This window comes from Rheinheimera sp. 1928-s (assembly GCF_029269265.1).
In the GTDB taxonomy this organism is placed as follows: Bacteria; Pseudomonadota; Gammaproteobacteria; order Enterobacterales; family Alteromonadaceae; genus Pararheinheimera.
Genome location: NZ_JARIXP010000006.1, coordinates 173,015 through 222,869 on the forward strand (window position 1 = coordinate 173,015; position 49,855 = coordinate 222,869).

At 46.3% G+C, this 49,855-nt stretch carries 46 protein-coding genes (1 of these 46 only partly in view); 27 read left to right on the plus strand and 19 right to left on the minus strand.

The features are described from left to right. Positions 1-600: the 3' portion of a dethiobiotin synthase gene (gene bioD / locus P3C17_RS16520; RefSeq protein ID WP_300930465.1), read on the plus strand. 72 nt of this gene lie to the left of the window's left edge; the window shows 600 of its 672 coding nt (coding positions 73-672); the start codon falls outside the window, past its left edge; the stop codon is at positions 598-600. A 119-nt stretch (positions 601-719) separates the two neighbouring features. Then, positions 720-1,586, plus strand: a complete 867-nt coding sequence (gene htpX / locus P3C17_RS16525) for a protease HtpX (RefSeq protein ID WP_300930466.1) — start codon at positions 720-722, stop codon at positions 1,584-1,586. 66 nt (positions 1,587-1,652) lie between these two features. On the opposite strand, the gene P3C17_RS16530 is transcribed toward htpX, so the two are convergent. Continuing rightward, positions 1,653-2,594: a GGDEF domain-containing protein gene (locus tag P3C17_RS16530; RefSeq protein ID WP_300930467.1), complete on the minus strand. Its 942-nt coding sequence runs from the start codon at positions 2,592-2,594 to the stop codon at positions 1,653-1,655. A gap of 188 nt (positions 2,595-2,782) precedes the next feature. On the opposite strand from P3C17_RS16530, the gene P3C17_RS16535 reads away from it, so the two are divergent. Then, on the plus strand, positions 2,783-3,016 hold the full coding sequence (locus P3C17_RS16535) for a TIGR02647 family protein (RefSeq protein WP_008897422.1): 234 nt from the start codon (positions 2,783-2,785) through the stop codon (positions 3,014-3,016). A 28-nt stretch (positions 3,017-3,044) separates the two neighbouring features. Here the strand turns inward: P3C17_RS16535 and P3C17_RS16540 are convergent, their stop codons facing one another. From P3C17_RS16540 to P3C17_RS16550, 3 genes are read right to left on the minus strand one after another with little or no spacing between them, the layout of a single operon-like run. Next, a complete protein-coding gene (locus P3C17_RS16540; RefSeq protein ID WP_300930468.1) occupies positions 3,045-4,943 on the minus strand; it encodes a DUF3488 and transglutaminase-like domain-containing protein in 1,899 nt (632 codons plus the stop codon). Then, positions 4,937-5,872: a DUF58 domain-containing protein gene (locus P3C17_RS16545; RefSeq protein WP_300930469.1), complete on the minus strand. Its 936-nt coding sequence runs from the start codon at positions 5,870-5,872 to the stop codon at positions 4,937-4,939. The genes P3C17_RS16540 and P3C17_RS16545 overlap by 7 nt, the downstream gene beginning before the upstream one ends. 8 nt (positions 5,873-5,880) lie before the next feature. Then, positions 5,881-6,795, minus strand: coding sequence for an AAA family ATPase (locus P3C17_RS16550; protein ID WP_300930470.1), 915 nt, complete (start codon positions 6,793-6,795; stop codon positions 5,881-5,883). A 234-nt stretch (positions 6,796-7,029) separates the two neighbouring features. On the opposite strand from P3C17_RS16550, the gene P3C17_RS16555 reads away from it, so the two are divergent. Beyond that, on the plus strand, positions 7,030-8,379 hold the full coding sequence (locus P3C17_RS16555; RefSeq protein ID WP_008897426.1) for a 3-deoxy-7-phosphoheptulonate synthase class II: 1,350 nt from the start codon (positions 7,030-7,032) through the stop codon (positions 8,377-8,379). After that, entirely contained in the window at positions 8,363-9,454 is a 1,092-nt protein-coding gene (locus P3C17_RS16560) for a 2-dehydropantoate 2-reductase (RefSeq protein WP_300930471.1), read from the plus strand. Before P3C17_RS16555 ends, P3C17_RS16560 begins: the two co-directional genes overlap by 17 nt. Here the strand turns inward: P3C17_RS16560 and P3C17_RS16565 are convergent. Then, on the minus strand, positions 9,451-10,260 hold the full coding sequence (locus P3C17_RS16565; protein ID WP_300930472.1) for a pyruvate, water dikinase regulatory protein: 810 nt from the start codon (positions 10,258-10,260) through the stop codon (positions 9,451-9,453). The genes P3C17_RS16560 and P3C17_RS16565 overlap by 4 nt on opposite strands. Before the next feature lie 139 nt (positions 10,261-10,399). On the opposite strand from P3C17_RS16565, the gene ppsA reads away from it, so the two are divergent. Both ppsA and P3C17_RS16575 read left to right on the plus strand, forming a co-directional pair. Then, positions 10,400-12,775 (plus strand): phosphoenolpyruvate synthase, encoded by a 2,376-nt coding sequence (gene ppsA / locus P3C17_RS16570; protein WP_300930473.1) that lies wholly within the window; start codon positions 10,400-10,402, stop codon positions 12,773-12,775. 170 nt (positions 12,776-12,945) lie between these two features. Beyond that, entirely contained in the window at positions 12,946-13,902 is a 957-nt protein-coding gene (locus P3C17_RS16575) for an ADP-ribosylglycohydrolase family protein (protein WP_300930474.1), read from the plus strand. A 136-nt stretch (positions 13,903-14,038) separates the two neighbouring features. Here the strand turns inward: P3C17_RS16575 and fur are convergent, their stop codons facing one another. Further along, positions 14,039-14,479, minus strand: coding sequence for a ferric iron uptake transcriptional regulator (gene fur, locus P3C17_RS16580; RefSeq protein WP_008897430.1), 441 nt, complete (start codon positions 14,477-14,479; stop codon positions 14,039-14,041). A 152-nt stretch (positions 14,480-14,631) separates the two neighbouring features. Here fur and P3C17_RS16585 point away from each other — a divergent pair, with 152 nt between their 5' ends. Further along, on the plus strand, positions 14,632-15,099 hold the full coding sequence (locus P3C17_RS16585) for a DUF4442 domain-containing protein (protein WP_300930475.1): 468 nt from the start codon (positions 14,632-14,634) through the stop codon (positions 15,097-15,099). 35 nt (positions 15,100-15,134) lie between these two features. Here the strand turns inward: P3C17_RS16585 and P3C17_RS16590 are convergent, their stop codons facing one another. The 5 genes from P3C17_RS16590 to P3C17_RS16610 form a co-directional block, all read right to left on the minus strand. Further along, positions 15,135-16,340, minus strand: a complete 1,206-nt coding sequence (locus tag P3C17_RS16590) for an IS4 family transposase (RefSeq protein WP_300930476.1) — start codon at positions 16,338-16,340, stop codon at positions 15,135-15,137. Between the two features lie 295 nt (positions 16,341-16,635). After that, positions 16,636-17,166 (minus strand): flavodoxin FldA, encoded by a 531-nt coding sequence (gene fldA / locus P3C17_RS16595; protein WP_233080899.1) that lies wholly within the window; start codon positions 17,164-17,166, stop codon positions 16,636-16,638. Positions 17,167-17,178: 12 nt separating this feature from the next. Then, on the minus strand, positions 17,179-17,451 hold the full coding sequence (gene ybfE, locus P3C17_RS16600) for a LexA regulated protein (RefSeq protein WP_008897433.1): 273 nt from the start codon (positions 17,449-17,451) through the stop codon (positions 17,179-17,181). Between the two features lie 14 nt (positions 17,452-17,465). Next, positions 17,466-17,663 carry a DUF2788 domain-containing protein gene (locus P3C17_RS16605; RefSeq protein ID WP_008897434.1) on the minus strand — a complete coding sequence of 66 codons (198 nt, stop codon included), beginning with the start codon at positions 17,661-17,663 and terminating at the stop codon, positions 17,466-17,468. Between the two features lie 63 nt (positions 17,664-17,726). Continuing rightward, on the minus strand, positions 17,727-18,488 hold the full coding sequence (locus P3C17_RS16610) for an alpha/beta fold hydrolase (RefSeq protein WP_300930477.1): 762 nt from the start codon (positions 18,486-18,488) through the stop codon (positions 17,727-17,729). A 246-nt stretch (positions 18,489-18,734) separates the two neighbouring features. Here P3C17_RS16610 and seqA point away from each other — a divergent pair, with 246 nt between their 5' ends. From seqA to P3C17_RS16625, 3 genes are all read left to right on the plus strand, one after another. Next, positions 18,735-19,301: a replication initiation negative regulator SeqA gene (gene seqA, locus P3C17_RS16615; protein ID WP_300930478.1), complete on the plus strand. Its 567-nt coding sequence runs from the start codon at positions 18,735-18,737 to the stop codon at positions 19,299-19,301. A gap of 9 nt (positions 19,302-19,310) precedes the next feature. Next, positions 19,311-20,957, plus strand: a complete 1,647-nt coding sequence (gene pgm / locus P3C17_RS16620) for a phosphoglucomutase (alpha-D-glucose-1,6-bisphosphate-dependent) (protein WP_300930479.1) — start codon at positions 19,311-19,313, stop codon at positions 20,955-20,957. 155 nt (positions 20,958-21,112) lie between these two features. Then, positions 21,113-23,608, plus strand: coding sequence for a glycogen/starch/alpha-glucan phosphorylase (locus P3C17_RS16625; RefSeq protein ID WP_300930480.1), 2,496 nt, complete (start codon positions 21,113-21,115; stop codon positions 23,606-23,608). Positions 23,609-23,673: 65 nt separating this feature from the next. Here P3C17_RS16625 and P3C17_RS16630 read toward each other — a convergent pair whose 3' ends face one another. Then, a complete protein-coding gene (locus tag P3C17_RS16630; RefSeq protein ID WP_300930481.1) occupies positions 23,674-24,414 on the minus strand; it encodes an alpha/beta hydrolase in 741 nt (246 codons plus the stop codon). Between the two features lie 223 nt (positions 24,415-24,637). On the opposite strand from P3C17_RS16630, the gene P3C17_RS16635 reads away from it, so the two are divergent. The 3 genes from P3C17_RS16635 (at position 24,638) to P3C17_RS16645 (ending at position 30,067) form a co-directional block, all read left to right on the plus strand. Then, positions 24,638-24,946, plus strand: a complete 309-nt coding sequence (locus tag P3C17_RS16635; protein WP_300930482.1) for a hypothetical protein — start codon at positions 24,638-24,640, stop codon at positions 24,944-24,946. 110 nt (positions 24,947-25,056) lie between these two features. Continuing rightward, entirely contained in the window at positions 25,057-28,095 is a 3,039-nt protein-coding gene (locus P3C17_RS16640) for an FAD-binding and (Fe-S)-binding domain-containing protein (RefSeq protein ID WP_300930483.1), read from the plus strand. A gap of 178 nt (positions 28,096-28,273) precedes the next feature. After that, complete coding sequence (locus P3C17_RS16645) at positions 28,274-30,067, plus strand: AsmA family protein (RefSeq protein WP_300930484.1); 1,794 nt, start codon at positions 28,274-28,276, stop codon at positions 30,065-30,067. Between the two features lie 64 nt (positions 30,068-30,131). On the opposite strand, the gene P3C17_RS16650 is transcribed toward P3C17_RS16645, so the two are convergent. Both P3C17_RS16650 and fabA read right to left on the minus strand, forming a co-directional pair. Next, a complete protein-coding gene (locus P3C17_RS16650; protein WP_300930485.1) occupies positions 30,132-30,506 on the minus strand; it encodes a VOC family protein in 375 nt (124 codons plus the stop codon). 141 nt (positions 30,507-30,647) lie between these two features. Then, the gene (gene fabA, locus P3C17_RS16655) at positions 30,648-31,160 is read right to left on the minus strand and encodes a 3-hydroxyacyl-[acyl-carrier-protein] dehydratase FabA (protein WP_008897443.1); all 513 of its coding nucleotides are present in this window, start codon (positions 31,158-31,160) and stop codon (positions 30,648-30,650) included. A gap of 117 nt (positions 31,161-31,277) precedes the next feature. On the opposite strand from fabA, the gene P3C17_RS16660 reads away from it, so the two are divergent. Further along, positions 31,278-31,535: a hypothetical protein gene (locus P3C17_RS16660; RefSeq protein WP_300930486.1), complete on the plus strand. Its 258-nt coding sequence runs from the start codon at positions 31,278-31,280 to the stop codon at positions 31,533-31,535. Positions 31,536-31,613: 78 nt separating this feature from the next. Continuing rightward, positions 31,614-32,468 (plus strand): 6-carboxytetrahydropterin synthase, encoded by an 855-nt coding sequence (locus P3C17_RS16665; protein ID WP_300930487.1) that lies wholly within the window; start codon positions 31,614-31,616, stop codon positions 32,466-32,468. Positions 32,469-32,504: 36 nt separating this feature from the next. Here P3C17_RS16665 and P3C17_RS16670 read toward each other — a convergent pair whose 3' ends face one another. Together P3C17_RS16670 and P3C17_RS16675 are read right to left on the minus strand one after the other, a co-directional pair. Further along, positions 32,505-33,515 carry a metal-dependent hydrolase gene (locus P3C17_RS16670; protein WP_300930488.1) on the minus strand — a complete coding sequence of 337 codons (1,011 nt, stop codon included), beginning with the start codon at positions 33,513-33,515 and terminating at the stop codon, positions 32,505-32,507. A gap of 1 nt (position 33,516) precedes the next feature. Then, complete coding sequence (locus P3C17_RS16675) at positions 33,517-35,298, minus strand: PDZ domain-containing protein (protein WP_300930489.1); 1,782 nt, start codon at positions 35,296-35,298, stop codon at positions 33,517-33,519. Between the two features lie 50 nt (positions 35,299-35,348). Here P3C17_RS16675 and hinT point away from each other — a divergent pair, with 50 nt between their 5' ends. The 5 genes from hinT (at position 35,349) to P3C17_RS16700 (ending at position 38,736) form a co-directional block, all read left to right on the plus strand. Beyond that, positions 35,349-35,699: a purine nucleoside phosphoramidase gene (gene hinT / locus P3C17_RS16680; protein WP_233080887.1), complete on the plus strand. Its 351-nt coding sequence runs from the start codon at positions 35,349-35,351 to the stop codon at positions 35,697-35,699. 89 nt (positions 35,700-35,788) lie between these two features. Continuing rightward, the gene (locus tag P3C17_RS16685) at positions 35,789-36,187 is read left to right on the plus strand and encodes an acyl-CoA thioesterase (RefSeq protein ID WP_233080886.1); all 399 of its coding nucleotides are present in this window, start codon (positions 35,789-35,791) and stop codon (positions 36,185-36,187) included. Between the two features lie 66 nt (positions 36,188-36,253). Further along, positions 36,254-36,721, plus strand: coding sequence for an Mpo1-like protein (locus P3C17_RS16690; protein ID WP_300930490.1), 468 nt, complete (start codon positions 36,254-36,256; stop codon positions 36,719-36,721). Positions 36,722-36,842: 121 nt separating this feature from the next. Next, positions 36,843-37,925 carry a histidine kinase gene (locus P3C17_RS16695; protein WP_300930491.1) on the plus strand — a complete coding sequence of 361 codons (1,083 nt, stop codon included), beginning with the start codon at positions 36,843-36,845 and terminating at the stop codon, positions 37,923-37,925. Then, on the plus strand, positions 37,909-38,736 hold the full coding sequence (locus tag P3C17_RS16700) for a LytTR family DNA-binding domain-containing protein (protein WP_300930492.1): 828 nt from the start codon (positions 37,909-37,911) through the stop codon (positions 38,734-38,736). Before P3C17_RS16695 ends, P3C17_RS16700 begins: the two co-directional genes overlap by 17 nt. A gap of 52 nt (positions 38,737-38,788) precedes the next feature. Here the strand turns inward: P3C17_RS16700 and P3C17_RS16705 are convergent, their stop codons facing one another. Beyond that, positions 38,789-39,766 carry an ATP-dependent 6-phosphofructokinase gene (locus P3C17_RS16705; protein WP_300930493.1) on the minus strand — a complete coding sequence of 326 codons (978 nt, stop codon included), beginning with the start codon at positions 39,764-39,766 and terminating at the stop codon, positions 38,789-38,791. A 171-nt stretch (positions 39,767-39,937) separates the two neighbouring features. Between P3C17_RS16705 and P3C17_RS16710 the strand changes: the two genes are divergently transcribed. Then, the gene (locus tag P3C17_RS16710) at positions 39,938-40,867 is read left to right on the plus strand and encodes a DMT family transporter (protein WP_300930494.1); all 930 of its coding nucleotides are present in this window, start codon (positions 39,938-39,940) and stop codon (positions 40,865-40,867) included. 66 nt (positions 40,868-40,933) lie between these two features. Here P3C17_RS16710 and pyk read toward each other — a convergent pair whose 3' ends face one another. After that, a complete protein-coding gene (pyk, locus tag P3C17_RS16715; RefSeq protein ID WP_300930495.1) occupies positions 40,934-42,373 on the minus strand; it encodes a pyruvate kinase in 1,440 nt (479 codons plus the stop codon). Positions 42,374-42,571: 198 nt separating this feature from the next. Continuing rightward, a complete protein-coding gene (locus P3C17_RS16720; RefSeq protein ID WP_008900048.1) occupies positions 42,572-43,429 on the minus strand; it encodes a MurR/RpiR family transcriptional regulator in 858 nt (285 codons plus the stop codon). 264 nt (positions 43,430-43,693) lie between these two features. Between P3C17_RS16720 and zwf the strand changes: the two genes are divergently transcribed. Genes zwf through P3C17_RS16745 form a run of 5 tightly spaced genes read left to right on the plus strand, consistent with a single transcriptional unit; the run spans position 43,694 to position 49,338 of the window. Then, positions 43,694-45,166 (plus strand): glucose-6-phosphate dehydrogenase, encoded by a 1,473-nt coding sequence (gene zwf, locus P3C17_RS16725; protein ID WP_300930496.1) that lies wholly within the window; start codon positions 43,694-43,696, stop codon positions 45,164-45,166. Positions 45,167-45,168: 2 nt separating this feature from the next. Next, positions 45,169-45,864: a 6-phosphogluconolactonase gene (gene pgl / locus P3C17_RS16730; protein ID WP_300930497.1), complete on the plus strand. Its 696-nt coding sequence runs from the start codon at positions 45,169-45,171 to the stop codon at positions 45,862-45,864. Positions 45,865-45,883: 19 nt separating this feature from the next. After that, a complete protein-coding gene (gene edd, locus P3C17_RS16735) occupies positions 45,884-47,716 on the plus strand; it encodes a phosphogluconate dehydratase (protein ID WP_300930498.1) in 1,833 nt (610 codons plus the stop codon). Further along, positions 47,709-48,677, plus strand: a complete 969-nt coding sequence (gene glk, locus P3C17_RS16740) for a glucokinase (protein WP_300930499.1) — start codon at positions 47,709-47,711, stop codon at positions 48,675-48,677. The genes edd and glk overlap by 8 nt, the downstream gene beginning before the upstream one ends. Before the next feature lie 4 nt (positions 48,678-48,681). Then, positions 48,682-49,338 carry a bifunctional 4-hydroxy-2-oxoglutarate aldolase/2-dehydro-3-deoxy-phosphogluconate aldolase gene (locus P3C17_RS16745; RefSeq protein WP_233080875.1) on the plus strand — a complete coding sequence of 219 codons (657 nt, stop codon included), beginning with the start codon at positions 48,682-48,684 and terminating at the stop codon, positions 49,336-49,338. Positions 49,339-49,855: the final 517 nt, after the last annotated feature.

Consider the following 49,855-nt stretch of genomic DNA (forward strand, 5'->3'; position numbering starts at 1 on the left):
GGCTTAAAAGCGCTGGGGTATCGCACTGTGGCGCAAAAGCCAGTAGCAGCCGGAGTCAATGAGTCGGGCTTTAATACCGATGCTCTGCAATTGCAGCAGCATGCGACAGAGGCGCTTAGTTATCAGCAGGTGAATCCCTATTGTCTGACCGATGCTGTAGCCCCACATTTAGCTGCGGCAAAAGCCGGGCTATGTATCGAGCCTGCCGTTCTGACCACAGATCTGCAGCAACTCAGAAACACCAAGGCTGATATAGCTTTAGTTGAAGGTGCTGGTGGCTGGTTATTACCACTGGGTGATCACAGCACTATGGCGGATTGGGTGACAGAACTGCAATTGCCTGTGCTACTGGTGGTGGGGATGAAACTCGGCTGCTTAAACCACGCTTTATTGACGGTACGGGAAATTGAGCGCTCTGGCCTGAAGCTGCTGGGCTGGCTGGCTAATTGTATTGATCCGGACATGGCGTATCAGCAGGAAAATATCAACTATTTGCAACAAAAGCTGACAGCACCATGCCTTGGTGTTTTGCCTTACCAGTTCGAACCACAGATCAATACCTCTCTTGCCGCAGCCTTGATCAAACAGCTACAGAGCTGATGTGACACATCGCACCGACAGCTCCATTCATCTTTATTTACAATTGCTTGTCGCACTTTCATTGAAAAACGGCTTCTAAGCCATATAGTACAAGCAGTAGCTTAATAAACGAGGTATCTATGAAGCGAATTATACTGTTCTTAGCCACAAACCTGGCGGTGATGTTGGTGTTAAGTATTGTACTTAGCATTGTTTTCCGGGTGCTTGGCATTGATAGCCGTAGCATAGGCGGCTTGTTGGTGTTTGCAGCAGTATTTGGTTTTGGTGGCTCTTTCATTTCATTGTTTATGTCGAAATGGATGGCGAAACGCTCGACTGGTGCTGTGGTGATCACGCAGCCACGTAACGCTACAGAACAATGGTTGTTTGATACTGTGCGTCGTCAGGCTCAGCAGGCTGGTATTGGTATGCCTGAAGTGGCCATTTACGACTCACCTGAAATGAACGCCTTTGCTACAGGCGCAAGCCGCAACAATGCATTGGTCGCGGTCAGCACAGGTTTGATGCGCAATATGCGTGAAGAAGAAGTGGAAGCCGTATTGGCGCACGAAGTCTCGCACGTGGCCAATGGCGATATGGTGACACTGACGCTGATCCAGGGCGTGGTCAACACCTTCGTTATTTTCTTTGCCCGTTTAATTGCCGGTGCCATCAGCGGTAACCGCAATGATGAAGGCGGCAGCAGCAATGGTTTTGCTTACATGATGACTGTGTTTGTGCTGGAAATGGCCTTTGGTGTACTGGCAAGCATCATAGTGATGTGGTTCTCGCGTCAACGTGAATACCGCGCTGATGCAGGCGCTGCCAAACTGGTTGGTGCGAATAAAATGGTTGCAGCGCTGGAGCGTTTACGGAACAACCACGAAAGTCAGTTAGAAGGTTCGATGATGGCTTTTGGTATTGCCAGCAAACCAGCGACTTCTGAACTGTTTTTGAGCCACCCTCCACTGGAAAAACGTATTGCAGCATTGCGTGGTGATTTTTAAGCCAAAGTGTTAGCAACCTAGTACAAAGAGGAACTTCGGTTCCTTTTTGCTTTTATAAAACCTGTGTCAACACATCACCACCTGATTCCTGCCTGCAGCTTTGGCCTGATACAAAGCTTCATCCGCGGCCTGAATTAAGTTAAAGGCTGTGGTGCCGTGTTCAGGATAACAAGCTACACCAGCAGACAAGGTAATATTTACGGCCTGGTGTTTGGCAAATATCTGAGCTTGCTCCACATGTACCCGCCAGTTTTCGGCCAGATGTCTGGCTTGGGATGAAGTAGTGTTAGGTAAAATCACCAGAAATTCTTCCCCACCGTAGCGGAACAAAATATCTGTTCGCCGGCTTTGACGCAGCAAATGTTTTGCAACCATTTCTATCACTGTGTCGCCGGTCTGATGGCCGAACTGATCATTGAGTTGTTTAAAATGGTCCAGATCCAGCATCACAACAGCCAACGGTTTTTGGTTACGTCTGGCTAAGGCTAGCTCACGCTCCATAAATTCATTCAGGAAACGCCGGTTAAATAAATTGGTTAAAGGATCACGGATAGCTTGTTCACTAATGCGATTTTTCAGCTGCTCTATATCGGCTAGCCGCTTCTGGAGCTCAGTGTTCTGTTTTTTTTGCAACAGCAGGGCATTTTCCTGCTCACTGACATCTTGCATCACCAGCAACTGACTTAATGGATCCGAAGAGAGCGGCTGCTCCAGGTGCATTTTAAAATGCCGACAGCTGTCTGCGTCTGTGGCGAGGCACCAAAGCACCGGAGTTTGTGTCTGGAACAACAGCTGCAGTTGGTTGATAAAATCGGCAGGAAGCTGGTTCAACCCCTGAGATCTGGAAGTCACTTGCAGATCAAATAACTGCTGAAAGGCTTTGTTGCTTCGCAGCAGTTTTATGTTGTGACTGGTTTGACGTTGCAGCAATGCAAAGGGTATGGACAAGGACTGAAATAAGTCCGTCCAGCCAGGGCTAGTATCTGGTGTTGAGTGTCCTTTTGTCACAACATGCGCTGCTCTTCTGAGTTTGCCTGACTATAGAAAAAATCCGCTTAAAAATACAGCAACTTGTGCCAGAAACAGTCAGTTTATGCTGCTAAACAGCGGAATATAAAACGAACAGGCACTTTTGCTGGAAAAATTGTCAAATAAGGTCTAGTTTCTAGCAAAACAACGACAAAGGAAAAGACGAGATGCCTGTAAATTCACAACTGAATGACGAAATTCGTATTTTGACTTTATTTAATCTGGACACGTCGCTGGAAGGCATTAAGGCCCACAAATCAGCCGATCCTGGAGCCAAAGAGGCCATTGAGCGTTTACATAAAAAAGGCTTACTAACACAAGCTGATGGTGGTTATCTGACCGATTTGGGCCGCAACTGCGCCGAGCATTTACAAAGTGCGTTGCGTATTCTCAGTACTTAATAGTCCAAACCATTAATAGACAGTACGTTTAACCAACAGTACTGTTGTGTTTTGCCAATTGATGGAGCAGTTTGCGACACTGTTGCAACTGCTCGAGCTGCTCTGCAAACTCAAACTGCTGATAAGCCGATAAGAGTTCGTTTAGTTTTGTCGCCTGTAGTGGATAAAGTTGAATGAGTTGACGCAGGTAAGACTCCATACTTTGATAATCCGCCTTTTCGCCATAAGGCCGCAGTACCTTCAGTATGCGTTGTCGTAACAGAACATTCTGGCTTTGGTTGCTACGCTGTAGCCAAAGATAAATAACCAGCACCAATAGCAATGAAGTCATGATGCTGCCGCCTATCCATAACCAGGGCATAGTTTTAAAATAATGCCAGATAAAACGCTGCTCTGTCTGATCAAAACTCAGTACCCACACCGACCAGTAATAATCCAGCCATTCCAGTTGTTGCAGCCAGTGACCTAAAACACCACGTTGAAAAAACTGGTCTAAAAATTGTCGTTCAGACAAAGACAATGCATCAGATAAGCCCTGGGTTAAACGCAGCGGTGCCACTATGACTGTGGCGTCAAAACGTCGCCAATAGCCATCTTCCAGATACTCGACCCAGGCATGAGCATCTTTTTGTAATACCTGCAGATAATCGCCTTGAGCCTGCCATACGCCGCCCTGATAGCCTGCAACTACGCGGGCAGGAATACCAGCAGCGCGAAATAGATAAGCCGCAGCAGAAGCATAATGACCACAAAACCCCACTTTATGCTGAAATAAAAACTGATCCACCTGAGCTTGTTGGTTTAGCACGGGCGGGCGCAGACTGTAACTAAATTGCTGCTGTTCAAAGTACTGGTATAAAGCCTGTGCATAACCGGAGGCCGTTCTATGTTGTTGTTTTAGTTGGTGCGCCAGCGCACTGGCTTGCGGGTTGGTATGACGCAATACCAGATTGCGTTTTGCTTCCTCTGGGTTTTGTTGGGCAACAGCCGAACCATTTGAGGTCAGGCTATAAGAAAAACGTCTGCTGATTTGCTGGCGGCTTTCAATTAAACCGGCAGCAACAGTCTGGACTTGTCCTTGCAGTTGACTGACCTGGCCCAAACTAAACAGACTACGCTGAAAATGAGGTTCAACCACCAGCTGATATCGATAGCGTCCTGGTGTTGCCAAAGGTGGCTGTGACGCACGCTGTAAATCGGGTAGCCAGTCCTGACCATTAAAAGTTTCAAATACTTTGGCCCGCCAGTAGAGTTCATGCTGGGCAGGTTTTTCATCTGCAAATTCAACCCTGAATGCCAGGCTATCGTTTTGCACTAATCTTTCCAGTCCTCCCAACGACAACTCATCGGCCAAACCAGTTTGAGCCTGATGCTGGCGTTCTGTTTGCCATAAAGGCGGTAACCTCGGAAACAATACAAATAGAGCAATACACAAAGGCATCACCCAAAGCAGCAAACGAATGTCGGTCCAGCGAAATTGTCGTTGCTGCACTGGAGCAAACAGCAGGTAATGTAGATACAAATTGCAGAAAAATAACAAAAACACGGCGCTGGCAAACCATAGACTTTGATTCAACATAAAGCCTGTAGTGATTAAAAAATACTGCACCCACAGCAGTTTTTTGGCGTGTTGGAGCTCAGAATGAATAGAAAAAAGCCGCAATGCGGCTGAAAAAAACAACAACTGAAGCATGGAGTCCTGCATATCCTGTTGCCATAGCTGCGAAAGCAACAACAGGCACAACATAACAGCCAGTGCATTGATGGTCATCATCCTGACTTTTTGCTGTGCTTTGAAGCTGATGTATTTAAACAGCAGTATGCCAATCAGCACCAGACTGGACCACCAGCTTAAGCCCTCCTGCAACAGCGCCAGTAACATCAGTTGCAACAGCAAGGCGGTGGGAATAAAAGCCGGATTTAGCATAAGACCAAGGCCTGTAAACAACGATGCAAATGAGCCTGGCCCTGATCCGGTCCAATGGTGCCAGTTGCAGTGATCAGGCAGTAACTTTCGCCTTGTTGTTCATACTGGTGCAGCAAGAAGCAAAAATCTGACAGCTGCAACTCTAAAGCAGCACCTGTGGCAGTGACTATAAGTGTCTTAGGTAAAGCAGGAGTACTGGACTCTGAATTCTGCCGAACCACAGGTTGCCAGGGATTTTTTGCTAATCGTTTCCAGTCGATGCTCGAAGCCGGATCACCGGGCAGATAAGGTGCCAGTTGATCAGGTTGATCGAGGATCTGCTGACGTGGCGCGGCATTACTATTTTTTGATACGGAGGGAGTCGGGTACACCCAATAAGCTTGTTGCAACTGAATATAGGTCCAGCACCGAATCAAACCAAAAGGATAATAAGACTCGAGCTTAAAGCGTTGTAGCTGATAAAACCCCCGCGGACGTGGATACAGCTCCAGCTGCACCAGCTCGGGCAGAGTTTCAAATAAAAGTGCTTCAAACTCGTTACCTGAAAAAAGCAGCATTTTTTTATCTTGTGCATGGCTTAAGGCTAAGCTCAGAGTCAGGTTTTGACTGGCATAGGTGTGTAACGGCATAGTGAGAGGTGGGCTGGTTTTTAGCTGTAATTTATACAGATTAAAAAATGCGGCCAGAATGCAGCAACAGAATAGTGACAGCAGCAGATAAGCGCAAAGCAGGATCAGGTTGTTTTGATAGTTGCTGCCAAAGACGTATAACAAGATGATCAGCAGCACAAACCAGGCACCATAAGTACTGGGGAAGACATAAAGCAAATGCTGACGCAAGGTGAGTTCAGTGGCGGCAGGCTGACGTTGCTCCAACCAGCGATCAAACCGCTGCCAGAGTTTCTGCTTAATTTTTTGCCACATTGTCATCTTTAGCATCATAGAGGGCAAGGCACCTTGCGCAGTAATTGCAAACTAAGGCTTTGGTTGTCTCTGGAGGAACCAGGATTGAGCCGGTGTTCTGCCACAGAAGGAAATACCTGCTGTACATCCTCTGCTGTGGCGTAGTGACGACCAGACATTAACGCAAAAGCTTTGCTGGCTCTTAGTAACGCTTTGGCTGCCCGTGGTGAAAGTGGCAGGCAATCCTGTTGCTGCCTGCTTTGTGTTACCAAGGCTAGCAGATAATCAAGCAAGGCATCACTGACTTTGATCTGAACCACTTGCTGTTGCAATAACAGCAATTGCTGCTCGTTAAGACAAGGGTTCAGACCTTCTAAACGGGATTGGCCCTGATCCTGCTGCAGAATTAGTTTTTCGGTCTGCAGATCCGGAAAGCCAAGGGCAAGGCGCATCAGAAAGCGGTCGAGTTGTGATTCAGGTAAGGCATTGGTTCCGGCGTGGAACAAAGGATTTTGGGTGGCTATAACAAAAAAGGGCTTAGGCAAAGCATAAGATAATCCATCGACAGAGACCTGCTTTTCTTCCATGGCTTCGAGTAAAGCACTTTGAGTGCGGGGGCTGGCTCTGTTGATTTCATCGGCCAACAAAATCTGACTAAAAATAGGGCCGCTGCGAAATTGAAACTCCTGAGTGTCTCTTAAAAACACCGATTGTCCCAGCAGGTCTGCAGGCAACATATCATTAGTAAACTGTACTCTTTTGTAATGAACACCCAAACTTAACGCCAGCGCATGGGCGAGGGTGGTTTTGCCTAAACCTGGCAAATCTTCAATCAATAAATGGCCTTCAGACAATAAACAACACAAGGCCAATCGCACCGCCTGAGGTTTGCCTAAGATCACCTGATTCAGCTTCTGCTCTAACTGCTGTAAAGCCTGAATTCCCGCCATAAAAGCTCCATGTGTAACGCAGTGTTCAATAGTAAAACACAGCTAAAAAAGGCTTGATATTTTCAGATGTTTAGACATCTGGGTGTTTTTGCCGATAAATTTCGGACTATTTATACATTTCAGCGCAATATACTCATTTAAGCATTGAATTTAGCCGCCAATAAATTTACTTTGTCTGCGGATAAATAACCTAGCGACATTAACTATCAACTCAGAATTATAGGACTACTTAAAGTGACGACCTGGACGCCTCAAAGTTGGCGAGCTTTTCCAATCCAACAACAACCTCATTACGATGATCAGGCTTTACTCAGCACTGTTGAGCAGCAATTGCACAAATATCCGCCTTTGGTGTTTGCGCAAGAGACTCGTGATCTCTTTAGTCAGCTTGGACAAGTGGCTGAAGGCAAAGCATTTTTACTGCAAGGTGGCGATTGTGCGGAAAGCTTTAGTGACTTTAATGCACCAAAAATTCGTGACACTTTTAAAGTATTGCTGCAAATGGCTGTGGTACTTACCTTTGCCGGCGGTTGTCCTGTAGTCAAAGTAGCACGTATGGCTGGCCAATACGCCAAGCCTCGTTCCAGCGATTTAGAAACCATAGCTGGTGTATCTCACCCCAGCTACCGTGGTGACATAGTCAACAGCTTTGAATTTACAGCAGAAGCCCGTAAGCCAGATCCAAACCGTTTAATGACGGCTTACCATCATTCTGCAGCTACCTTAAATTTGTTACGTGCTTTTGCACAAGGTGGATTAGCTGACTTGCATCAGGTCAGCCGCTGGAATCTGGGTTTTGTCGATGCAAATCCACTGAAGGGCCGCTATCAGGATGTTGCTCAGCGCATTCAGGAAGCGCTGCGTTTTATGGAGATTTGTGGTATCACGGCGGAAAATTCACCTTCTATTCGTGAAACTTCTCTGTATACCTCGCATGAAGCCTTGCTGCTGAACTACGAAGAGGCTTTAACTCGCCGCGATTCGTTAACAGGTGAGTGGTACGACTGTTCAGCCCATATGGTCTGGATAGGTGAGCGTACCCGTCAGTTGGATCATGCTCATATTGAGTTTTTCCGTGGTATCAAAAACCCTGTGGGTGTGAAAGTGGGCCCTGGTATGGATGAAGTGGATTTATTGCGTTTAATTGACGCGTTAAACCCGGAAAACATTCCTGGCCGTCTGACCTTAATCACCCGGATGGGCGCTGATAAGCTGGCTGAAAAATTACCTGCTTTAGTGCGTCGGGTTGAGCGCGAAGGCCGTAAAGTGGTTTGGAGTTCAGACCCAATGCACGGCAATACAGTCAAGGCCAGTAACGAATACAAAACCCGTGATTTTGAAGCCATCTTGCGTGAAATCCGTTATTTCTTTGCGGTGCATCAGGCGGAAGGCACTCATGCCGGTGGTATTCACCTGGAAATGACAGGCGATAACGTCACCGAATGTACGGGCGGCGCTTATGGCTTATCAGAAAACGATTTAAGCAAGCGTTACACCACTCAATGTGACCCGCGCTTAAATTCAGATCAGGTGCTGGAGCTGGCTTTCCTGATCGCAGATACCCTTCGTGCGGTTCGCAAATAAAAATACCACTGCTGAACTGCTGTCTGATGTTTCAGCCAGCAGTTCAGCTCCTCTGCGTGTTGCCATAGTTGGAGCTGGTGCTATAGGTTGTTACCTCGGCACCATGCTTTCTCAGTCTCCTGCTTTTGAAGTGTTTTTTATCGGGCGCGAAAGAATGGCGCTTGAAGCTGCAGCTTATGGTTTAACAGCTCAGGATTTAAATGGCGCCTGTTATCGGCTTGCATCACCTGCTGTTTATACTGAACTTGAAGTGCTTCGTAGTGCAGATCTGGTGCTGGTTACAGTCAAAGCGTTGGATCTGGAATTAGTCTTACCCCAGCTTGTGTATCATCTTTCGGCCGATTGCATAGTCGTCGCTTTGCAAAATGGTGTGGCGATCAGGCCATTGTATCAGCAGTTTTTAACTCAGACAGTGATCCGTGCCATAGTGCCATTTAATGTGGTGAAAATAAGCCCTGGCTTTTATGCCCGCACTACGGGTTCGGACATGATTTGRCAACAGACTGCCGATGTACGCATTTTGGCTGCCCTGACGCAGTTGGAACGTCAGGGCATCAAGTCAAAACAACAAGACAGTATGAAAGCGGCTGAGTTTGGCAAATTGTTGCTCAACCTGAACAATGCCATTAACGCTTTATCTGATATTCCATTACAGCAGCAATTGTTACAACGACCTTACCGGCGATTACTGGCAGCAGCCATGCGTGAGCTGCTGGATTTATGCCGCCGTCTTCAGATTGATACCTACTCTTACACCAGCATTCCTAACAGCTACATTCCGTTGTTGTTACAAAGCCCCAACTGGTTATTCAAGCGACTGGCAAAAAAAATGCTGGCCATATCCCCTGATGCGCGTTCTTCCATGTGGGATGATCTTAAAGCAGGCAAAGCCACTGAAATCGACTTTCTCAATGGCGCTGTTGTCACTTTGGCTGAACAACTGAAGCTGGATGCGCCAGTTAACAGATTGCTGGTGCAGTTGGTAAAACGTAAAGAACAAGGCGAACCGATCCGCCTTTGCCCCTTGCATGCACTGCAGTTACTGCAAGAGGCCAGCGGCAGCGAAAAAACTTAATACTTTTGACGTTTTAAACCGGTTTGCGACAAAATTTTCGCCGAAATTTCCTCAATGGATAAATGAGTCGAATTTAGAAAAGGAATTTTTTCTTTCTGATACAAAGCTTCTACTTCATCCAGCTCCAGTTTGCATTGGCGTAATGACGCATACTTGCTGCCTGGGCGACGCTGTTCACGGATTTTGCTTAAACGTTCAGGGGTAATGGTCAGGCCAAAGAGTTTGCCTTTTTGCGCCTTAAGTTCAGGCGGCAACCGCAGCATATCCATATCTTCCTGCACAAAAGGGTAGTTGGCCGCTTTAATGCCGTACTGCAAAGCCAGATACAAACTGGTTGGGGTTTTACCAGAGCGACTGACGCCTACTAAAATAATATCTGCCTTGGCGTACTCTTTTAAATTCACTCCATCGTCATTCGCCAATGCGTAGTTCACTGCATCAATACGAAAATCATAAGTTTTTTCATGAATGCTGTGGGTGCGGTGGGTTTTTGGCATAGCCGCTATGCCTAATTCTTTTTGCATAGGCTCAATAAAGGCATTTAAAAAGTCATAACAGACCCCATCGCTGCTGTTAATGATCTGCCGTAATTCTTCATCGACAAAGGTCTGAAAAATCAAAGGGCGAATTCCGGTAGTTTTATAACGATCGTTTATCCGTTGTTTGGCTTGTAATGCGATCTCTGCAGTTTCAACAAAAGAGATGGTGACATGGTCAAATTCGGCCGGAAACAGTGACAGCAGAGCGTGTCCGAACACTTCGGAAGTAATGCCTGTGCCATCAGATATATAAAAGGCTGTTCTCACGCTTTTCTCCATTTTGTCGTTATTAAATTACATTAAAAATTAAGGTTTTATTTAACTTTGGTGCCAGTGTAGAATTGGCTTGCTTATGTGGCTCGTCATGTAAGCTTACATAACCTGCAACAAAAATTGGAGACTCATTGTGCAAGAATTCGTTGTTTGGTACCAGGACCTGGGCATGCACGACGTTCCTCGCGTTGGTGGTAAAAATGCTTCATTGGGTGAAATGATCAGTAACCTGGCAAATGCAGGGGTACAAGTTCCGGGTGGTTTTGCCACTACAGCTTATGCCTTTAATCAATTTCTTGAACAGAGTGGTCTTAACGAGCGTATTTATCAAGTGTTGGACGGCCTCAACGTTGATGATGTAAATGCCCTTGCAAAAGCTGGTGCGCAAATTCGCCAATGGGTAATTGATACGCCATTTCAGGCTGAATTTGAGCAAGCCATTCAAACTTCCTATCAACAGCTGCAACACGATTGTGCTGAAGATGTCTCCTTTGCAGTGCGTTCATCAGCCACAGCTGAAGATATGCCGGATGCTTCTTTTGCTGGTCAGCAGGAAACTTTTTTAAACGTCCGTGGTTATGTTTCTGTCATCGAAGCCATTAAACACGTATTTGCTTCTTTATTTAATGACCGTGCTATTTCTTATCGTGTACATCAGGGCTATGACCACCGCGGTGTGGCTCTGTCTGCTGGTGTTCAGCGTATGGTGCGTTCAGACTTATCCGCCTCAGGCGTGATGTTCAGTATTGACACTGAATCAGGTTTTGAAGATGTGGTCTTTATCACGTCCTCTTATGGTTTAGGTGAAATGGTAGTGCAGGGCGCAGTCAACCCTGACGAGTTTTATGTGCATAAACCTACAGTGATGGCGGGTCGTCCTGCTGTGGTGCGCCGTAATTTAGGCAGCAAGCTGCTGCAGATGGTGTACTCAAAAGACTTAAGCCATGGCAAACAAGTGGTCATCGAAGATGTGCCTGCGGCAAATCGTCAGAAGTTTTCACTGACTGACGCTGAAGTGCAGGAACTGGCGAAACAAGCCATTATCATCGAAAAGCACTATGGCCGCGCCATGGACATCGAATGGGCTAAAGATGGTCAGGACGGGAAGCTGTATATAGTTCAGGCTCGTCCTGAGACGGTGCGTAGCCGTGAAGACAGCAACGAGATGGAACGCTTCCAACTGCAAGGCACAGCGGCTGTGGTTGTGGAAGGTCGTGCCATAGGTCATAAAATTGGTTCAGGTAAAGCCAAGGTATTGGCCAGCATCGCCGATATGGATCAAATTCAGCCAGGTGATGTATTAGTCACCGACATGACAGACCCGGACTGGGAACCTATCATGAAACGTGCTTCTGCCATTGTGACTAACCGTGGTGGCCGTACCTGCCATGCCGCTATTATTGCGCGTGAATTGGGTATTCCAGCTGTAGTGGGTTGTGGCGATGCCACCAAAAAAATCAAAAATGGTCAGGAAGTCACAGTGTCCTGCGCCGAAGGCGACACGGGTTTTGTCTACGAGGGTATTTTAGGTTTTGACGTGATGACCTCACGTGTAGACAAAATGCCAGCGCTGAAGATGAAAATTATGATGAACGTCGGTAACCCTGAGCGTGCTTTTTCCTTTGCCAAGTTGCCTCATGCCGGTATTGGTTTGGCCCGTTTGGAATTTATTATCAACCGTATGATTGGTGTGCACCCTAAAGCGCTGCTGAACTTTGATGCTCAAACCGATGAGCTGAAAGCCACCATCAGTCAGATGATGGCAGGTTACAGCTCTCCGGTTGAGTTTTACACTATGAAGCTGGTTGAGGGTATTTCTACGCTTGCAGCGGCTTTCTCGCCAGAGCGGGTGATAGTGCGGATGTCCGACTTTAAATCAAACGAATACGCCAACCTGGTCGGTGGTCGTCAGTACGAGCCACACGAAGAAAACCCGATGATTGGTTTCCGTGGTGCGTCGCGTTATATCTCTGAAGATTTCCGCGACTGTTTTGCCATGGAATGTGAAGCCTTAAAACGGGTTCGTAACGAGATGGGCTTTACCAATGTGGAAGTGATGATCCCATTCGTTCGCACACTGGAAGAAGCCAAGGCTGTGATTGAACTGCTGGAAGCTCATGGTTTAAAACGCGGTGATAATGGCTTAAAAGTTATTATGATGTGTGAATTGCCATCGAACTGCTTACTGGCAGAAGAGTTCCTTGAGTACTTTGATGGTTTCTCCATCGGCTCAAATGACTTAACCCAGCTGACCTTAGGTTTGGATCGCGACAGTGGTTTAATAGCGCATCTGTTTGATGAACGTAACCCTGCTATTAAAAAGCTGTTGTCTATGGCGATTCAAACCGCCAAAGCCAAAGGCAAATACGTGGGTATCTGTGGTCAGGGCCCTTCGGATCACGAAGACTTTGCTGCATGGCTGATGGATCAGGGCATAGATTCAGTGTCATTAAACCCGGATACCGTATTGGAAACCTGGTTGTATCTGGCGGAAAAATACGGTCAGTAAGTTAAGCTGATAGAACCAAAAGCCAGCCTTGATGCTGGCTTTTTCTTTTTGGGAAATTAGCTATTTAATTGATTTTAAAGCGAAGTACTTGGCTTCTTTGCTGCAATACCTTATAAATTAACTATGCATAAAAATTCGCCGCTTAAGGCTTTAATCCTACGGAGGTCTGCATGAGCGACCCGGTGCTCAAATCCAAAGCGCTTGGTTTGATGTATGGCTTATTGGCCGGAGAAGTTTTGGGCTCCGCTGTTGAAGGCTTAGAGCAAAACGAAAGGGATGAGCGCCTGAGCTTTGAACTTACAGAAATTTTGCTGCAAAACCCGTGGCAAACCTTGTCAGGACAAGCGACAGACAGTGGCGAACTCTCGGTATTGTTGTGCCGCTTATTAGCGCATTACGGTGAATATCAGGAGGAGGGGGCCTGGCAAGCTTATGAATATTGGCTTAGAACTGAACCTTTTGCCGTACCGGACGAATTAAAACGCGCTCTGTTATCTGAACAGGATGATGAGTCTGCTGCCACTACAGCTTTAGCTCGTGTAGCGCCTGTGGCTTTGATGGTGCCATATCAGTCTTTACCTCAGCTCGCTGCATGGGCTATGGCCGATACAGCGCTGACGCACCCGAATATGCTTTGTCAGCAAATCAGTGGTTTGTATGTGATGGCGCTAGGCCATGTGCTGGAGAATGATTGCAGTGCTGATGAACTGTATCAATTGATCAAAGACTGGGCATCACAGCTTAAAGTGGATAAACGTATTATCCGTGTTATTGATCAGGCTCTGTTTATGCCACCCACAGACTTTGAGCTGTCTGACACTCCTGTGCTGGTCTGTTTTCAGAATGCGATCTGGCAGCTGCTATACGCGCAGGATTACCTGGATGCTATGTTCGATACCATCAAAAGGGGCGGAGATACGGCCAATAATGCTGCAGTGGCAGGCGCGTTGTTAGGCGCCTGTTATGGTGTGGCAGAAGTGCCGGAATTACTGCGAAATGCTATTACCCACTGCAGACCACTCAAAGGTCAGTTTGGCGTGCGTCAACCACGGCCAGAGTGCTGCTGGGCTAATGAAGTGGAATACTTAACGGAGCAGATTTTAACAGGCACAAAAAAACCGGCATAGCAGCCGGTTTTATGTACAGGACGTACGGTATGCCGGAAATGCAGGAGCATGTTTTCGGCGATGTACAGGACGTACGGTATGCCGGAAATGCAGGAGCACATTTTCGGCGATGTAACAGTGCAACTAATTCATCGACTTATTTGCTGTTACGGGTTTCTTCACAGGACTTTTTATCCACGCATTCACCGTACAGATACAAACTGTGGTGTGTCAGCTTGATACCGTTTTTCTCTGAAATTTCTAATTGCTTGCGTTCAATGTCGTCATCTTCAAACTCGATAACTTTACCGCAGTTTAAGCAGACCAGATGATCGTGGTGATCAATGCGGCTTAATTCAAAGACTGACTTACCACCTTCAAAGTGATGACGAGTGACTATGCCTGCATCATCAAATTGGTTTAATACGCGGTACACAGTAGCCAAGCCAATATCTTCACCTAATTCCAGCAAAATCTTATACACATCTTCGGCACTGATATGCTGATGATTGGGGTCCTGCAAAATATCGAGGATCTTCACTCGTGGCAGTGTGACCTTAAGGCCTGCTTTACGTAATTCGGTATTATGATCTGACATGGACTCTTCTACTCTTTCTTGAATTTCAAATGATTATAAGGCCATTACCAACAGAAGCAACCTATAAATCTGCCTCTTAATACCAGCAAAGCGCAGACAAAGCACAAACAAGGCGTTAGAATCCTGCTAAACAGGTCTTACCAGAGGTTGTTATGCGTTGGGCATTTAATCCTGCCGTGATGCGGCATTTATTAAACTTGTGGCCGCCATTTTTTTTCAGTGGCATCAAGGTTGTGGAATTAGCAGAGGACTACAGATACTGCAAGGTGGAGCTAAAAAACAGGCCCTGGACTCGTAACATCAATAGCAGCCAGTTTGGTGGTTCTATGTTTGCGATGACCGATCCTATTTATCCACTGATGCTGATGGGTACTTTGGGGAAAGAGTATATGGTCTGGGATAAACAGGCGGATATTAATTACATCACGCCGGGGCGTGGCAAATTAATGGCTGAGTTTTTACTGACAGATACTGAGCTTGAACATATCAAACAACAAACCGAAGCAGGGGAGAAATATTTTCCTGATTTTGTCGTGCATGTAAAAGACAGTAAAGGTGAGTTGGTATGCGAGGTAAAACGTAAGGTGTATATTCGTAAAAAACCTAAGTACCGTGACTAGGGGTCAGAGCCTGAGGGATCCCCACGAACTTTTCATTAAGCAGCCCAGCAGACAGCATACTCAGCAGTATACTGTCTGAACCGTTCGATTACTCCAAACTCGTGTTCTACATCCATATCTTCCTCTCCCGTTGCCAGTATTCGTGCTCCTAAAAAAACACAGCTCAATACATGACGACGCTTCTCTGTATTGGCCTGGAATCGTCGTGCCAAACCCGCATCTCTCGCCAGTAAACCCAGCAGGTGGAGATAAATGCAGGATAAAGTCCCTATCAAGACTAACACTCTAAGTCGTTGAGTTTTCCTCGTTTTATGCATATTCATCCCAAGTCCAAATCGCTCGGATTTATGGTCTCTGAAGCTTTCTTCTATCTGCATTCTGGCACCATATCGTTTCACGATAGCATTGGCCTGGCCTGCGTTTTCAACAGAAAGTGAGGTGGCTAATAACCAAGGCTCGTCCGCTCCCTTTGCTGCTTTTAAACTCACTTTGCTACGTCTGGGCTCACCATTGCGGTTGTAGGCATGCCTCCCTTTTGCAGCCCCCTTATACAGCACGAGTGCGGTCTCCATCGGATTGGTCTTCGCCAGCATGACCCCATTGAACCAGAGCGCTTTTTCACTTGCCTTCTCATACAGCGACTTGCATGACTGCCAGTCATGCTGCGTTGTCGCAAATTGAGTTTGGTTGCGTACTCTCCCGATGTAATTCCATCCTAGTTCAAGGAGTTGCCTGAACCAAGGTCCTCGGAATCCAGCATCGGTCACCACGATAGGTGTGCATGACGATGGAATAATACTTTCCAGGTTATCCAGAAATTGACGGTGTGTCGCAGGCTTGTCTTTTCGCTCAAGAGGATGAACCTCTTCGTACACAGTGATAGAACGCCCCTGGCACACTAAAGCGGCGCGAAGCAGAAAGTTCTTTTGCTCTGGTTCCATATCTGACCAATCGACCAGCAGTACGGGCTGCTCAAGGCCACTCAAGAATAACCGACTGATTTGTCGATAAATATCAGGGATTTCGTGGTGTAAATTCAGATTGGAAAGCAGGCGGTCTGCACTTTTAATCCGATGTTTTTCATAGGCTTTTGTGCCAATACCACGCCCTAGCGAAGTCACCGTCAGATGGTTCTTCATCGCAGCACTGAGGATGCAGTTTTCCAGAGATTGTCTGCGCACTTTGTGCATTGAGGGTGTGACACAGTGGAGGAAATTGGTTAGCATGTGACGAACATTCATGGTGCTTCCTTGGTAGGTTTGTTTGGCGATAGATCTGATCACCGAACACCATGAATGTTCCTTCTCACTTCTTTTTTTGTACCACCCCTATGATTTTACTCATATTTTTGTGGGGATACCTCAGGGTCAGAGCTTCAGCTCTGACCCCTATATCGAATTCAGATTAAAATCGAAGTCAATGTAAGCTATTGCTCGATAGTTTAGGAGATATATCGGATTTTCACGGAGATCTTAAAATCTGGATTTGGTGCAGCAACAACGTGGGGTCAGAGTCGATGACTCTGACCCCGGCAGGTTACAGATTCTCCAGCTCTTTTAAGCTCAGTTCATCATAAATCTGTTTACACCATTGCTTGACTCGTTGTTCTGTTAATTCAGGCTGACGGTCTTCGTCTATGCCCAAACCGACAAAATGGTCATTGTCTGCCAGTGCTTTAGAAGCGACAAAGTTGTAGCCTTTGGTTGGCCACTGACCAACCAGAATAGCGCCTTTAGGCTCAATAATGTCACGCAGAGTCCCCATAGCGTCCAGGAAATACTCGGCGTAATCTTCCTGATCACCACAACCAAAAATAGCCACTAACTTATTGGTAAAGTCGATATTTTCCAGCTCAGGGAAAAAGTCGTCCCAGTCACACTGGGCTTCACCGTAATACCATGTCGGGATACCTAACAGCAACAAATCATAACCGGCAATTTGTTCTTTTGTGCTTTTGGCAATATCCATCACATCAAACAAATGTTTGCCCAGCTCTTTTTGAATCATTTTTGCGATATGTTCAGTGTTACCTGTATCGCTACCAAAAAATATACCTACAGTTGCCATAACTTTCGCCTTCTACCTGGTCAACGCTTGTTCTAAAACCCATTCAATATAGGCGCTACGTGTCATATTTTGCTGCTCTGCAGACAAACTCAACTGTTGATACAACTGTTCAGACACTTTGCACTCTATACGCTTTAAACCTTTACTTCGATCGCGTTTGATTTGATTGCGCTTGTTCAGCTTTAACTGTTCTTCCCGTGGTAAAGGATTAGTCCTTGGCCGGCCAGGGCGCTTTTCATGCGCAAACAAATCTATTGTCGTGCGATCTGTGGCTATCTTAGCCATGTCGCGCACCTCTTTTATTCGACAAAATACTCAAAAATCACTTTAGCTAAAAAAGCTGCCGGTGATAAAAACAGCACTAACCACACAAAAATTTTGCCAAAACGAGGAGCGTTACTTTTTTTAAGTACATCCCAGATGGCCATCACAATAAACAGATAGAGGGCACCTACACCCAGAAACAGACCTAAGGTCTCAAACTGTTCAATATTCATAATGACTCTTAGCCCCAAAAAATTGCGCGCACTATAGCACAATTTTATTGGGAATTAGTTGCGTTAACTCAATAAAAAGTCGGTGACTATTTTCGCGAAAGCGACAGGTTTTTCTGCGTGTAGCCAGTGTCCTGTGCCCATAATGATTTTTGCTCTGCTCTGCGGAAACAGTGTAGTGATTTGGCTCTGATGTTCCGGCAGCAGGTAGTCAGACTCCGAGCCTTTTATAAAGAGCGTCGGTCCAGGGTAAGGGCCCTTGCTGGCGGGCGCTTCCAGTAACTGCTGATAATTAGCAATCAGGGCCTTGAGGTTAAAGCGCCAACGGAACTGATTTTCTTCTTTATACAAACTTTTTAGCAGAAACTGCCGCACACCAGTTTCCGAAATAGTTAAAGCCAGTTGCTGATCTGCTTCTTGCCTGCTTTGCAGGCTATTTAAATCAATAGCATCCAGCGCCGATAAAATCTCCAGGTGGCGTGGTCTGTTTTGTACTGGCGATATATCAGCCAGAATGAGTTTACTGACTCTGTCCGGATAGTGCAGTGCAAATTCCATCGAGACTTTGCCACCCATTGAATGGCCTAATAACACCACCTGATCCAAACCCAAATGATCAAGAGTATCTTTGATATCCTCTGCCATCAGTGCATAGGACATGCTATCGTGCCAGTCAGATCGACCATGATTACGCATGTCGAGATTGACCACTTGCCATTGTCCGGCCAGAGCACGGGCAATAACACCCAGGTTTTCATAACTGCCAAATAGGCCGTGGATCAATACAATTGCTTGACCCTGGCCTGTGATCTCGGTATTTAATATCATTATTGTTTCCGATTTAACGACCCGAATTAACGACATAGAGCATGGTATCAAAACAGCTGGCTGGCGTCAGCGACTACCTCTGTGTATACCCAAAGTAATTGGTGTTGCAGGGAGGCGACAAGTGATTGAGACCCCAGGAGCATAGTTGTCCTATGTGACTGGGGCGAAGAGCGCAGTCAACAAAGCTGCAGCTTCAAGTACGAAGGGTATATAATGGATTCATTTTCAAAAACGCGGACTAACTTCATGAAAACCATCGAAATAGATGACGATCTTTATCAATTTATCGCCAGTCAGACTCAACAGATTGGTGAAAGCGCCTCTGATATTCTGCGCCGTTTACTGATTGCCAGCCTGACCGAAGCACAGGCTCCTGCTGTACCGGTCGCAAAAAGTGTGACTAAAAAAGCAGTAGAAGTTGCACCAGAAGTTGCAGTGGACAAGATTGAGGTATCTACAGCACCAGCGGAAAAATCAGGTTCAGTTTTTGATTTTATCAGTCCACAGGATTTGTCAGCTGAGCAAAGTGTAGTAGGCCGGTTTTTGTTTATTTTATCGGCATTATCCCGCGCTCACCGTGGTGACTTTGCGCAGGTGCTGGAAATTAAAGGCCGTAACAGACTTTATTTTGGCCAGTCTGAGGCCTCCTTATTGGAAGCTGGTAGCAGTACTAACCCTAAACCTATCCCAAATACAGACTTTTGGGTGATCACCAATTCCAACACGACCCGTAAAAAAATGATGCTGACTGAAGTTGCCAGCAAATTAGGTTATAGCTCTGTTGAGGTTGAACGGATCCGCGATTTGTTATAAGGAGTTTTTATGTCGTTACATCCGCTGGCTGGGCAAACAGCTCCGGCCGCCATGTTACCTAATATAGCTCAGCTGATAGCTGCCTATTACAGCCTGAGCCCTGATGTGGCTGTTATCAGTCAGCAGGTTAGTTTTGGCACTTCAGGCCACAGAGGTGGGGCTTTACTGAAGTCCTTTAATGAAGCTCATATTCTGGCCATAGTGCAGGCTGTTGCTGAGTATCGTAAGCAGCAAGGTTTTAGCGGCCCTTTGTTTTTGGGTAAAGACACTCACGCTTTGTCTGAAGCTGCTTTTGTTACTGCCTTGCAAGTCTTGATTGCCAATGGTGTTGAAACCCGCATTCAACAGGACGGCGGTTTCACGCCAACCCCTGTGATTTCGCACGCTATTTTAGGGTACAACAAAGGCCGTACGTCGGACTTAGCTGACGGTCTGATTATTACGCCATCCCATAATCCGCCAGAAGATGGTGGCATAAAATACAATCCGCCTCATGGTGGACCAGCCGATACCGACGCAACTGATTGGATCCAAAAACGGGCTAACACCTTGTTAGCCAATGCCTTAGCTGGAGTCCAAAAACTGAGTTATGAAGCTGCGCTGGCGTCGCCTTTGTGTGTACAGATCGATTATGTTCAGCCTTATGTCGATGACTTGGCGAATGTGATTGATATGGCAGCTATTGCCAAAGCTGGCGTTAAAATAGGGGTCGACCCTTTAGGTGGTTCAGGCATAGCATTTTGGCCTGTGATTGCCAAAACTTATGGTCTGAATATCACAGTAGTGAATGAACGCGTTGACCCGGCTTTTAGCTTTATGCCTTTGGATAAAGACGGCAAAATCCGTATGGATTGCTCCTCTGCGTATGCCATGGCAAATCTTATTCAGCTCAAAGATCAGTTTGATGTAGCTATAGGCAACGATCCTGACTTCGACCGCCACGGCATAGTGACCCGAAGTGGTGGCCTGATGAATCCGAACCATTATCTGGCTGTAGCCATTAACTATTTATTGAGCAACAGGCCTTTATGGTCCACCGACTTAGCCATAGGCAAAACTCTGGTGTCTTCTGCGCTAATAGACAGAGTGACAGAAGGCCGTGGTCGCAAAGTATACGAAGTGCCGGTTGGTTTTAAATGGTTTGTCGATGGGCTGCACCAGGGCACTGTAGCTTTTGGTGGTGAAGAAAGTGCAGGGGCCAGTTTCCTGCGGTTTGATGGCACTGTCTGGTCAACTGATAAAGATGGTTTTATTTTAGGTTTACTGGCAGCGGAAATGCTGGCAAAAACCGGAGTGGATCCTTATCAGCAGTATCAGGCATTAACCAAAGAATTTGGTTCGCCTTTGTATCGTCGTCTGGATGCGGTTGCTTCAGCGGAGCAAAAAACAGCGCTGAAAAATCTGGATGTCAGCAGTGTTCAGCAGACAGTATTGGCAGGTGATCCTATACTGGCAGTGCTTACAAAAGCACCAGGAAATAACGCCAGTATTGGTGGGGTGAAGGTCGTTACGAAAAATGGCTGGTTCGCTGCGCGTCCTTCTGGTACAGAAAACAGTTACAAAATTTACTTAGAGAGTTTTGTTGATCAAAAGCATTTAATGCAGCTTGAATCTGACGCCAAAGCCTTTGTGGACGCGGTGTTTGCGACAATTTAAGCACCGGAGATAGCCTGTTATCGCGTTGTAATAAAATTACGATAACAGGCTTTATTTCCGCAAATTCTTGACTATTGCCCGCCATTTTTGTAATTTTTCTACAACTACAGTTATAAAAAAAAGCGGCTCACCGCTCATCAAACCGGGATTTGGCAATGAAAAAAACGACTTCAAAGGCAAAAGCCTCAGTGGCTATTGCAGCTCTTCCGAGCACGGAAGAATTAAAAAACAGCATTATTAAACATTTACATGGCAGCCTTGGCACTGATGTCAACAAAGCCAGCCCACAGGCCTGGTGGCGTGCAACCTGCGCTGCGGTCAACGAATATGTGTACGATGGTTTGCGTAATACCCAGCGTACTCACTACCAACAAAATACCCGCGCTATTCATTATTTTAGCCTTGAATATTTAATGGGCCGGTTATTCAGTAACAACCTGCACAACATTGGTGTTTATGATGCAGCTAAAGTTGCGCTGGCAGAGCTGGGGTTAAATATTGCTGATCTGGAAGATCAGGAAGAAGATATGGCTTTAGGCAACGGCGGTTTAGGCCGTTTAGCTGCGTGCTTTATTGACTCTATGGCCACCTTAAATTATCCAGCCATTGGTTATGGTATTCATTACGAGCACGGTTTATTTAAACAGGAATTCTCTGACGGTCGTCAGATTGAACGTCCGGACAGCTGGCGTGAATACGGCAATCCATGGGAAATCTGCCGCCCTGAGTCTGTGCAGGAAATCTCGGTGTACGGTTATGTCGAAACCACTTATGACTTACAAGGCAAAATGAAAAAAGTCTGGCACCCTGGTCGTATTATCAAGGGTGTGCCTTGGGACATTCCAGTGGTGGGTTATCAGGGCAGTTCAGTTAACGTGCTGCGTTTGTGGGAAAGCCGTGCCAGTGATTTCTTCAATTGGGACGTATTTAACTCAGGCGGCTACATTGATGCAGCGCGTCAGAACATCGAAGCTGAAACCATTTCTAAGGTCTTGTATCCAAACGATGAAACTGATGCAGGTAAAGAATTACGCTTAATTCAGCAGTACTTCTTCTGCTCATGCTCGCTAAAAGACATTATTCGTCGTTATAAGCGCGCTAATGGCGACGACTGGAGCAAATTCCCGGAGCAAGTGGCTATTCAGCTGAATGACACTCACCCTGCAGTGGCTATTCCTGAACTGGTGCGTATTCTGGTCGACCGTGCAGAAATGAGCTGGGATGATGCCTGGAATATTTGTCAGCATGTATTTGCCTATACCAACCATACCTTGTTACCAGAGGCTCTGGAAAAATGGTCAGTGCGTTTATTTGAAAAAGTATTGCCACGCCATTTAGAAATTATTTACGAAATCAACCGTCGTTTCCTGGTAGAGCAGGTGGATGTGTTATGGCCAGGTGATAACGACAAAAAACACAAGTTATCTATTATCGAAGACGGCCATGATCCTATGGTGCGTATGGGTCACTTGTCTGTCGTCGGTTCATTCCGTGTCAACGGCGTAGCGCAAATCCACTCGGATTTAGTGAAATCTGACTTATTCCCGGAAATGGTGGCCTTGTGGCCGGATAAATTCACCAACGTCACCAACGGTGTCACGCCTCGTCGCTGGTTAAAAGCCTGTAACCCACGTTTAGCTAAATTGCTGGATGAAACCATTGGCGATGAATGGCCACGTGATTTAACACAACTGAATAAATTTGCTGCTTTTGCTGATGATCCTGCCATTCAGGACGCCTTTATGGCGATTAAGCAGCAAAACAAGGCTGATTTAGCTACTGTAGTGAAAAAGCTGACCAATATCAGTATCGACCCTCATGCAATTTTTGATATTCAAATCAAAAGGTTGCATGAATACAAACGTCAGCATCTGAACCTGTTGCATATTCTGGCACTGTACCGTCGTATTCTGCAAAACCCGGATTACGACATGGTGCCACGTGTATTCCTGTTTGGCGCTAAAGCAGCTCCTGGTTACAAGCTGGCCAAAGAAATTATTTACGCCATCAACAAAGTGGCTGAGAAGATCAACAACGACAAACGGGTTAAAAACCGTCTGAAAGTGGTCTTTATGCCAAATTACCGTGTCACCCTGGCAGAAAAAATGATCCCTGCTGCTGATGTGTCAGAGCAAATCTCTACCGCAGGTAAAGAAGCTTCTGGTACAGGTAATATGAAGCTGGCGTTAAACGGCGCTATCACTGTAGGTACGCTGGATGGCGCTAATATTGAGATTGCTGAGGAAGTAGGGGCTGATAATATTTCCATCTTCGGTTTAACTGTCGATGAAGTGAAAGCGCTGCAAGCCAAAGGCTATCACAGCTGGGATTATTATTATCAGGATACCGAAATCAAAGCCATTCTGGATTGGCTGGAAACCGACTACTTCACGCCGGGTAAACCAGGCGAGCTGTCGGCTATTAAACGCAGCTTACTGGAAGGTGGTGACCCGTACTTAGTACTGGCCGATTTCCAGTCCTACGTTAAAGCACAAGAGAAAGTGGAAGGCTGGTATCGTGATCAGGCAGGCTGGGCGAGAAAAGCCATTCTGAACACTGCACTGATGGGTAAATTTACTTCGGATCGTTCTATTGAAGACTATGTAGAAAAAGTCTGGAAACTGGATGCTTGTAAGATCACTCAGCAGTAAAAACTGTTTTCAGTGAATAAAAGCCCGGTTTTCCGGGCTTTTTTATGCGGTAAAACGCAACGCTGTTATTCAAATAAACCAAGCACACGCAGAGTTTCATTAATAAAAATGGCAGCCTGCCCGGCTTGACTGATGGTTGCTGCACACTCGCCGGTCGTACTGTCGGTATACCAGCCAAACTGCGGATGGTTTCCTCCGGTAATTTCAAGGTAAGTCGTGGTAGCTGAAGGCAAGTTATCTGTCGAATTATCAATGTCTTCTAATGTCGTTTGACAATCATTGGTACCGTAAATACTGCTGACTATTGTGTTGCTCGTAGCGATGGATGTAGAGTCTTGTGGATAGGATGCAAGCAATACCAGGCCATCTTCAGGGTTATCTACTATGTATTCAACCGCTGCCACACCACCTACTGAGTGTCCGCCTACAACAAAGGCTGAACAGTGGGCAATGGCATGAGTATCCTTTTTAGCGTCATCAGCCGCATCTATTTCCAACAGTGCGAATCCCACTGGTACTTTCAAAATAAAGCTGATATAACCGGCTTCAGCTAAGGCTCTTGTATAGGGAGCATAGGCATAGGGGCTAATAAAACCACCAGGGTAAAAGGCAAAGCAGACGGATTTACGCGCGGTACTCTCTWCAGGTAAAAAGCGAATGTAGTCCCACTTATCATTGACTTGGACTGCACTGTCGGTCTCCATTGCAGTCCAGGCTTCAGCCAAGACGGTTCCTTGACCTCCTGCAAAAGCACCACAGGACGCCACCAGCAAGGTTAAAGCACTTAACAACGTTGTTATTTTCATTTATACCTCCAATGTTAGTGAATTGCACATGCACAAGCTGTACAAACAACAAGCTACATTAGATATAATGTCATAACAATATATCTTTTTTGGGTGAGGTAAAGTTAGTTATAGTTAGTTACAAATCAACGCTCAGTATCTGATCTTGCGGTGTTGTAATTCGAAATAATTGCCCCAATTACCTAATCAGGCCTGATTGAGGCGTTTAGAAGAGAATGAACAGATGAATTATCAACAGCAAGCCCAACAATGGCAGGCCTTATTCCGTCAGAAACAGCAGGGCAGTTTCCTCAGCCGTGTTCTGCTTTGGCTGGTGGCCGGCATCATGCTGGTGTTTGCCATGGGTGTGTTACTTTTTGTACTGATGCTGAGCTGGTTACTTATTCCAGTGTTTTTATACAAAAGGCATCAACTGCGTAAACAAGGCAAATCGTTTTTTGAGCAGGCGCAACAGCAACAACAAGGCAGAAGCTCAGACGCTTCAGGCCGGGTGATTGAAGGTGAAGTGCTGGAACGTAAAAGCGACAATTAACCCACAGATGTACATCAGGGCTTTGGAAAGACAGTAATTTTTTACCTACGCCCTGACCATCTATCCGGCGCTTTGGTATACTCGGCCCAGTTCTAAATCTGGTGCGTCCTATGATCCCGAAGTTAACTGCGACAGAAACACTTAATCCCCAGGTACAGGCTTATGTCACTGCCTTAACAGCTGCTGGTTTTACCGGCGATATTGAAGTCAGTTATGCCAGCCGTTTAGCCGTAGCTACAGACAACAGCGTCTATCAGCAACTGCCTGCAGCGGTGYTATTACCGAAATCTGCTGCTGATGTGCAGCTCATTTGTTCTTTGTCTCAGACGGTGAGTTTTAGCGGCATAAAATTTACCCCTCGTGGTGGTGGTACCGGCACTAATGGTCAGGCTTTAACTTCGGCAGTTGTGGTGGATTTATCCCGCCATATGCGTGAAATTATTGAGATTAATGTGGAAGAGCGCTGGGTCAGAGTGCAGGCTGGTGTGATTAAAGATCAGTTGAATGCCTTTTTAAAACCTTATGGTTTTTTCTTCTCTCCGGATTTATCCACCTCAAACCGCGCCACTATAGGCGGTATGATCAACACAGACGCTTCAGGTCAGGGCTCTTTGGTCTACGGAAAAACCAGTGATCATGTGTTATCTCTCGATACTGTGCTGATTGATGGCACAGCGCTGCACACTCATGTGATGCCAGTAGCTGAAGCAGAGCAACTGGCCGAGCGGCAGGACAGCATTGGCCGGGTGTATCGCCAGGTGTTATCCAGTTGCCGTGATTTTCGCGCTGATATTCTAAAAACTTTTCCTCGCTTAAACCGCTTTTTAACCGGTTATGACTTAGAGCATGTGTTTAACGAGAACTTAACCCAGTTTGATTTGTCCCGCATTATTACCGGTTCTGAAGGCTCCTTAGGTTTTGTGACCGAAGCCAAACTCAATATTACGCCTATAGCCAAATACAAATGTTTGGTGAATGTGAAGTACGACAGCTTTGAAAGTGCGCTGCGTAATGCACCATTTTTGGTGGCTGCACAGGCGACCTCAGTGGAAACTGTTGACAGCAAAGTGCTGGATTTAGCCCGCAACGATATTATCTGGCATCAGGTAAAAGACTTTATTGAAGACGTGCCTGGCAAAACTATGCTGGGCCTGAATATGGTCGAATACAATGCTGAAGACGAAGCGGATATGGCGCAAAAGGTTCAGCAATTAGAAGCTCGCTTGCAGCACTCTGTTGCAAACGGCGAGTCGGGCATTATTGGCTATCAGCTAACCTTTGACAACAACGCCATCACCCAAATTTATGCGATGCGTAAAAAGGCAGTGGGCCTTTTGGGCAACGCCAAAGGCAGCAAAAAGCCTATTCCTTTTACCGAAGATACCGCAGTTCCTCCTGAAAATCTGGCTGATTTTATTATGGAATTCAGAGCCTTACTCGACAGTCACGGTCTGGCCTATGGCATGTTTGGTCATGTTGATGCCGGGGTGCTGCATGTGCGTCCAGCCCTGGATATGTGTGACCCGGAGCAGGAAAAGCAGTTACGCGTTATCTCCGATCAGGTGGTAAAACTGACGGCTAAATACGGCGGCCTGATGTGGGGCGAACATGGCAAAGGTTATCGCAGTGAATATGGCCCGGAGTTTTTTGGTGAGGTTTTATTTACCGAACTGCGTAAAATCAAAACAGCGTTTGACCCATTTAACAGGGTAAACCCTGGCAAAATTTGTACTCCTATCGACAGCACAGAACAGTTAGTCAGTGTCGATGATGTCAAACGTGGTTTTTACGATCGCCAAATTCCAGTGGTGGTAAAAGACAGTTTCGACAGCAGCTTAAACTGCAACGGCAATGGCCTCTGTTTTAACTACGAAGAAAATTCCCCCATGTGCCCGTCCAGTAAGGTCACGAAAGACAGGCGCCATAGTCCAAAAGGCAGGGCTGGTTTAATGCGCGAATGGCTACGCTTAATGAGTAATCAGGGCGTGGATGTACTGGCGCAGGAGCAAGAGCTGCTAAATAAATCCCAGACGCTGTCGGGTATAGTTGGCAAAATCAAAAACAGCTGGCAGAAAAAACAAGGCCAGTATGATTTTTCACATGAAGTGATGGAAGCAATGGAAGGCTGTCTGGCCTGTAAAGCCTGTGCTGGTCAATGTCCTATTAAAGTGGATGTGCCATCCTTCAGGGCCCGTTTTATTCAGCTGTACCATAGCCGCTACTTACGACCCGCCAAAGATTATCTGGTCGGCAATATTGAACGCTCAGCGCCTTTGCTGGCCAGTATGCCGAAAGTAGTGAACTTTTTCCTGCAGCAAAGCTGGATGGCCGCATTGCTGAAAAAGACGGTGGGCTATGTTGATACACCGCAATTATCAGTCCCGACCTTAAAACAAAGGGTTGAGGGCCAGTACCACTTTGATTTAACAGCCCTGCAAGCCTTGCCAGAGACTGAAAAGCAAAAACTGGTGCTGTTGGTGCAGGATCCGTTTACCAGCTTCTACGAAGCTGATTTAGTGGCTGATGCGCTGAAGCTGATTGAAAAACTGGGTTTTCGCCCTGTGTTATTACCTTTTTTACCCAATGGCAAACCCCAGCACGTCAAAGGCTTTTTACGCGATTTTGCCAAAACTGCGAAAACTGCCTCTGACTTTTTAAATCAGGTGGCCGCTTTAGGTGCGCCGCTGGTAGGGCTGGACGCCTCTTTAGTGCTGGTGTATCGGGATGAATATGTCAAAGCTTTAGGCTCGCAGCGTGGTGACTATCAGGTGGACTTATTCCACGAATGGCTGGTAAAACAAGAGCTGCCAGCAGTTGCGAGTCGACAGAGCTTTAGCTTGCTTGCCCATTGCACCGAAAAAACCGCCTTGCCATCGACAGAAAATCAGTGGAAACAGATCTATGCCAAAGCCGGATTAGAGCTCAAAGCTTTGTCTGTGGGTTGCTGTGGTATGGCCGGTACTTATGGTCACGAAGCGCAGAATTTTGACAACAGCAAGACCTTATACGAGATGAGCTGGCAGCAGAATGTGCAAAACACCGGGGCTGCTCAGGTGCTGGTGACAGGGTTTTCCTGTCGCAGCCAGGTGAAACGTTTAGAAGGCGTTAAACCTAAACATCCGCTACAGCAACTGTTGTTGTTACTCTAGCTTATTCTGTTGCTGCTGGGGCAGGCCCAAAGCCTGCTCCATCTGATTTACACTTCCACTAAAAGTCATCAAGTTCAGCTAAGGTTTATGCCGCTGGGCTATGCTATGCATTAGCTTTTTTATCAGGTTGCTCAATTATGAATGACCCAAAGTACAAATGACCCAAAGGAAAATGGATATGAATTGGTTAAAATGGCTGCTGGTTGCTGTTGTTGGTCTTATTGCAGTAACGGTATTTTATCTGCTGGTTCTGTTTGATTTAAATGATTTTAAAGCAGAAATTACGCAAAAGGTTGAACAACAAACCGGACGACAACTGCAAATCGCAGGAGACATTGGCTGGACTGTCTACCCAAGTCTTGGCGTGTCGCTCTCTGACGTCACCTTATCCAATCCTGAAGGTTTTGTGCCGGAGCAAATGCTGGAAGTGTCAAAACTGGTGGCTGCAGTGGCGTTGATGCCATTGTTGAATAAAGATCTGCAAATTCAGCAACTGCATTTGGACGGTGTAACAGTTAATCTGGTCACTGCTAAAAATGGCAGAACCAGTATGGATGGCCTAACTTCAGACAAAGCAGTGGCTTCTGCTCCGGCTGAAACTGCAACACCTGTAACTGCAGCGGGCTCGCAGCAACTGCAACTGGAAGATGTGTCCATTCGCAATCTGCAATTAAATATGATCACTGAAGGCAGCCCGACTCAAAGCTTAGCGCTGAAATCATTAAATTTAACTGATTTTAAAGCCAATGAATGGGCACCACTGGATTTTGAGCTGGTGGTGAAATCTGATCCAACCCAATTGGAAGTCAAAGGTTCAGCGCAGTTGCAACTGAGTAACAACAATCAGTTACTGCAGCTGAAAGACTTTGTGCTCGATACTGATTTTCAGGGCTTGCCACTGAAGCAGTTAGTGTTAGAGACTGAATTAAAATTAGCGCTGGATAAAAAACAACTGGATTGGCAATGGCAGAAACTTGAGTTGGATGACATCAAAGGTTCAGGCCAACTGGCAGTGAATTACGCCAAACAAGCCGTGATTAAACTGGACTTGAAGTTGGATGAGGTGGATACAGCTGCTTATACGGCGGAAAACACCTCAACAACAGAAGCCGAAGTAGTAGCCGGCTCTGAACCTGATTTAACAGCTTTGCGCCAGTTTGATCTGGATTTAAAGCTGGCAGTTAAGACTCTGAAAGTGAGCGGTCTTCATACGGAAAATCTGCAACTGTCGTTGACCAACAAAGCAGGTTTGGTTCAAATTCAAAATGCCAGCGCAGATTTATACGACGGTAAAGTGGTGGCCAAGGCCACACTGGATGCTCGCAAAACGCCTGTCAGCTATAGCTTCAATAAACAGCTGTCCGGCTTGGCGCTGCGACCTATGCTGATAGATGGCGCTGATATTGATTTATTAAGTGGCACAGCGAAACTCAGTATTGAGGGCAAAGGTCAGAGTTTATTGCCAGAGCAACTGAAGAAAAACCTGCTGGCCAATGGCAGTTTTGAAATCACAGATGGTTCTTTGTATGGCGTCAATATTGCGCAAATGATTCGTAACGCTAAAGCCACATTAAAAAATGAAGCGCAAAGTACGGACAATACAGAACAGAAGACTGACTTCTCCAGCTTAACTGGCAGTTTTAACCTGACGGACGGGGTACTGACCAATCCGGATTTAAAAATGGCGGCACCATTATTACGTCTCAGTGGTAAAGGATCAGCCAATCTGCTGACAGAAGCTTTGGATTATCAATTAAGTACGGCGCTGGTGAATACCTCTAAAGGTCAGGGTGGTAAAGAAAAAGACGATCTGGCTGGTGTTGAAATACCACTGAAAATCAGCGGCACTATGCAAGAGCCGAAGTATTCACTGGATACCAAAGCCTTGTTTGAAACTCAACTGAAAGACAAAGTCGAAACACAAAAAGACAAACTTAAAAACAAGCTGCTGGAAAAACTTGGCGGACTTTAATTTATTTTAAGTGGATCAGACACAAAAGCAGGGGCATAGCAGCCTCTGCTTTTTTATGCTGTTGTTATTGCATGGAATGCACTGCGACTTTATTGCCTTCCGTATCAATAAAACTGCCGATAAAACCATGTTCACCTATCGGCGTTTTTTCCATCACCAGACTACCTCCGGCTGCAACCACTTTAGCCAGTGGCTGATTAACATCATCGGCCACAAAATACACTAAAGTACCGGTGGTTGAGGGCTGACAATCAGGATCTTTGACTAAAGCTCCGGCACAACCTGGCGCGGCATGGTCATAGCTAAACATCGCCATCAGGCTGGGGCCCATCTCCATCATTTCAAATTCAGCACCTAAAACAGCGGCGTAAAAGGCACAGGCACGGTGCATATCCAGCACCGGAATTTCAAACCAACCCACAGGATTTATTGCAGACATAAGCTTTCCTTGTTGTGAAACACGAATTAAATGCAAAAAGTGTAGCGCAAGCACGGAGAAATGATTGTGATTAAAAAGGGTAAATAAGTTCAGAAACAAAAAACGGAGCCAAAAGCTCCGTTTTTTACTTAGAAATCATCGTCAGAAGGCAGACGTATCCTGGAATAAACCTACTTTCAGCTCTTTGGCCGTATAGATCTCACGACCGTCGACACTGACAGAACCTTCAGCTATGCCCATAAATAATTTGCGTTTGATCACGCGGGTCATATCGATACGGTAGGTCACTTTTTTCGCCGTAGGCAGAATTTGACCGGTAAACTTTACTTCACCCACACCTAAAGCACGACCTTTACCCGGGCCACCAGCCCAACCCAAGAAGAAACCGACCAGCTGCCACATGGCGTCTAAGCCTAAGCAACCTGGCATCACCGGGTCCCCTTTAAAGTGGCAATCAAAAAACCACAGTTCTGGATTGATATCGAATTCAGCGATAATTTCCCCTTTGCCGTATTTGCCACCTTCTTCCGAAATGTGTACGACACGGTCAATCATCAGCATATTGTCTACCGGCAACTGGCTGTTGCCTTCGCCAAATAATTCCCCACGGCCACAGGCCACTAAATCTTGTTTTGTAAAGCTATTCTTAGTCATGTATGTTAGATCCATCATCAAGGCTGGGCCACTTTAGCGAACACTTGTAAGCTAAACAAGTCCGATTAGTCAAGCTGACCTTCCGAAATCAAATTAACAGCATAAGATAGAAGCATTATGACGGAACAGGAAAAAAAACGAATTTCTAATGCTGAAAAACAACAGCGTTACAGAGAGCGGCAAAAAGGCTCTGGCAAAAAAGAGTTGCGCGGTTATTTAACCCCAGAAGCCTTAGCTTGTTATCAGGAGATTCAGCAAAAAACCGAATGGAACGATAGTGTGCTGCTTAGCAATGCAATTCGGTTAATGTATGCGGCTCACAAGCTTGGACAAATAGGTTTACTGAATAGCTGGCTGACTGAACATAAAAAATAAGGCCAGCTTAACGGGCGCAGCGTATTGCTTTATAATGCAGCCACTTTTTGCTGTTACAGCGCCATCCGGAAGTATTTTATGATTTTATTTGTCCGCGACTTAACCGTCATCGATTTTTCGTACCTTTGCCAGCAGCGTGGTTTGTTGGGCGAAAGTTATATTGTTGATGTGGAGTTGCATGGGGACTTGGATCAAACCTCAATGGTGTTTGATTTTGGTCTGGTAAAAAAAGTCATTAAAAAAGCCATCGACCAGTTGGTGGACCATAAGCTGGCTATTCCTGCCTTGAGTGCTGCTACACAACTGATGAAAGGCGAAGTGGAGCAGGTGTTGTTTCACAGCGCCAAAGGGCTGCTGCAAGTGGCATCGCCTGCTGAAGCTTTTGCGGTTATTCAGGCTGAAAAAATTGATATGGCTTCAGTCACCGAATTTTTAACCGAACAGATTAAACCTCTGCTGCCAGATAATGTCGCCAAACTGGTGTTACAGCTTCGCACTGAACAGGTCAGCGGCTTTTCTTACCATTACACCCATGGTTTGAAAAAACATGATGGCAACTGCCAACGTATTGCTCATGGCCATCGTTCTACTATTCAGATTTTTGACAACGGCATGCTGTCGCCTAAGTTAGGCAAATACTGGAGTGAGCGCTGGGAAGATATTTATCTGGCGACTGCTGAAGATCAGATTGCAGCATCAGCCTTGCGTTACTTAAAAGCCGAAGCAGGGGCCCTTAATTTTGCATATAGTTCAGCTCAGGGCTATTTTGAAATTTCATTACCAGCCAGCACCTGCGAAGTGGTGCCTTGCGATACCACAGTAGAATGTTTGGCTGAGTATATCGCCACTACAGTGAAAGAATTACATCAGCTTCATACTGTCAAAGTGGTTGCTTTTGAAGGTGTAGGTAAAGGCGCCATCGCTTTTGCTTAAAAGGCCCGGGTCAGAGTTTGMGTTCTGACCCGAATTTTACTTCACCAAATCAGACAATGGAATTTGAGTTTTCGCCAGAACTCGTTGATACAACCAGGCAAAACTTGCTGCATTGTCGCGTGGAAACTCCAGCTGCACCGGGGCTTGAGGTTGCTGATTCGTTGCCACCACAAAACTAAAGCTGTAAAAAGGCGCCATGCCCATCCGCAGATCCGTCAGCAGCAGTTGATCCTCTTTTTGTTCCAGTTGATAAAAACCATGACTAAACCAGGCTAATCGTGCCACAGCAGAGTTATCTTTCCATTGTGCTGTCAAAGCAGCGTCTCTGGGGAAACTTCGCCATTGCATCTGTGTTGGGCCATCAAGCAAAGAGTAATACCCCTCAAGGTACTGATCCTCGTTCACCACCACAGCGCGCCACAATAAGGTATTAAAGGGAGTTGCAGTCACCAGCAGTTGGTCTGCTTGTTGGCCTGAATCAGCGAGTTGTTGTTTCACTTCTGCATAAGCCAGTTGCTGCGCTACTACACCAAACAGCAAATAGGCGCTGCTCAAGGCCAGACCGGCAGTATTCCAAAAGGTTTTGGACCAAAACGCCAGCAGAAGACCCAGCAGCAAGGGCAGAGTATAAAGCGGGTCTATGATAAAAATACTGCCCACTCCAAAAGGATAATCGCTAAAAGGCAGCGCAAGCTGGGTGCCATAAATAGTCATAGTGTCCAGTAGCGCATGGGTCAGCAACACCAGTACTACCGCAAGCACACTCTGTTTGAACAGTTGGGGGCGACCTGATAACTTGACTAACAGCCAGGCAAAAAGCGGCGAGACCAAACTTAAGTAAAACAAGGAATGGCTTTCAGTGCGGTGCATGGTCATGTCGCTGATCGGATCGCCATGCGAGATCAACACATCCAAATCGGGCAGGGTGCCAAACACTGCTCCAGCAGCAGCTGCTTGCCAGAGTTTTATTTGTTTATTACGGAGTGGTTTATTAAAAACCGTCACACTGACGGCTGCACCCAGTGCTATTTGTGACAAAGAGTCCATATTATTCCTGTGTTTTCCCAAGCCATGCTGTGGCCTTATCCTGATCAACAAGCTCTAGATAAGTCAAAGTGGCAGGTGCAAGTTCGACTGGCATCGACAATTGCACCAGGCGTTGTTTACGAAATACATGCAAGGTGAGTACGCTGCCAATCTGACTTTGGTTGAGCTGACGCCAGAAGTTTTGTTCTGTTGCTTTTACTGCATTGATGGCAATAAGCTGATCCTGTGCCATCACGCCTGCTTTGTAGGCGACAGAACCTACAGGCACATTGGTGATCTTTAAGCCATCAGTTGAAACGCTAAACGCCGCGCCAAAAGAGCGTACCGGATAAGCCGGCGCTTTGCTGCCGGATAAGTCTTTATTGTGATCCTGTTGGCGCAGAGCGGTATTTAAACCAAGATGAGGCAAAAGTTCGGCCAAAGGCAAAGCAGATTTGCCGTTCACCCAGCGGTATAATTCAAGCGCTATGTCTTTGCCTGCATAGTCTGAGCAGAGCTGGATAAATTGTTGTTCAGAGCTACCTGAGGCTGGCTCGCCATAGGTTTTCCAGGCCAACTGCATTAAGCTATCCAGCGTGAAACCTTTGCTGCGTAACAGGGCATCCAGACACAAGGCAATCAGGCTACCTTTGGTGTAATAGCTGACCACGGCATTCACCGCATTTTCGTCTTGCTTATAGTACTTAGTCCAGGCATTAAAGCTGCTGTCGGCCACAGATTGCACTTGCTCTGACGGGCTCAATTGCACCCTGTTGATGGTTTTTTCCAGTGCAGCAAAATACTGTTCCTGCGTCAATAAACCACAACGAACCAAAGCCAAATCATCGTAATAGGAGGTAAAGCCCTCGTATAACCAAAGCTGGCTGGTGTATTGTTCTGTGCTCAGCCGATAAGGCAAAAACTGGGCTGGTTTAGCGCGTTTTACCCACCAGGTATGGAAGTACTCGTGGCTGCAAAGACCAAGCAAATTTTGATAATCGGCTGTGCTTTCGTCAGGGCGTTGTGCATTCGGAAGATCCTGATGAGTCAGCAACAATAAAGTGGAATTATGGTGCTCCAGGCCGCCATAACCTGAATCTGTCACCCAACATAAAAACCAGTACTGCTTTAAATCGGTCGGCAAACTACCAAACACTTGTTGCTGTTGCAGGCATATGCGTTGCAGTTCTGTTTTAAAACGCTCAAGGTCCACCTGCTCATGACCAGCGAGCACCAGATAATGTGGTATTCCGCAGACATCAAATTCGGCGATATCCAGTTTACCCAGCATTAAAGGGGTATCTATAAGTTGCTGATAGTTATCTGCCTGATACAACCCACACTGCAGTGGCGGGGTGGTACTGGATCTGGTTAAACCTGTCGCTACCTGCCAGTCTAAAAATTCCGGGGCAAGCACATTTAAAGTGACTGGGACTGCTTCCATGCCTTTGACTTCAAGACAGAGGGCGGCAGGATTCAGAATAGCCAGTTGATCGTCCAGATAACAACCCCGCACCGACAGATCAAAAGCATAGACTTTATAACGCACGGTCAGCTGTTGCTGATTGTGGCTCAACTGCCAGCTTTGTTTATCCAGCTGGATCAGAGACAAATTCCCCGCATCATCAAAAGCTTCAACAGAGTGCAGATGTTTGGCAAAATCCCTTACCATATAGCTGCCTGGGATCCAACTGGGCAGGCTTAAGGTGAGCGCCTCTTTATTCTGCGGTGTAAAATGCAGTTCAACTGCAACCAGATGTGCGGTAATGTCAGCAATGCTAAGCTGGTAAGCCAATAGCGTCATACCCTATACTCCCAAACGTTATCTGCGCATTATTTTATAAGGATCTTCTGATGGCTCAAGAAACTATTTTCAGCAAAATCATTCGCCGCGAAATTCCGGCCGACATTTTATACCAGGACGAATTAGTCACCGCTTTTCGTGATATCAATCCACGTGCACCCACTCATATCCTGATTGTACCTAATGTATTAATTCCTACAGTAAACGATGTAGAGCCACAACACGAGCTGGCGTTAGGCCGATTATTTACTGTGGCTCGTAAGCTGGCTGCCGAAGCAGGCATTGCCGAAGACGGTTACCGTTTGATTATGAACTGCAATCAGCATGGTGGTCAGGAAGTCTATCATATTCATATGCATCTGGTCGGTGGCAAAGCTTTAGGGGCTATGGTGGCGCGTTAATCAGTTTTTGCCTGATAATCATCGGCAATTGGGTTGCAATTGCCGGGGAAACTTTTAAAATTCGCGCCTTATTTCTGCCGGAGAGCCTTATGACTGACGAAGCTATACTTGCCAAACGTATTGAATACGCTGTGACCCGAGTCACAAAAACGGTATTTCCTGGCCGTACTAACCATCACAATACTTTGTTTGGTGGTGAAGCTTTAGCCTGGATGGATGAAGCTGCATTTATCGCTGCAACCCGTTTTTGCCGTAAACCTTTGGTGACTGTTTGTTCGGACAGAGTAGATTTTAAAGAGTCTATTCCTGCGGGTTCTATTATTGAGCTGGTCGCACGTATTGAACATGTAGGCCGCACCAGTATTAAAGTGAATGTCGACATTTTTGTTGAAACTATGTTTGACGACGATCAGCATAAAGCCATTTCAGGTAACTTTACTTTTGTGGCTTTAGGCCCGGATCGCAAGCCAGTCCCTGTGTTAGGTTAATTTGCCAAGTTGCTGGCTCAGCAGTAGAGTAGGGTTATCCTGTACTGACTCTGAGCCAGATAAAACATGAAAACTGTCCACCAATGGTTTGCCGAATACGGCGTCAGCCATCAGAATCCAACCAACAAACTGATCCACTGGTTTGTAGTGCCAATCATTTATTTCACTGTGTTTGGTCTGCTGTGGCAAATTCCTATGCCTTTTACTTTGTTTGCGAAACAGCAAATAACCTGGCCCTTATTACTCGCTATGCCAGTGCTTGGTTTTTATTTCAGTTTGTCTTTTGCCATAGGTGTGGCAATGACTTTGTTTACTGCGGTGGTGGTGATGCTTATTCGTGCTTATGAGCAACACTTCAGTCTGGATATCTGGTTGGTCTCGTTGCTGTTATTTATTGTGATGTGGGTGTTTCAGTTTATTGGTCATAAAATTGAAGGTAAAAAGCCGTCGTTTTTTCAAGATCTGCAGTTTTTACTCATTGGACCGGCCTGGCTGATGGGTTTTATCCTGCAAAAATTGAAGATCCATTACTAACTGATCCTACCTGTCTTGCGACTAATGGAGAGCTAACCAAGTCTAATCCCCAAACCAAAGCTCTCCAAGCTCCTGTTGCTGAGATACAATAGAGCTAAGCTTTTATTTAGTTGTATCTATTTTGCAAAAATTTTTTGAAGACCGTCATCGTTTGTTTTGGTTGTTGCACACTCTGGGTTGGGTGGGCTTTGCCTTAATCAGCTATTTAGGGTCCTTGTTTCAGGAAATGCGCAGTGCCTACTGGATAGTAGTGACGCTGGACGCTTATGCTGGCTGGCTGCTGACTATTCCGCTGCGTTACGCTTTTCAGCGGGTATGGCACTGGGAACCCTGGAAAATGCTGCTTAGCGTACTGGCGGTCGCCATATTAATTGCGGCTATCTGGACTGTATTTCGTAACTTTAATTATTGGGAAATCTACCGCCACGGCTTTAAACCGGATAGCTGGACTCAGTATTTCCGCCAAACCACAGTCGGCTTTTATGTCCTTCTGAGTTGGAGTGGTTTGTATTTTGGTATTAAATACTACCAAACACTACAACAGGAAAAGCAAAAGTCGTTAACCGCCAGCAATAAAGCGCACGAAGCTCAGCTGAAAATGCTTCGTTATCAGCTCAATCCGCACTTTTTGTTTAATACCTTAAATGCAATATCGACTTTGGTCTTATTAAAAGAATCTGATACAGCGAATAAGATGTTGGTTCGGCTCAGCGATTTCTTGCGCTATTCACTCTATAAAGATCCAATTAAAAAAGTGCCGCTGCAACAGGAGTTGTATGCAGCCAATCTGTATCTGGAAATAGAAAAAGTTAGGTTTTCAGAACGTCTGACTATTATTTATGACATTGATGAAGCGGCTGATCAGGCTTTAGTCCCCAGTTTGATTTTGCAGCCCTTGGTTGAAAACGCTATTAAATACGCGGTAGCGAGCCAAACCAGTGGCGGCAAAATTATGATTACAGCACAGAAATTTGGTCATGATTTACTGATGGAAGTGGCAGACGACGGGCCTGGAATGGTGATTTCCGATGGTCTGCCAAAAGGGGAATCCGGCGGAGTGGGTTTAGTTAATACCAAAGAGCGATTAGCGGCTTTGTACGATCGCAATTTTTCTTTGGTCTTAACACACAACCACCCACGGGGTTTGAAAGTAAATATCAGAATACCATTTGAAACAGAGAGTACAGATGAAACAAATGCTTAAGGTCATAGTGGTCGACGATGAACCGTTAGCCCGCCGTGGTATGTTGGTGCGTTTAGCTGACTTTCCCGAACTGGATATTGTGGCTGAATGCAGCAACGGTGAAGAAGCTGTGGCCGCTATCTGTGAACATCAGCCAGATGCGGTGTTTTTAGACGTAGAAATGCCGGGCTTGGATGGTTTTGGCGTGTTAAAGCAATTGCAGCAACTGCAGATAGAGTTGCCATATGTGGTCTTTGTCACGGCCTACGATCACTATGCATTAAATGCTTTTGAAGTGCAGGCGCTGGATTATGTACTCAAACCTGTGGAAAAAGAGCGTTTAGCTGCGGCTGTGAGTAAACTGACCAAAAACTTTGAAGCCAAAGATAACCAGCGCCATAAAGGCCAGTTGGCCGCTGTGGTGGCTCAGTTAACGGGCGAAAAAACCGATCAGATTTTGCAACGACTGGATCAGTCTCAGCCTGTGATGAATGAACGTTTTCCTGAAGCTATTAGTATCAAAGACAGTGGCGAAATTACCCGGGTGCCAGTCAGCGCCATCGATTGGGTGGATGCTGCCGGTGATTATATGTGTATTCATACCCGAGACGGTCAAACCCATATTTTGCGTCGCACTATGAAAGAGCTGGAGCWAGAGCTGGATCCGAAGCTATTCGTCCGGGTGCACCGTAGCGCCATCGTTAATGTAAACACCATAGCCAAGCTACAAATGCTGGCGAACGGTGAACATCAATTGATGCTAACCAACGGCCAGGCCGTGAAAGTCAGCCGAAGCTACAAAGACCGCGTCAAAATGGTGTTTAACTCTTAAGTTGTTTTGCATAAAAAAACCTCCTTCCGGAGGTTTTTTTTCGGGCATTCAATCAGTACTGCGCAACCTGTTGTTGCCAACGTAATAAATAACTGTCGACTTGTTTTTTCTTATCCCCTGTTAATACCAAAGGATATAAACCCGCCTTACCGTTGATTTCTCCGGCCATCATTAAATGCGCGCCTTGGACTAACTGTTCCACCGCATAAGCACCTAATTTAGTCGCCAAAATTCGATCCGCTCCTACAGGACGGCCGCCACGCTGGATATGCCCCAGAATAGAAGCCCTGCATTCAATACCGCGACTTTCAAGATCGACAGCTAAAGTGCCAGCTCCACCCGGATACATAGTTTCGGAAATCACAATGATATAACTGCAATTACCTCTGTGCTTGCGGGCTTCTTCGACATGTTGTGCGATTTTGTCCAGATCCAGTTCAGCGGCCAGTTCAGGGCAGATAATTTGCTCAGCACCTGCGGCTATACCAGCAGAGACTGCTAAATAGCCGGTGTGGCGTCCCATCACTTCCACTAAAAAAATTCGTTCAAAGGCATCTGCTGTATCACGGATTTTATCTATCGCATCCAAAGCTGTATCCAAAGCTGTGGCAAAACCAATACTGAAATCCGAGCCATCCACATCATTGTCTATAGTGCCTGGAATACCTATCAGCTTACCCTGGTAATAAGGGGCAAGCTCCAGAGTGCCACGAAAGCTGCCATCGCCGCCTATCACCAACAAGGCGTCCAGTTCGAGATCATGCAGATTTTCTGCTGCCTGTTTCAGGCCACCCTCAGTAAGCATCGCAGGGCATCGCGCACTTTTTAAGAGGGTGCCACCATCCTGAATAATGCCGCTAACATGGTAAGGCGACAACGTCTGATACTGTTGGTCTATTACGCCGTTAAAACCTCGCTGAAAGCCAATCACCTCCAACTCATTAGCATGAGCTGTCAGCACCACAGCGCGTAAACAGGCATTCATGCCCGGAGCATCACCACCGGAAGTTAAGACACCAATGCGTTTCATCTTGTTATCCCTGAACCTTTGAATGAACTTATCCTAACGTATAAACAGAGCCGCGTATTGATCTGCTGCAAGAACAGCACATTCTGACGTATTTTCTCCGGTGCAGGTCGAAGTGCACAGACAAGACGAAAGCTTCTGGAGGATAATACGGCGCAGAAAAAAGGAGAGGGTATGCATCAGTCGTCTGGCCGTGTGGGTCTGGGTTTTAGTCTGGCGTTATTAACAGCTGTGCTGTGGGGGCTGTTGCCTATAGCGCTGAAATGGTTATTAAGTTCGATGTCAGCGGCCACCATCACCTGGATCCGGTTCTTGGTGGCGGCTCTGTTGGTGGGGGTTGTGCTTTATTCTCGCCGGCAACTGCCATCGCTTCGTGGTTTATCAAAGAAAGTTAAAGTACTGCTGTTGATCACAGCCGCAGGGTTATTACTGAATTACATTTTGTATTTGAATGGTTTGTTTTTGCTGACAGCAGAAACGGCTCAGGTGGTGATCCAACTGGCGCCATTTTTGATGATGTTAGGCGCAGTCTATTTATTTAAAGAGCGTTTATTGCTGTGGCAAAAAATCGGTGCTTGGTTGCTGGTATTTGGCTTGTTGCTGTTTTTTAACGACAGGCTGGCTTTATTGCTCACCCAGTTTGGTTCTGAAGGTGTTGGTGTGCTGTTAGTGATAGTGGCAGCTATAGCCTGGGCTTGTTATGCGTTGGCACAAAAACAATTGTTGATGAGTTTTAACTCCCAGCAAATTATGTGGCTGATTTATATGGCCGGTGCTTTGTGTTTTATGCCTGCTGCTGATCTCGCGCCTGTGGTTGAGTTATCCACCTGGCAGTGGGCCATAGTGGTATTTTGTTGTCTGAATACTATTGTGGCTTATGGTGCTTTTGCTGAAGCTTTGCAGCATTGGCAAGCCGCCAATGTCAGCGCTGTGCTGGCTATTACGCCTTTATTGACTATAGGCTTTGCCCAGTTACTGGCTTATTTTTATCCGCAGTTTCCCAGCGAATCGCTGAATATCTGGGCTTGGATTGGCGCTTTATTGGTGGTGGTGGGCTCAATGCTGACGGCTTTAGCGCCTATGCTGAGGCAAAGAATAAATTAAAAAGACACAAACAAAAAAGGCGCCACTCACTTGATAAGTAGGCGCCTTTTACATTCAAGCAATCACTTAACTAATTTGCACAATCTTACAAGTGTTCGATGCGCCAACAGTTTCCATCATATCGCCGTAGGTCAAAATCACTAAATCGCCGCTTTTTAAGTGAGCGATTTCTTGTACAGCTTCAATAGCAGCAGCTGATACTTTCTGTTGCCCCAGGTTTTGAGTGCTGTCAAAAAATACCGGATACACACCACGGTACAGCGCCATTTTATTTAAGGTCTTCTGGTGGCGTGATAAGGCATAAATGGGCTGAGACGAGGTAATACGGGACATCAGTTTGGCAGTGTAGCCCGACTCAGTTAACGAAATAATGGCTTTAATACCAGTTAAATGGTTCGCAGCATACATAGCGGATAAAGCTATAGTTTCACTGATTTCTGTAAAAGCTACATCCATACGGTGCTTGGAGATTTGCACTCGTGGGTGTTTCTCGGCGCCATCACAAACACGAGCCATGGCTTTGACGGTTTCAGTTGGGTATCTGCCTGCAGCTGTTTCACCGGATAACATCACCGCATCTGTACCATCGAGCACAGCGTTGGCCACGTCCATCACTTCAGCGCGGGTTGGCATTGGGCTTTCAATCATCGACTCCATCATCTGAGTCGCAGTGATCACCACACGGTTTAACTGACGTGAGCGGGCGATAATACGTTTTTGCTGGCCTACTAATTCAGCATCACCAATTTCGACACCTAAATCACCACGGGCCACCATCACAGCATCAGAAGCGCGGATAATATCATCCAGAGTTTCGTCATCCGCCACAGCTTCAGCACGTTCTACTTTAGAGACGATTAAAGCTTCAGAACCTGCAATACGGGCCAGTTCACGGGCAACACGTAAATCATCACCACAACGTGGGAAAGACACGGCCAGATAATCCACATCTATATAAGCAGCTAAGGAGATATCAGTTTTGTCTTTTTCAGTCAGGGCAGGAGCTGACAAGCCACCACCTAAACGGTTAATACCTTTGTTGTTGCTGAGTTTACCAGCCACAGAGACTTTGGTATGAATACGTTGACCCACCACATGCTCAACAATCATCTGGATGCGGCCATCATCTAATAACAGCACATCACCTGGCTGCACGTCAGCAGGCAATTCTTTATAGTCGATACCCACCTGAGTTTCGTCGCCTTCGCCTTTTGGCAAATCAGCGTCTAATACAAAGTGTTGGTCTTCTTCTAAAATAACAGAGCCATTTTTAAAGGTAGAGACGCGGATTTTAGGGCCTTGTAAGTCGCCCAGAATAGCGACATGAGCGCCGGTTTTGGCTGCTGCAGCACGCACCATTTCAGCACGTTGTTTATGATCTTCGGCATTGCCGTGGGAAAAGTTAAACCGAAACACTGTGGCACCGGCCAGGATCAGTTTTTCAATAGCGGCTTGCGAATTCGTTGCTGGTCCAAGGGTGGCGACTATTTTAGTTCTTCTGGGCATCAAGAGCTCCTGAAAGCTTATCTATGGATGGGTCAATCTAAGTGTAATGTAATTTTATTACAGAATATAGCCGCAGTTTGAATAAAACTTACAGCTTTTGCTTGTTGTCCGACCTGTTCGGCCGAAAAACAACTAAAAAAAGAGGGGATCCTTACAGGAATCCCCTCACTATTACAGATGTTGCTAGATATACAGCCATCAGTTTTGAAAGTCTTTCTTATCAAAACGTGAACCACGCAGGCTGTCTTTGACCTTTTTCAGGTTTTCACGGAATTTGGTGCCGCGACGCAAGGTAAAGCCAGTCGCCAGAATATCAATCAGTACCAGCTGTGCTACACGGGACGCCATCGGCATATACATATCTGTATCTTCAGGCACATCCAGTGATAACACCAGGGTACATTCTTTCGCTAGAGGGCTGTCGTACGCAGTAATACCAATGACTGTTGCATCGTTTTCACGGGCAATAGCGGCGATATCACACAAATTTTTCGTGCGGCCAGTGTGGCTTATACAAACCACTACATCGCCTTCTGCGCTATTAATAGCACTCATACGCTGCATCACAATATCGTCAAAACAGACGACAGGGACGTTAAAACGGAAGAACTTGTTTTGGGCATCATGAGCCACAGAAGCGGAGGCACCTAAGCCAAAAAAGGAAATCTTTTTCGCTTGAGTTAGTACATCCACAGCGCGATTAATAGTAAGAATATCAACGTTTTGGCGTGCCGCATCTAACGCGGCCATAGTAGATTCGAAAATCTTCGCTGTATAAGCCTCAGGGCCGTCATCTTCTTCCACATGGCGGTTTACATAAGGTGTACCGTTGGCCAGACTCTGCGCCAAATGCAGTTTAAAATCCGGAAAACCTTTGGTGTCCAGACGGCGACAAAACCTGTTAACTGTAGGTTCACTGACATCTGCCATTTTGGCGAGAGCCGCTATACTACTGTGAATAGTGGTTTGCGGATTGGCCAGGATCACGTCGGCGACTTTGCGCTCTGATTTACTGAAGCTGTTGACGCTATTAATTATTTTTTCCAACACATTCATCGGATTTTCCTGACTGAAAAACACTGAACAACACAGTGCAAAATGTTGTAACTCGCTTTGTTATACAACCTGTTGCCACTGCAAAATAGTGATAAAGTTACGACAAAGCAGCTGATTCATTGCTTAGGCTGCCTTATTATATGAGAATAGTCAAAACTTTAGCGCCTCTGTAATTTAATTACAACTTATCTGGTTTACATCTGGCTTTTGCTCGGCTAGTATGCGGCTAAGTGTTGTAAAATTACATCTAATCAAGGGTCATTCATGACAACAACAGCACCACTAAACAAAGCCTGTGATCTGATTCTCTTTGGTACCAAGGGCGACCTTGCTCGCCGCAAACTATTGCCAGCCTTATATCAATTGGAAAAATCCGGTCTGTTACATGCCGACAGCAAAGTCATAGGCGTTGCCCGTGACGAACTGAGTCAGGATGGCTATAAAGAGCTGGTTGAAACCAACTTACAAAAATTCATTAAAGAGCCGCTGGATGCTGAAGTATTAGCGCGCTTAAAAGCCAAACTGCAGTATGTGCAGGTGGATTTAACCAAAGAAGACGATTACAAAGCGTTAAAACAGGTCACTGATCCGAAAAAACGTATTCCGGTCAGCTACTTTGCTACTGCACCTTCTTTATTTGGCAATATCTGTAAAGGCTTGTCTATCGCGGGTTTGTCAGCAGATCCGGCCCGAGTGGTGCTGGAAAAGCCTATTGGTCACGATTTAGCATCGTCTAAAGTGATCAACGATGAAGTAGCCAAATACTTTGGCGAGTGCCAAATTTATCGTATCGACCATTACCTAGGTAAAGAAACAGTACTGAACCTGTTGGCGTTGCGTTTTGCCAACTCCATTTTTGCAGCCAATTGGGACCACAATGCCATTGACCATGTGCAAATTACTGTGGCCGAAGAAGTTGGGGTAGAAGGGCGTTGGGGTTATTACGACGACGCAGGTCAGATGCGTGACATGGTGCAAAACCACTTATTACAAGTCTTGTCGCTGATTGCGATGGAGCCACCAGCTCGTCTGGATGCAGACAGCATTCGGGATGAAAAGTTAAAAGTACTCAAAGCACTGCGTCCTATTAATGTATCGAACGTGCAGGAAAAAACTGTGCGTGGTCAATACGCGGGCGGTTATGTCGCTGGTACTCCGGTGCCTGGTTATTTGGATGAAGAAGATGCACGTCCAAACAGCAAAACCGAAACTTTTGTCGCTATTAAAGTCGATATCGACAACTGGCGCTGGGCTGGCGTGCCGTTCTATTTAAGAACGGGCAAACGTATGCCGAAAAAAATGAGCGAATTAGTCATTTGCTTTAAGCCGCAGCCGCACAATATTTTTTTCGAAACCTATAAACAGTTACCAGCCAATAAGCTAATTATCCGGTTGCAGCCAGACGAAGGCGTAGAAATTCAGATCATGAACAAAATTCCTGGTCTGGGTGAAACCATGCAACTGCAACAAACCAAGCTGGACTTAAGTTTCGACGAAACCTTTAAATCGCAGCGCATTGCTGATGCCTATGAGCGTTTATTACTGGAAGCCATGTTAGGCAACCAGTATCTGTTCGTGCGCCGTGATGAAGTGGAACAAGCCTGGAAATGGGTTGACGGTATTCTGGATGCGTGGAAAGTCACGAACGAGCCACCAAAACCTTATCAGGCAGGTACCTGGGGGCCTGTATCCGCCATTTCGTTATTGGCGCGTGAAGACAGAAACTGGGACGAATAACAATGCAGCTTCATACTTTTGATTCAAGTGCCGCGTTAAACCAGCAATTTGCCAGTGAGATCAGCAGCCGTTTGGCTGCTGCTATCGCAGAAAAGGGCCTGGCTACTTTAGTGGTGTCTGGTGGTAAAACCCCTCTGCCTTTATTTAAAACGCTGTCAGAAACTGACTTAGATTGGTCACGCGTGACTATCACTTTGGCGGACGACCGCTGGTTGCCAGAGACTCATGCCGACAGCAACGAAGGCTTGGTCAAAGCCAATTTGTTGCAAGGCAAAGCAGCTACAGCACGTTTTATCAGCTTATTTGACAGTGCATCACCAGACGATGCCTATCAAGGCGCTGCGACAGTAGCGGCTCGTGTCGCTGAACTGCCCTTATTTGATGTCCTTATTTTAGGCATGGGCGAAGATGGCCATACCGCCTCTTTATTTCCATGCAGTAAAGAAATTCAGGCCGGTTTAGCTGCTGATGCACCAGTAGCTCTGGCGGTGACTCCGGCTACTGCGCCTTATCAGCGTTTGAGTTTAAGCAAAACACGCTTACTCAATAGCGCTGTGATTTATTTACATTTGGTTGGCCCCAAGAAGCTAACCGTTCTGGAACAGGCCATGGCAGGTCAGGACCCTTTGCAAATGCCTGTGCGGGCTTTTTTGCAACAGCAGCAGGTCCCTGTGCATGTAATGTTCACAGCTAACTAATCGACAAGACGAGGTTAACATGAATCCGGTTATACAACAGGTCACAGACAGAATAGCGGCACGCAGTGAAAAAAGCCGTGCGCTTTATCTGCAGCGGATGGAACAGGCCCGTGCCAAGGGGCCGCACCGCGGAGCTTTGGCCTGTGGCAATCTGGCTCATGGTTTTGCAGCTTGTTCCACTCAGGAAAAAACTGATTTACGCAGCTTAACGAAAGCGAACATTGGTATTATTTCCTCATACAACGATATGCTTTCGGCGCATCAACCTTATGAAGCTTATCCGGCAATTATTAAAGCTGCTGTAGCTGAAGTGGGCAGTGTGGCTCAGTTTGCTGGTGGTGTGCCTGCCATGTGTGATGGTGTGACTCAAGGTCAGCCAGGCATGGAATTGAGTTTATTAAGCCGTGACATTATTGCGATGTCTGCAGCTGTTGGCCTGTCGCACAATATGTTCGACGGCGGCATGATGCTGGGGATTTGTGACAAAATAGTACCGGGTTTATTAATGGCCGCTTTGAGTTTTGGTCATCTGCCTTTTGTGTTTGTACCAGCTGGCCCTATGCCATCAGGTATTCCAAACAAAGAAAAAGCCCGTGTACGCCAGCTGTATGCTGAAGGCAAAGTAGGTAATGAAGAGTTATTAGATTCAGAATCTGCTTCTTACCACAGCGCCGGCACTTGTACTTTCTATGGTACTGCTAACTCGAATCAGTTAGTGGTTGAAGTCATGGGCCTGCATTTACCAGGTTCTTCTTTTGTCAATCCAGGCACGCCATTACGTGATGAATTAACCAAAGCAGCTGCTCGTCAGGTGACTCGTTTAACTGACTTAGGCACCGACTATTTGCCAATTTCTCATATCGTTGATGTGAAGGCTGTAGTGAACGGTATTGTGGGTTTACTGGCCACCGGTGGTTCTACTAACCACACTATGCATTTAATAGCTGTAGCACGTTCTGCCGGTTTTATTGTGAACTGGGATGACTTTGCAGAGCTGTCACATGCAACGCCACTTATTACCCGAATTTACCCGAACGGCCAGGCCGATATCAACCACTTCCAGCAAGCTGGTGGTATGGCGTATTTAATCCGTACTTTATTAGACAACGGCTTGCTGCATGAAGATGTAAATACTGTGGCAGGTCCTGGTTTACGCCGTTACACCCAAACTCCTGTATTGCAGGATGGCAAGCTGCTGTGGGTTGATGGCCCGACAGAATCCTCTGATTTAACAGTACTGGCAGATGCCGCTAAACCATTTAAAGACCATGGTGGTTTGCAAGTGTTATCCGGCAACGTTGGCCGTGGTGTGATTAAAACCTCAGCACTTCGTGAAGGCACAGAAATAGTACAGGCTCCTGCTGTTGTATTCTCCAGCCAGCACGAATTAGATGCGGCTTTTAAAGCCGGTGATTTAAATAAAGATTGTGTAGTGGTTGTGCGTTTCCAGGGCCCGCGTGCCTGTGGTATGCCAGAGCTGCATAAACTGACGCCACCACTGGGTGTATTACAAGACCGTGGTTTCCATGTGGCTTTAGTCACAGATGGTCGTATGTCTGGTGCTTCAGGTAAGGTGCCTGCAGCTATCCACGTCACCCCAGAAGCGGTTGACGGTGGTGTGATCGCTAAAATCCAGACCGGCGATATGATGCTGGTAGATGGTATCAACGGTGTATTAAAAGTATTGGTTTCGGATGAAGAGCTGGCAAAACGTGAAGCTGCAACCCGTGATATGACCGACAGTCACTGGGGTATGGGCCGCGAGATGTTTGGCGGTATGCGTATGGTGATCACTGGTGCAGAACAAGGTGCCTGCAGTCTGTTTAACACAGAGGATCAATACCATGGCTGATATCCAATTCGCTATTGTTGCCGATATCGGTGGCACCAATGCGCGTTTTAGCCGCGTTGATTTAGACAGCCTGCATTTAGATAAAGTGGCTGTGTACCCTTGCGCCGATTTTGATACTTTGGCCGACGCTTTACAGTTTTACCGCACCGAGCAAGGTTTAACAGAAATCCGTCATGTGGCTTTAGCCATTGCCTGTCCTGTGACTGGTGATTTTGTAAAAATGACCAACTTCCGCTGGCAGTTTTCTGTAAGCCAAATGAAAGCCGATTTAGATTTAGCAGAGTTTATCGTGCTGAACGACTTTACCGCAGTAGCCATGAGCTTACCTGCGCTAAAACAAACCGAGCTGGTACAAATTGGTGAAGGCCATGCCGATCAATTTAAACCTATGGCGGTGTTAGGCGCTGGTACTGGTTTAGGCGTAGCGCATTTAATTCCGACCGCTTTAGGTTATCTGCCATTACCAGGCGAGGGCGGTCATGTCGACTTTACCGCTCAAACAGAACAGGAATGGTTTATTCAACGTTTTCTGGCGAATAAATACGGCCATGTCAGCCCTGAGCGTTTGTTATCAGGCCCTGGCTTGGAAGATTTGTATCTGGCCATTGCTGCGTTTAACAACAAAGTGGTTGAGCCATTAAATGCAGCTCAGATTGCCGGCAAAGCTTTAGATGGCAGTTGTGCCTTGTGCAAAGCCGTTATTGAGCAGTTTTTTGCCAGTTTAGGCGGTTTAGCCGGCGATTTAGCGCTGACGTTAAGCACTTTTGGCGGCGTTTTTGTCGCTGGTGGTATTACGCCAAAATTACTGTCGCTGATCAATCAAAGCGAATTCAGAACCCGATTTGAAGCAAAAGGCAGGTTTCAAGATTTCAACCGCCGTATTGCAACTTTTGTCGTCACTGCAGAGCAACCAGGTTTAACCGGCTGTGCAGTCTACTTAAAACAACATATGGCGAGTTAACACTATGGCATTTGAAAATTGGCAACTACAACCTGACGTTTTGTTCGCACAAGGCCCTGTGGTGCCCGTCATTGTGATCAAAGATTTAGCAGACGCTGTTCCTATGGCAAAAGCCTTAGTAGCAGGCGGCATTAAAGTACTGGAAGTGACCTTACGTACTCCTGTGGCTTTAGATGCAATTCGTTTATTGGCCACTGAAGTGCCTGACGCCATAGTAGGTGCTGGTACTGTCACTACAGCCAAACAGCTGGAAGAAGTAATAGCAGCAGGCGCACGTTTTGCGATTAGCCCAGGTTCAACCCGTGAACTGCTGCAAGCAGGCAAAGACAGCGCTATTCCGCTGATCCCAGGTATCGCCAGTATTTCCGAACTGATGGAAGGCACAGCGGTAGGTTACACCCACTTTAAGTTTTTCCCTGCAGAAGCAGCGGGTGGCGTAAAAACCTTAAAGTCGATTCACGGTCCATTCTCTGATATACGTTTTTGCCCAACAGGCGGCATTAACGAGAAAAACTTCAAAGAATACCTCGCTTTACCCAACGTACGTTGCGTAGGCGGCAGCTGGATAGTGCCAGACGATGCCATTAAAAACAAAGAATGGCATAAAATCACAGAGCTGTGTTTAGCCGCTGTGGAAGAAGCGAAGACAGTGCAGAAGTAATGCTTTTGTGTTGTTCAGTGTGATGTGAAGAACCCGGCTTTGGTCGGGTTTTTTTATGGGTTGGGATTACAGCGGTACCACTGTTAAAAAATACAGCAGTGTATCTTGAGTAAAACTATGAACAACTAGCGTACAGCTTGTACAGATTTTGTCGGCCAAGATTTTAGTGATTTCAGAAAAAAATGTTGAAATAGAGATACATCAGCGTTAATTTGGTATGAGTAGAAATCAGGAAAGAAGGCAGAAAAATGTTCGACTTGCGGGCAGAAACCCTTCTATTAAATTGTTGAACTAAGCCGCTGCGCGGAGCCTGATTTCACAGACTGAGTCTGAACTTCCACACTTACTCCGGGACTGTTCCCATGACAACCGGAGAATCATCATGACACCCTTACGCCAAGCCATGATCGACCAGTGTCGGCTGCGTGGTTTATCACCACGTACTGAAGAAACCTATCTTTATGCCGTAGAACAAATCAGCCGCTATTACCAACAGCGACCGGATTATCTGACGGAA

Excerpts from the sequence above, each read along its gene's own strand:
- htpX (WP_300930466.1), top strand. The coding sequence starts at position 720 with ATGAAGCGAATTATACTGTTCTTAGCCACAAACCTGGCGGTGATGTTG.
- P3C17_RS16535 (WP_008897422.1), top strand. The coding sequence starts at position 2,783 with ATGCCTGTAAATTCACAACTGAATGACGAAATTCGTATTTTGACTTTA.
- P3C17_RS16540 (WP_300930468.1), bottom strand. The coding sequence starts at position 4,943 with ATGCTAAATCCGGCTTTTATTCCCACCGCCTTGCTGTTGCAACTGATG.
- P3C17_RS16545 (WP_300930469.1), bottom strand. The coding sequence starts at position 5,872 with ATGACAATGTGGCAAAAAATTAAGCAGAAACTCTGGCAGCGGTTTGAT.
- P3C17_RS16550 (WP_300930470.1), bottom strand. The coding sequence starts at position 6,795 with ATGGCGGGAATTCAGGCTTTACAGCAGTTAGAGCAGAAGCTGAATCAG.
- P3C17_RS16575 (WP_300930474.1), top strand. The coding sequence starts at position 12,946 with ATGAGCGACCCGGTGCTCAAATCCAAAGCGCTTGGTTTGATGTATGGC.
- fur (WP_008897430.1), bottom strand. The coding sequence starts at position 14,479 with ATGTCAGATCATAATACCGAATTACGTAAAGCAGGCCTTAAGGTCACA.
- P3C17_RS16585 (WP_300930475.1), top strand. The coding sequence starts at position 14,632 with ATGCGTTGGGCATTTAATCCTGCCGTGATGCGGCATTTATTAAACTTG.
- P3C17_RS16590 (WP_300930476.1), bottom strand. The coding sequence starts at position 16,340 with ATGAATGTTCGTCACATGCTAACCAATTTCCTCCACTGTGTCACACCC.
- fldA (WP_233080899.1), bottom strand. The coding sequence starts at position 17,166 with ATGGCAACTGTAGGTATATTTTTTGGTAGCGATACAGGTAACACTGAA.
- ybfE (WP_008897433.1), bottom strand. The coding sequence starts at position 17,451 with ATGGCTAAGATAGCCACAGATCGCACGACAATAGATTTGTTTGCGCAT.
- P3C17_RS16605 (WP_008897434.1), bottom strand. The coding sequence starts at position 17,663 with ATGAATATTGAACAGTTTGAGACCTTAGGTCTGTTTCTGGGTGTAGGT.
- P3C17_RS16610 (WP_300930477.1), bottom strand. The coding sequence starts at position 18,488 with ATGATATTAAATACCGAGATCACAGGCCAGGGTCAAGCAATTGTATTG.
- seqA (WP_300930478.1), top strand. The coding sequence starts at position 18,735 with ATGAAAACCATCGAAATAGATGACGATCTTTATCAATTTATCGCCAGT.
- pgm (WP_300930479.1), top strand. The coding sequence starts at position 19,311 with ATGTCGTTACATCCGCTGGCTGGGCAAACAGCTCCGGCCGCCATGTTA.
- P3C17_RS16625 (WP_300930480.1), top strand. The coding sequence starts at position 21,113 with ATGAAAAAAACGACTTCAAAGGCAAAAGCCTCAGTGGCTATTGCAGCT.
- P3C17_RS16635 (WP_300930482.1), top strand. The coding sequence starts at position 24,638 with ATGAATTATCAACAGCAAGCCCAACAATGGCAGGCCTTATTCCGTCAG.
- P3C17_RS16645 (WP_300930484.1), top strand. The coding sequence starts at position 28,274 with ATGAATTGGTTAAAATGGCTGCTGGTTGCTGTTGTTGGTCTTATTGCA.
- P3C17_RS16650 (WP_300930485.1), bottom strand. The coding sequence starts at position 30,506 with ATGTCTGCAATAAATCCTGTGGGTTGGTTTGAAATTCCGGTGCTGGAT.
- fabA (WP_008897443.1), bottom strand. The coding sequence starts at position 31,160 with ATGACTAAGAATAGCTTTACAAAACAAGATTTAGTGGCCTGTGGCCGT.
- P3C17_RS16660 (WP_300930486.1), top strand. The coding sequence starts at position 31,278 with ATGACGGAACAGGAAAAAAAACGAATTTCTAATGCTGAAAAACAACAG.
- P3C17_RS16665 (WP_300930487.1), top strand. The coding sequence starts at position 31,614 with ATGATTTTATTTGTCCGCGACTTAACCGTCATCGATTTTTCGTACCTT.
- P3C17_RS16670 (WP_300930488.1), bottom strand. The coding sequence starts at position 33,515 with ATGGACTCTTTGTCACAAATAGCACTGGGTGCAGCCGTCAGTGTGACG.
- P3C17_RS16675 (WP_300930489.1), bottom strand. The coding sequence starts at position 35,298 with ATGACGCTATTGGCTTACCAGCTTAGCATTGCTGACATTACCGCACAT.
- hinT (WP_233080887.1), top strand. The coding sequence starts at position 35,349 with ATGGCTCAAGAAACTATTTTCAGCAAAATCATTCGCCGCGAAATTCCG.
- P3C17_RS16685 (WP_233080886.1), top strand. The coding sequence starts at position 35,789 with ATGACTGACGAAGCTATACTTGCCAAACGTATTGAATACGCTGTGACC.
- P3C17_RS16690 (WP_300930490.1), top strand. The coding sequence starts at position 36,254 with ATGAAAACTGTCCACCAATGGTTTGCCGAATACGGCGTCAGCCATCAG.
- P3C17_RS16705 (WP_300930493.1), bottom strand. The coding sequence starts at position 39,766 with ATGAAACGCATTGGTGTCTTAACTTCCGGTGGTGATGCTCCGGGCATG.
- P3C17_RS16710 (WP_300930494.1), top strand. The coding sequence starts at position 39,938 with ATGCATCAGTCGTCTGGCCGTGTGGGTCTGGGTTTTAGTCTGGCGTTA.
- pyk (WP_300930495.1), bottom strand. The coding sequence starts at position 42,373 with ATGCCCAGAAGAACTAAAATAGTCGCCACCCTTGGACCAGCAACGAAT.
- P3C17_RS16720 (WP_008900048.1), bottom strand. The coding sequence starts at position 43,429 with ATGAATGTGTTGGAAAAAATAATTAATAGCGTCAACAGCTTCAGTAAA.
- zwf (WP_300930496.1), top strand. The coding sequence starts at position 43,694 with ATGACAACAACAGCACCACTAAACAAAGCCTGTGATCTGATTCTCTTT.
- pgl (WP_300930497.1), top strand. The coding sequence starts at position 45,169 with ATGCAGCTTCATACTTTTGATTCAAGTGCCGCGTTAAACCAGCAATTT.
- edd (WP_300930498.1), top strand. The coding sequence starts at position 45,884 with ATGAATCCGGTTATACAACAGGTCACAGACAGAATAGCGGCACGCAGT.
- glk (WP_300930499.1), top strand. The coding sequence starts at position 47,709 with ATGGCTGATATCCAATTCGCTATTGTTGCCGATATCGGTGGCACCAAT.
- P3C17_RS16745 (WP_233080875.1), top strand. The coding sequence starts at position 48,682 with ATGGCATTTGAAAATTGGCAACTACAACCTGACGTTTTGTTCGCACAA.